Below are 42092 nucleotides of genomic sequence, written 5' to 3'. Positions count from 1 at the left end.
TTGGAAAGAAGTCCGGGACGTTCAAGTTTTTCTATTAATGAACCGTTGACCTTCCAGATTTTATTTTCCACATATATAAACTTGGTTACCATCAGAAACAATGAAATATAGTTGGCAAAGTCTTTTGGGATTTTATAATTGAGGGATAACTGTTTGACTCTGGATTTCAGTGTATTTCTTTTGTGGGAAATCTCTATGACATTAGTGCTTATTATATCTAAATAAGATTTTACGAATTCCAGAATTTTGTCTTGATCAACTGTTTGATATTCCGGCATAGTGTATTCCTATTTTATTTTGACCCCCAATTCAGAAAACATTTTAATACACAAAAATGAAATTGGCAAACTTTAAAAATTTATATTGAAAATACTTGATACATTAATCGTGCAAGCTTTAACCGTTGTGTTTAACAATTTGATCTATACCAGATGCTACTTGCCATTCCGGAAAAAAGTCCAAATATGTCTTGATGGCTGTTATATCGGCCAGTGAATGTTTTATGTCACCCTTTCTGCCAGGCAAAAAATTTATTTGTTCTTTTTTCTGATAAGACTTATAAATTATTTTAGCCATTTCCAGAATGGATGTTTGTATGCCTGTACCCACATTAAATGAAGAAAAGCTGTCGGTATTTATTTCTGCTGCCAGGAAATTAGCCTTAACTATGTCTTTTACATAGATAAAATCTCTTGTCTGTTGTCCGTCACCATAGATATTGATGGGCAAATCTTTGGAAATTTTATTCATGAAAATGGAAATGACGCCCGAATATTCACTGTCAGGGTCTTGTCGTTCGCCGAAAACGTTAAAATAACGCAAAGCTACAAAGTCAGTTTTCTTTTTCGCACTCAACTTTTTGGCTGTATTTTCATTTTCAAGTTTATGTTGGCCATATGGAGAAACAGGTCGCGGGGTATATATTTCTTTTTTAGGCAATAACGGATCGTTGCCGTAGACTGCGGCGGAAGAAGCGAATACAACTTTTTCTACACCATTGTCCAATGCTGCTTTAAAGATATTGTTCGTTCCCGTAACATTTACATTATAAGTATTTTTCGGATCACTTATTGATTTTTGAACTGATGCTATTGCAGCTTCATGAAACACCAGATCAAATTTTTCCCGAGCAAAAAGTTTATTAATAAAATCAGCGTTGCGGATATCCTGCTCAATTATTTCGATATTATTTAAACCGTTTAAATTCTCCGGCTTGCCACTACTCAGATTATCCAGAACTACAACGTTGAGCCCGTCGTATGACGCTTCCTGTGCCAGGTGTGAGCCGATAAAGCCCGCACCGCCGGTAATAAGGATTTTTTTATGAGCCATGAAGCCTGCTTATAATAGTTTCAGCAAAAGCTTTGGCGGCGGCCGGCCCATTCCCTGTAATTATTTTACCATCAGTGACGACAGGTTTGTCGATATATATTGCTTCATATTTACCTATGTTATCTTTTTCATCATAAAAGACGGTCGACTTTTTCCCCTTCATAACACCGCTTTGTGCCAGCAAAAGAGGCGCCATACAGATAGCAGTAAGATATTTGTTTTGCGCTACAGTTTCAATAATGATTTTTTTGATTGTTTCATTTCCAATATAATCATAACCACCGGACCCCCCCACAAACATTACAGCATCATATCCGGAGACATTCAGTTCATCGATGGTGTGTTCCACGTTAAAGTTTTTACCAAGTTTACCCGTAGCTATTCCTTTTTGTGAGGAAAAAACCGTTACCTGATATTTTTCTTTAATAAATAATTCATAAGGTACAAAAAACTCTTCGTCTCTAAAACGCTGGAAAGCTATAATGATAGCAATTTTAGGCATTGAAAACACTCCTTTGTTGCTTTAGTCAGAAGATTATTATATTACAAAATTAATCAGATTGCTTGAGTTTGATATATTTTCTGTATTTGAATTCCGAACTTAACTCAATAATCACGATCCTCAGAACAGAAACAAAGGGAACAACCAGCAGCATGCCCAGCAGTCCTCCTATTTCCCCAGCCAGCATGATTGCGATCATAACTACAAGAGGATGCAAATCTACGCTTTTTCCCACAACAACAGGATTGACCAGCAGGTTATCAATGAGCTGGACTATTAATATAGTTACACCGATGACCAGGATGAACTGCATGTTAAAACCTTTATCCAGAATAGATACGCTTACTGCCATTATCAAACCAATAAATGGCCCGAAGTAAGGAATAAGGTTCGCGATACCGGCCAGCATGCCGATAATAACAAAATATTTTACACCGATAATCCATAAACCAATTGTGGTGAGGATACCGCAGATCAAAGCATCCAAAGCCTGACCGCGAATGTAATTGCCCAGCTGTTTATCCATTCTGTACGCAAGGTTCCTGTATAATTCGTAGTACTGATTGGGTATCAATTCATACAAACGTTTTTTGAGGATCTGACCGTCTTTTAATAAAAAGAAAGTGATAAACGGTACAAGGATTAAAAGCATTAATAGATTTATCAAACCTTGAATAAGCATAGGTACATTTTTGAATATATTGAACAAAGTGCTGTCGCTATTATTAAGAAATTTATTTACTACATTCAGGTCTTGCACGGAAATGTTAGGGAAGATTCCGTGAATTTTAACAGCCAGAGCGTCAAAATATTCTTTTATATAAGAAATATAGGAAGGAAGATTATGCTGGATAGTAAAAAATTCTTTGATAACCATCGGTATGGATATATAGATAAAAATACCAACTCCCAGGAAAAAAACGAAATAAATCAGTAGTACAGCCCAAATTCTGTTCATATTGAACTTTATATTCAGTTTGCCGATAAGCGGATTGAGAAGATAAGCAATAATCACAGACAAAATAAACGGGAAAAAAACACTCCAAAATTTTATAGTAAAAAAAATGACGAGTACAATTAATACTACAAGGATTATTATGTCGCGTATCAGATTATAATTTGTTCGGACCGGATTGTTCATTTTAATTATTCTTCTGGCACATATGCAGAAGCTCATTATTTTTTCTTAAACGTTCGCTGATAACACTACCGATATTCCATAAGATTTTACAGGCAATATTCGGATATTCTTCGATTACCTTGAGCAGGTCACCTCTAAAAAAAGAAATAAGTTCTACCGTGTCACTGACAGCAAGGGCGGAGGCTGACCGTGGCGATTCGTCCAGCAAGGCCATTTCCCCGAAAAAGTCACCTTCTTTCAGGCAAGCCAGCTCTTTGACCTGTTTGCCGCTTTCCAGCTGGATTTTAACCTCACCACTGATGATGATATACATCCCGGCTCCGGGTTCGGTTTCTCTGAAAATATATTCGTTTGTCAGAAATTTCCTGCGGATAACATAACGCTCAATACGTTTCAAATCTCTATCGTTGATGTCGTTAAATACAGGAACTTTTTTGAGATAGTCTCTGATGTTCAAATGTTGTTTGTTGAAAAAATTTGTCCATAAAGCATCAAATATCATAATAAACCTCTGCTTCCTATCATTAGTGTCATTAGTAAAATAATAATTAAGGTGCTTTCGATAATAAACCTGCGTTTATCGTATATCAAAGTCATTTTGTTGATAAAATAATTAACAGGGATCAACAAGATGCTCAACCAGTAAAACGACGTTATAAATAACAGTACTATCAAACCTCTGTAAAACATGGAAATCAAATTATATTTTAATTTTTGAAGTTTGGTATTGATAGTCCGGTCATAATAATAAAGGATAACATCAATTGCGTAAGTGGCGTAAATAAAAATAATACCCACAAAAGCGTAAACAATAAAAGTGCGTAAATCCTTGACCAGCATTGCTTTTTGTAACTCTTGGAGAACGATATTCTGTTCCAGTAAAGTCGGATTAAGATTTAGGGGGAGAAGAAAAATTGTTGCCAGAGCGCCTATGTGTAGTAACTGGTCCAGAATAAAATATTGCAACTCTTTTTGGATAATATTATGGCTGAAAACCAGTTTGATTTTGTCAAAAAGCACATGTGACAGGAAAACAACTATTAACCAGATTATAAACAGTAAAGATTTTATAGAAACAGGATAAGTGAAAACTATGGCTATGGCCAGAAAAATCAGGGCATGAACAAAAATACCCCAAATATGTTTAACCTTCAGCCGGAATATAGTGTTGGTCTGTAATGGAAAGTCGGCTAAAGCATGGGAAAACCATAACAGAATAAAAAGATTTAATTGCAGAGCGTTTGTCATACCAGCTTTACTTATAATAATTGAGGTTAAACTCAAATTCAATAGGAATGTTGATTTTCGACATGCGACGTGCCCTGATTTGGTATTTTCCTGGAATATTGTTTATAACAAATGTGTTTTGAGCCAGGCCGGTTTTGTCTGTTTGAGTTTTTTCTGCAAATTGAATAAAAGATTTTTCCGGCCATTTACTGACTTCCCAGTGCACCGGCTCGTTTGCCAGCGGCAGGTGAGTATGCGCATCGGTCAGCCTGAAGCTTAGCGGTATGGATATAAGTGATTTCATTTTATCAATGCCAATATCTTTTGCTGGTTGATATTTTTGAACTATGATAGAGGAGGGTTGAACATTAACATAATAGGATAATTTATTTTTGGAAAAATTAGAATTGAATTCAACAATATAGGCTCCTGTTTTCTCGAAAATGTAATTAAATATCTGCATATGGTTGGTTTGCTGCCATTTTATGTCAGTGCTGATGATTTCGTTGCCTGTACTGAAATTTTTAACCTGAAAAATTACCGGCAAGATATTGTTTTCTATAGATTCATCAGTATCAATTTTGTATTCAAAATTGACGTTTTCATAAACTTCAGCGTTTTTTTGTACGTCATCCTGAGCTGTTAAAGAAAATTTAGAGGAATCATAGGTATTTATACGGAATTCCTTAATCTTATATTTGATACTGAGCACACCAACACCCAAATACTTATAAATCTTTAAATTTTCATAACCCGGAGCATATGCCGGCGGTATTTTTATCTGTGTACTTCCCTGCGCATGCAAAATAACCTGTTTTTTCCATTTGCGTTCGTTTATCTGAAAAAGCAGTTTATTCATCCGCGGATTATTATTATGAATGGAAATTTGCAGAGGTTCTCCCTCAGTATACAATTTTACATTGTCAGAGCTGACAAAAGAAAAAGTCCGTTTATTTAAACTTATTTCAATTTTACTGGTCATTTGCTCCGACAGTTCTTGTTTGGTTATTTTGGTTTCCGGCAGCGTATTGGATGTGGGTGGCTGAATTTTTCCCTCTATTTTTACCGGACTTGTAATGGCGATCACTTCCGGTTTTTCAGCAGGAATAGCTTCGGTAGTGGCAAGTACGCGAAGATTATAAACTACTTTTTTATTCTGGGAGTAAACTTCTATCTGATAATTACCTTTTTTAAAAGGAGCGATCAATCTGGCCCGGGCTATACCTTGCTCGTCTGTAAAGTAAACCAGAGGGTTGGATTTTTCCTGATTATCCGCGGCCTGAGATTTAATAACAAAGGAAACAGGCAGATTTTGTACTGGGCCGTCTTTACTGTCCAGGGCTTTTACAGCAATGACGTCCCTTAGCTCTTCTCCTCCCTTTACCTGCTGATTGTCACCACCAAGTTTGTTTAGAGAATCTACAGCGCTGGCTATGATTTTTATATAGAATGTAACAAAATTCCATTTTTTATTCTGTAAATAATTAGCTTTTATTTCCCTGATACCGGGTTCGTTATCAACAATATAGTTAAAGGTGACCAGACCATTAAAATCTGTTTTGGTCGTGTAAGTTAGGAAACGTTCTTCACCATTTGCTTTTACTATGTAGGACCAGCGAATTTCGGCGTTGGAAACCGGATTGCCATAGGAATCCCTGGCCAGCATTACAAGATCGGTTTTCAGTCGTGTATTGGCTTTTACCAGTTGGTTGTCACCAGTGATAACAGTCGCGCTTTGTACACCTTTGGCAAGAAGATTAAAGGTAATAATTCTTTCGATGCTTTGCTTAAATTCAGCCGGATAAATTTTAGCCAGATAAGTACCGGTTTTTTCCGGCATTAAAATGGAAAATTTTCCTTTGCCTCCACCGTCTGTAATAATATCCACTCCTGCTACGGACTTTTCTGAACCGAGCGGGAAAATATCCAGGCTCATTTTTACTTTGCGGATAGGATTACCGAAGCGGTCCAGTACTTTGAAAGGTAATATTCCCTTGCTTTCCATTCCAACGACAAAATTAGGGGGAACGGTCATTTTTTCCTGTAACTCGATAGCTTTAATATTTATCCCTCTGGCCTTGAACTGATAAAACGCCTTGGTCTTATATTTATAATCAGTTATGTATAAATAATATCTGCCTGCTTTTTCCGGTATGTAAAAATTGCATAATCCCAGCCCGGTATCTGTAAATACGGCCGGCTGATTGAATTTGTGTTTCAATATTTTTTTACTTTTATTTACTCCGTAAAGAAATTTACCCTGTGTCACAATGTTGTGATATTTATCATAGGCTGTAAATTTAAGATTTTTAACATAATTGCCAACCGGATATATATTATTACCTTTTTCCAGTATTTTAATTTCTGTGGGTTCATCAGCCAGAGCATTCACAGTCATTACTTTGGTCAGTGTATTCAGCTTAATTAAGTAAACATAATTGCCTGCTGTTTTTTCAATTTCCGGATAAAAATAAGCGAAACCTTTTTTATTGGTTTTAACACGTACAGGATTTATTTTTTCTTTTCCAGGAACGTTCAAGGGGCTTATATCCAGGTTTAAGTTGGCAATGGGTCGTTCATTGTTGTCCCCTACAAAAATCTCAAAAGGTTTGGCTACTTTTTTGCTGACAGTAGATATCATGATATCGGGTTTGACCTTTAATAAGGAAATACCTTCAGGTATAACATCAATTTTTACCCAGGTAATAATAGGTACTTTCCCGTCATAATATTTCCCCTTAAAATTAATCTCATCCTGCTGGTCGCTTACTGTAAAGTTTATGGAGACCAAGCCATCCTTATCCGTTTGCGAGGTAATATTCTGCTGATAATTAATACCTCTGCGAGTAACAGTATATTCAAATTCGATTTTAGTATTCGGAAGTTTGTGATCATATTGGTCTTTTAGCGAAAAAACTATATCTTCCGGTAAACGCTGGTCAGCAAAAACTTTAATAACCGGAGAGGATAGCAAGTACAGTTGATATTTGCTGGGTTCCTTGACTTTGATCTTGAAAACTGTTTTTGTTTTTCCGGCGCTGGCTATGACATATTGTTCTTTAAGATCGGTTTTCCTGGCGCTGACAATAGCTCTGGCAATTCCGTCTGTATCTGTTTTGTCATCTTTTTCGACCCAGTTTAGAAATGGTGATTTTTTCCATTCTATATCAACATCGGGTATAGGATTTTCGTTAGCGTCAAAGAGTTTTACCCTTAAAGGTTCATCAATCGTTTTATCCCATTCCAGTTCCTGATTTGTACCTGAAAGAGCTTTCATTTTAGCTGCTGATCCCGGTAATACGAGCAAAGAAATACCAGCTTCCAGTTCGGGTTTGTTTTCAACGTAAATTACAACTGAATATTCTCCTATAGCTTTAGGTGTACTGAACTTGGCAGAAGCGAGGCCGGACATATTGGTTCTTATGGTTTTTTCATCCAGGTCATCTCCCTGATCATTACGCAAAACAAACACAACCTGGATATCGGACACGGGATTCTCATATGTATCCTTCAGTTTGATAACAAAAGGTTCTTTCAGTGGAAGTCCAACAATAGCCTGCCTTTCTTCGGCTCCGACAATCTCAATATTTTCCGGTTTTTTAGCTTGTGTCTGCACTGTATAAGTTATGTGTGAAGAAGAATCTTTAAGCACCGCAATGATAAAAAAACGTTTGGCTTCGTCTGCCATGCGATAATCCAGCTTGATCCAGCCGTCATTATTTGTTTTGATTTCGGCGTATTTCGCTGTTACCTGATCATTTATATTTTTTTCCCAGAACTCCACAAGCGCCCCGGGAACCGCGTTACCATAACGGTCGACAACTTTCATAATGAAGGCATTCTTAATAAGTTTTCCAATAGGCGCGTTTATAATCACGCTTTCTTTCATATTTTTTATAACCCAGGGGTCGCCGGGGTAAATGTAATATTCAAAAGTATGTGATTTTTTCCCTGCAACAATTTTCAGCTTGAACCAGCCATTTTTTATGCCGGGCTTCACAAAAAATTTTATATTACCATTGGAATCGGTTATTGCATCGGACGCTCCCGCAAGCTGGGTACCGGTTTTTTTAGAGATTAGCAGTTTTATTTTGACCTGTTTATTTGTTATGGGTAAAAAGTCTTTATTCAGCAATTGGAATTCCAGCGATTGGGCAGTTTCTCCCGCGAAAAAAGAGTTACGATCGAAGTTTTCCCGGAATGTAATATCCGGATGAGTAGTACCACTTTGATCTTTTTTCAGTATATGGTTATAAGCAGATGCCAGTGATGATTTTAGGTGTATTAATGCTTGCCATGAGACTTTCCCGGCAACAAGCGCAAGATGCCAGGAATAGATGGCTGCTTTTTGTAAATTTTTTTCGGTCAGGATTGCCAGTTCTTTCAATTTAATGGCGGCAAATACGGCAAGTTTGGTTATTTTTTTGTTAAGCGGGACTTTACCATAGAGAAAATCGATATAAACGTCATTTTCACCTATCAGGCTGTATTCCACATCTACTGTGTTATTTTCGTCCACAAACTGTCTGGTATTATTTATGGATATCCGCGGCATATTGACATTAAATTTGCTCAGCACTTTAATTTTTTCTATTTTTTTAAATTCATTGGTTATCAGGGAAAACAGTATTTGAATTTCCTTATTTTCTTTGTCTTTGATCCTGACTTCATGAGTTTCAGCGGGATTGATTTTTATTTCATCGGTTGTATAGGTGTTATTGTTTTGGATAATAAGAAGCCGCTGATTGTCCAACAGTAAATCGTTAAGCGCGAAAGGATCCCCGAAGATGGTGAGTATCTTCTGGTCCAGGTTTATACCTACTGTTATTTTTACCGATGAGGTTTCACGCTCAAACAGGTAATAAAATAATGGCAGAAGCAGCATGATCACTACATAGGTAATAATCATGATTTTAATAATTCTTTTTGTCATAGGTTTATCTTGTATATATAAAGATACATCTGTATTACTGTCATTAAGGTTTTTATTATGATCCCCCAAATCCGGTTTGTTTATAAAAATTGTAATACCGGAGAGGGCTTTATAGCAAGGTTTTAAGTAAAAAGAGTGAGTGGGTTGGAGGGTGAATGGGTAGATGATTGAGAGGGTGATGAGAAGGTTGGCTCATATTAATTAAATGTGAATAACCACCCTTCGTCAAGCTCAGGGTGACAGGGAACAATTAGTGTCATACTGAGCCTGACGAAGCATGATGAATGAGAAGTTATAAATACAGGACGAGATAAGTGATAAGTGATAAGTGTTAAAATTGTTGAAAGTTGAAGTTGAAGGCTTAAGGTGGAAAGTGTATGCTTATATGATCATGGAAAAAAGGAAACGGAAACTGACTTTAGCCGAATACTTGTTGCAAAATAAGCTGGTGCAAACTACGGAGGAAGCACGTATCCAGGTTCTTAGCGGGAATGTGGTCAGCCAGAATAAAAAATTTACGTCCATTCATGAACAAGTCAATGAAGAAGATAAGGTCCGACTTAAACAGGAAAAGGCAAGTTATGTCAGTCGCGGTGGCGATAAATTGGCGTCTGTATTTATGGAGTTTGATATGGATATCATCGGTAAAACAGGGATTGATTGCGGCGCTTCGTCAGGCGGATTCACTGATTATTTACTACAGAATGGCGCCGGCAAAATAATTACGCTGGATGTGAATTACGGTCTTCTGGCGCATAAATTAAGGGTGAATCCTGACGTCATAAATATTGAAAGGGTCAATATCCGTGAACTTGATCTGACAAAGTTGAGGCAGCTTGTTAAGAAACATAAAAAAAATACTATGACGACTGTCGATTTACCTGCTGACTTTATAGTCGCCGATCTTTCTTTTATATCCCTTAGACTTATTTTGCCGGCTATCGGAGATATGATAAAAAAGAGCGGTGACTTGCTGTTGTTATTCAAACCGCAGTTTGAAGTTAAGAAAGAGGAAGTTCCTGATGGAGGTATAATTAAATCTGAAAAATTGGTAGCTAAAACCCTGGCTGATTTTATCGAGTTCTGCGAGAGCAGTAATTATATATATGTAAAGGCTATTCCCAGTAAGGTTAAAGGTTCAAAAGGAAATCAGGAAATTTTTTTGCACTTAAAAAAAGATAACTAACCTGAGTTTGATAATGCCGCCTCTTCTCAGGCCTTTGGCCAGCTCTTCTCCGCCCGCGGAGAAAGGGAAGGAAGAAAGACGAAGGAGGAAGGACGACAAAAAAGTCATACTGAGCTAGTTTACCCTGAGCTTGTCGAAGGGAAGTATGGCTTTTAACGGTTCCCTGAGTAAACTCTATTTTACAGGATACGCTTATCATACAAGCCTAGTCGAAGGGAAGTGACAGAGAGAGGCGGAATTAAAGGATTATTTGGTCGAACTCAGGTTGACTAGGTTTTTGAATTTTCCAGTATTTTTTCCAGGATATCGTTGGTTTTACTGGTATTTTCCTCAATTCCTATAAAAAGAATGATGGTTTCGGAAAATGCTTTTAAGACCAGATAACTCAGCACACCAAAAAGAATCGCGGAAATTACCATCATAAAAGAAGCGCTGTGAAAACCACGTATAACTCCGAAAATAATAAAGATTAGTGAAATAATAGCAAAAATGTCAAAAATCAAAGCGATTACAAAAAGAGCGCTATATTTGGCGTTCAGCTGATGGTAGTGAAAAAATCTGGTCCACTTGGATAATTTTTGACCCACGTTTTCCCTGAAATCATAACCGCATTCACAGGTAATAATGGTGTCTTCGTTTTTTTTATTACATTTCGGGCAGGTTTTCATATTACGCTCAGAAATATTCTAATATAAATTGCCAATAAATACTATAAGGTTTTCATAGAAGATGTAATTTTTCAGCAACTATTTTCAAAACATGCCGATAAATTAATATAAGCCAGAAAAGTGGGGTGAAAAGTGTTCAGGAAAATTATAGCAAATATTATAAATGGAATAAGCAGCAAACAACTGCAGAAAATTTTTGCTGCAGCAGCCAAAGAATCAGAAAAACGTGGCTATGAAATTCTGATCAGATTCTCTGTTGATGAGTTGGGAAAATTTGAAAATTATGCTCCCTCGATAAATATTACCAGAAAACAAGACAGAATTGTCGCACCTCTGGTATCAAAATACGCGGGCAAGTATTTTGTTGATGCGCATTACCATCGTAATGGCGATTTGGAAATGTCCTCTACCGATAAAAAAACTGTGAAGAACTGTCCGAATATCTTCGCTGTAATTGTTTATACTGACAACGGTGAATACAGGTTATATAAGAATCCGCATTTCGATACAAATAAAACAACTGATTACGATCCGGAATATGAATACTGCAACATAAAAAGGGTTGCTGGTTTATCTATAGCCAAAATTATCGGGATCAATAACGATCAGATGAGAAAAATAGCTGACAAGCTTGAGGATCAGCTTTTATCGCTGGAAACGAAAATAAGAAAATTCTGTGGCGAAAAGGAAGATGAAAATTCACTACCCGGCAAAATAAAAAAGTGGCTGCGCAATAAATTCGGCAGCGCTGCTGAAGATATTATCGATAATTTGAGCTTTGATGATCATGATTTATCGCATGTCATTGAAGACTTTATGGAAAAATATCCTGATTTCAGAAATTATAAAAATGAGCAGGAATTGAATAAACTGGCTGATATGCTGGCCGGGAAAATATATGGTATCGGCTACGACCTTGATACATCTGATATGGATTTCAAAACAGAACTATTAGATGCTGTTAAAAAAAGCTTAACAGATGGCGGCAAGGATTCTTTTGTGGATTCCGTGATAACGGATTTGAATTCTATAAAACAAAAAAGTGAAGAGATACTGGCTAGTGAAAATCAACATAATAACGGGGCTGGTAAGAACGGAGGCAAGACCGGTGGGTCGGCTCCGGCAAACATAGATTTAGATCAAAACAATAATAATGCGAGAGGGGCGTGAGTATTATGAATAAAATTGTAGCTTTGGGAAATGGGAACAAGGAACTGGAAATCCCGGACATTCTAAAAGGAAAAATAAAAACCTTTCGTGAAAATTACAAGACTGTTGATCCCAATGTATATGAAGCTATAGGTATTACCGAAGTTGCCGAACAGGTACTGGCCAGACTGCAGGAACATGATACAGCCAATGTTTTGTTAAAAGGTCTTCCCGGAACAGGAAAAACTACGGTTATGCAGCACGTCGGCGCCATGATCGAAAGAGGAGAACTTCCCGGTTTTCGAGTATGCTTCATCGATGCCTGCGATTTTTTGCATAATGACGGGAGCGGTACATACAATGACAAATTGAATGCGCTTAAAGAATTTATAGAAAAACATCCGAAAATGATAGTTATGGTTGATGAGGCTCATCGCTGGGGCCAGAGAAACCCGGCCGCGCCGACCATTATTTTTGATGAAATGAAAACATTTTTAACCTCGACTGACAGCCGTTTCGTATTCGCCACAACTACGCAGGAAGCGCAAAAATATGTTGAAGGGCTTCCCGCGCTTGACCGTCGACTAAAAACAATTGTCATCCCGGAACGCAGCAGGCTGGAAACTATTAATATTTTAAAACATATCAGAGAGCTATTTAGAAATGATTCCTGGCTGGAAAAGTCTTTCAAATATTCGGATTTACCGATAAGAATTTCCAACAATATTATACGGTTGATTTATGAGCTTTCCAGGAGACATCTGTCCGGTGCTAACCCGGAATTAAGCATCAGGGTTTTAAAAACAATTATAACCAAAATCAATATTCAAAAAACAGCGTTTAAAAGAAGAATAGCCTCATTCTACAAAGATTTGCTGGTAGATATTAACAATCTTTTTACGGCCATTAAAGAGAAAGACCAGCAGGCTTTTGACGAATTGGAACCGATACTGAAAAAACTGGTTAAGAGTATTATTGATCTGGAAAAAGAAGAAATGAAAAGTAATGGCAACAGAGAAGTTGATGTTACAGAAGACCAGGTTATAGAAAATGTAGCGGAAATGGCCGGTAAGGATAGAAATAAGGTAGATATTAATATAATGGCGAGGTTGGCCCAGATTGAGAAAGAAATGAAGGAAGAAATAGTCGGCGCTGATGAACCAGTGGAACAGCTTATGTCGGTGGCCAGACAAAACGCCTTGGGACTAATGGACCCCAACAGACCGCTTTTTAACGGTGTTTTTACCGGGCCCACCGGTACAGGTAAAACATTTACATTTCAGCTTTTCGCGGAAAAGATGGGTTTACCTGAGTTTTATGTAGATTGTAATAAAATAATGGACAAGTATCAATTGTCCGAGATAGTCGGCGCTCCTCCCAGTTTCGTAGGGTATGAGGAGGGGTCAAAGCTTTTGCAGTTTGTAAAGAACAATCCTTCCTGTGTTGTAATATTTGATGAAGTCGAGAAAGCATGTCCGGAATTATTTGAATTTTTAATGAATATATTGGACCGTGCCAAGAGCAGTACCACAAAAGAAGGAGAAGTTAATTTCAATCAGGTTTATATAGGTTTTACATCAAATCTGGGCGCGGAAGATGTTAAATATGTTGATGGTGTACACCAGTATCTGAAGTCCAGAAAAGCCAGGCAAAATGAGGAAGAAATTCACAGGTCCAGGCTGGAGTGTGTGGAAAAACTGAACATTTTGCTTACCAAGGTAGAAGAGGAAAGCCGCGAGAAACAGTTGGAAGACAAAAATGAGATTGTCTATGGTTTGGAAGAAAAGAAAAAATTATTAATAAGTATTTTAAACAACAGAAATATTGAACGCGGAGAGTATCCTGAGTATGAGGACATCTTGGAAGTGAATATTGAAACAAGAGAGAATTATCCGGATCATATGGTAAAAGTGCCCATGAGAGATATTAATCAAATTATAGAAATGGTAAAAGCGCAGGAAAAGAGAATCAAAGAATTAAGCGGTACTGAGGAAAAAGAAAGTGCTATAAGTGATGAAGAAAAAATAAAGAATATAAGGCAAAATTTTTTTGATACGTTAAAAAACAAATTTAAGGATGCTTATACGCTTATAGAAAATACAAATGCCGCTTACCTGGAAAACCTGCTGGAAACCGGCGATTATCTGCCTGACAGTTTTTTTGACATTATAGCTCCCCTGAATGATTTCAATGAGATTAATCAGTTAATTGATGATTATAAGGAACAAGAAAGAGATGTCTATAACATTGCTCACGGCAAATTGTCCAAACGCGATCAGGAAACAGAAAAGGTTATCCAGGATAATGCTAAAAAAGTTAAGGCTCGTTTCTCCGCTAAATTTAAGCCGGAAATTATTAACAGGATACTGGCCGGTGGAGGTATTACGATTTTTAATCGTATGTCCAATGATATGCTCAGGGAAACAGCTGAAAGAATTATGATCAGGAACCTGAAAAAACCGCAAAAGATAGAGAGAAACAATGATATTATCGTAACTGATGAGGTATATGAATATCTGAAACAGTTCCATGATAAAACTCAGGGTGGAAGACATATGCGTACTTTGATTGAAGATAAAGTCAGAAAACCATTCAGTGATGCCTTAACCAAATTGGGTAAAAATAAGGACCTGGATGTTCTTATTAAGCTCAGCGATGATCCGACGCTGGAAAACAAGATTCTTGTGCTCATATCTGAAAAGGAAAAGCAGGAATTATCGGTATCATATGACAATCCCAATGAAGCTGAAGATGTAATACAGTTCATCATTCAGCAATTGAAGCTGCTGCCCGATTACTACGACGCAGGGGCCAAAATAACAATTGAAGATGTAAGAAAGATGATGAAGAAAAAAAGCATTATCGATCTGGGCAATAAACAATTAATTGAACCGCAAGGCAACATAACCCTGAAGGGAATGATGCCCGAAACCGGTCCCACCACCCCGGTGGCAAAGATTGTGGGAGCAACCAAAAGAAGGTTCCAGTCCCTATATGATTTATCCGAGCCGGCAATGCAAAAAATTATTAGCGGTGAAGGCAGTTTTTTGCGTACCATGATCTATATGGCACAGCTTACCGCAGCTGAACAGACAATTAAACAACGGGGCGTAGAGGACTCTTTTCATTCCATAACAGATAAGAATAAACCCAAGAGCCCGTTTTTACAGGAACGTGATAAGCAACTTCTTAAAGATATTATACCCGGTCTGAATGAAAAAGCCCTGGAAATAAAGTGGGAGGTCAAGGATAATGAAATGCGTTTTCGTATTGAATTCCATGAAAAATTTACCAGGTCCTCTATTTCCGGAATAAAATATTATAAAAAACTAATTGAACGTCTGCGTGCCGGAGAAAAAATTGATTCCAACAAAGAACAGAAAGACCAGGAAGCAAAAGGGATTTATGTGTCCGAACCTTTTATCAAGAACACTATAGAACTGTTTAAGGACAAAAACGAGGCATTTATGCCGATACTGGATTATGAAATTGATCTTAACAACGGATCCGTACTCTGGGGTACATTTGAATTGCCTGAAACTATAAAGCAAAAAGACTGGGTAGACCTATCCAGTATAAGCAGCAAAACACAAAAGGTAGAACCCTTTAAGACAGTGTCAACCCAGGAAGTTCCTGAAATAGATCACAAGAAATATGATAAAGATAACATGGCTATTTTTAAAGAAATTTATGATTACGGAGATCAGGTTTCCAATATGGAAGATACGTTTAAATCATTTTCCGGCAAATTGATGAAATTGCTGGAAAATACTAACAAAGAACAACTTACTTCTTTTCTTTTCTATATGTTAAACGGTAAAGATTTCCGCAATACTCTGGGTTTAAAGGAAGAAATGACCAATATTCAGGTTTTTGATGTGAGCATAAGGTCCATTGCCAGCGAAATTCCCGATAGTCTGATAGACGAACTGCTGGAAGAAGTCCTTAAGCGTTATCTGGACACTTATACACGTTCGTTATTATGGGACATCCTGACCAAATGGGTGCCCAAACCTACCGCGTTAATGAGCGAGTTCAAGCATAAGCTGGAGTCCGATCAACAAAACGAACAGAAAAACAAACTCAAGATCAATGAGAATATTAAAATTTTGAATGACGTTATAGCCAGCATAGAACCTGTTACTTATTCCGAGACCAAGCCGGAAATAGAGTTACGCGCGGCCCAGGAAAGGATTACAGATAAACAGAAAATACTGGAAAAGACAAATATGCTGCAAATAATTAATAACAATCCTTATTTGATTTCCTTAATAAAAGGTGCGGATTGTGAAATTTCTTTAACAAAAACAGGTCAGGAATATATTTTTAGTATTCAGGGAGAGATAAAAGACCATTTAACCATACCTCTGGACAAAGTAAGCAATATAAATGATGAGGAGGATATCAAAAGTCTGCAAAATAACCTGGACAAATTGAGAAATATTCCCAAAAATTCCACTGAATTTAAGCCTCTGGTCATTGAGATTATTAATTTATTGAAAACAATAACGGCTAAAGATAACTTTTTGGAAGAAATTAAAGTTAAGGCAGGGATAATTGAAAGCTTCAAACTGCTGGAACTATTATTGAACAGTGTTTTTGCTCATACCGGGGTTGTTTCCAGTGATGCGGGGCAGTCTGTAGAGACCATGCCGGAATTCAGTTTTTCTAATAAAACTTTTGCTGAGCAATTCAAGAACTGGGCGGAATTTATCAAAAATTTGGACAGCAATGACAACAGCAAGGAAGGTGATGTAAACAGTCTGGAAAATTTGAAAGCAAAAATCAATTATTTGGTTTCAACAGGAGACAGATTTTTGTCTGATACCATGACTGAACTGATATGTGAATCAACATCGATTAGTGAAACCAATAAAACTTTTAAAAAATGGCTGGCAAGTAGTGATATGGTAAACCAACTTGCCGGCAAACAGGTAATCAACCTTGATACCATAAAGAGTATGGCTGAAGCTATTTCAGCGCAGAAGAGAGAAGATTTACAGGAAACTTTTTTAACAATGCTTACGGTATTCATGGAGAATTTATTAAGAGGTATGCTGAAGAAAGACCCTGAAAATCTTGATCTTAAACCTTTGGAAAAAATAATTGATGAGATTTTGAAAGCGGCCAGCGGGAAGTTTTTTGAAAATATCAAGCCTCAGATCGTTGAGATTCTGGGCGGGGTTTCTCAGATGCAAAGCAAGATCGGTGAGCTCAAGGGTAAAACTGTAGCATTTCCCGAAGAACTTTCATATTTTATGGGTGGTGTAAGGAGCAGAGGAACGGAAGTAATGATAATAGCCAATAATTTAATAGCCGGTCAAGCTGTGGAAACAGCCCAAAAAGTCGCTGACCTGTTAGTTGCAGGGTTGAAAAATAATGAGAGTATGCCCGTGAATGAATCGCGCAGTAATGGACAAACTTTAAGTTTCAGAGATTTTATGCAAAAGACCGGAGGAGGCGCAGGTTATTATATGACAGTGGAAAAAGCAGGAGCAGGCAAAGACGGTCAGACAAAAGTGAGAGTAGAAATAACCAATGGTTCGTCCAGTGAAAGCAGTTGGAGGCTTAGCTATACTGGGTATATCGCGAATTAGGGAATAAGAGATAAGGGGTAGAAGATAAGGGGTAAGTCATCCTGAGCCTGACGAAGGATGACGGGAAAATGAATGACGAAGGATGAAGGAAATTTCATCAGAAGGTAGAAATGTGGAGCACAAAAGATGTATAAAATACTGGCAATTAATATTCAGGAAAATTGGACGTTTACCCAAGAACAAGAAAACCTCAAAAAGATTATTACAGAATTATCAGGCGGCGTTTTAGTAAAGGCAGATGAGCGCCTGAAACAGTTGATGCTGGAAGTCGCTTTGCAAGGCGGAGGAGAATCGCTTCGCCAAGTTTTCGCGACTTTAAACGGACTTGAGTTTTTAAAAGCAAAAAGCCCATCAGCTATAGAAACTTCAAATCCGAATAGTATCGGTTTATGGCACAGCTTGCAGAATTTTTCTAAAAATCCTGATCTAATATTTTCTAAAGTTCAGGAAAAAATGCTGGAACTTAAAATATTTTATACTCATCAGGCAAAAGAAAACGGTTATTTAGGTGATGAAATGATGGAGGCTGCAAAAAATTGTGACGTTGATAAGTTAGAGGCCTATTTGAACCAGGGCGCAGATTTGGAATATCGAAATACGGAAAGTCAATTTACACCATTTCGCGAGGTTGTATTTCGTGGTTCTTTACAATTAGTAAACCGGCAAATATGCCTGGAAGCAGCCAAATTATTGATAAAATATGGTGCAGATTTTGAAGCGAAAGATAAATTTGGCTTTAAACCTGTCAGTCAAGCAACGATATGTGGGTTCAACTCGATGGTAGAACTCCTTATTCAGCATGGAATAAATATTAACGAACAGGAAACTAATGGATATACAATTCTTATGAGGGCCGCTGAAAAGGGATATAAAGAAACAGTGGAGTTACTTTTGGCCAAAGGAGCTAAATTAAACATGCGCAACTCTAACAGAAAAAAAGCTATTGATATAGCACGTTCGGAAGGAAAGATGGAAGTTGTAGAAATATTAAAAAGGAGAGAGCAAGAGCTGGGAAGTGAATTCCTACAAGCAGCAGCGGAAGGTAATATAGGTAAACTAAAAGAAGTTCTGGCTGCTGGAATTGATGTGGATTATCAGAATTGGGTAGGAGATACAGCGCTGACAAAAGCGGTTGAAAACAGCCATATGGATGCTGTAATTTTTCTGGTAGAGGAAGCCGAGGCTGATATCGGGGTTAACAATAAAATGGCTATAGGTATAGCTGAATCTAATGAAGACGAGGAGATGACCTTTTATTTGAAATATACGTATAAGCAGGATAATCCGTGAGTAAGTGGCAGGAGATAAGAGATAAGGGGTAAGTCATCCTGAGCCTGACGAAGGATGACGGGAAAAGTGCAGGAGTGCGTAAGTGCGTAAATGCAGAAGTTAGGAAGGTTAGATGATTGGAAGATAGCAGGTACTAAATATGAAGAACAAGATTATAGCGATAAATTTTGTGGAGAGTAGAAAAGAAACCGGATTTAAGGGACTGTTAACAAATACCTTGAAAACGGTTGTCTCTTATCTGAAACCGTTAAAATCGGCAGGCAATATTGCTGATGCCGAGGTTAAAGAAAACGTATTTTCAATTAACGAACAAAAGCAACTATTAATTGGTTACAAAAATGTTTTCGCAGGACCTGAAACCATAAAATTGGTGCAAGAATTACTGAAACAAAAAGAATCGGGTGGAGATATTTGGAGTTTTTTTCAAGATATTGAGTACCTCAGGCCCATCTGGGAAGGTAACAAACCCGAACTTAACAAAAACGATCCTCTATCCAGAGCGGTTACTAAAATTTATAACTGTGTAACAGGCCTGAAACCTGATAATTACGAGGTAGTGGGGCAGAAGCTGGGAGAAGCATTTAGAAGCCTTGGTCTTGAGGATATATCTTCAAGTGGCTCAGAGCAAACCGACGCAGGCCCTGTAATATCTGATTTTTTGAAAACGCGACTGGATTTGCTGGCTCGCAAGATTAATGTCTTTGCCGGTAATGACGCTGCAGGAGTTGTTGCTGAACTTTTGGCAGTTAAGCAGCAACATCCTGACGACGAGAATTATATAATTACTCAGCTAATGTGCAAAATACCGGGGTTGGAATTACTGGAATTGATGACTCATAGAGAGACATTCTTACTGATGGACAGTCGATTAATGGAAAAACCGATTTTTATTGCTTTAAAAATACTCGATGGGTCTAAAAACATCAACATGGTGGCTGAGGATTTGAAACGATATTTTTTTGATTTGGGTTACAGGTTGCCTAAACCGGAAGATAGTCGAGATTTAAGATTATTAAGATTTTTGACGGATACGAGCAGGGACATCGATGGAGGACTCGGCGGATAACATGCGAATGACAAGACTAACGAGGAATAACTTATATGCTGACTAAAATAATATCAACAGAGCAGGGACCTTTAGTTGTGCTGAACAGTAAACTGAAAATGCTCAGTGCTAACAAAAATGTTTTTATTGAGCCCGGAGAAGCTGAAGTACTCATGGAAAATATGCTGATATTAAAACTAACAGGAACTGATTTGCGTGCTATTTTCGCGACAATAAACGATTTGGAATTTTTATACGCCCCGAGTAAAACAGAGTTATCAGACCGGGACCCGGAGAAACAAAAGGCCATGGTATCTGTCTGGTCATGCCTGGAAGGGTTAAATTCTTCGAATAAAGGAGTTGTTCTAAAAAAATTAGGTAGAGATTTTGAGTTGCTGGGGTTTACAGGCTTCAGTAAAAACGGTTATTTGAGCGAAGAATCGGTGAAAGCCTTTAATGGTAACAACTTTGAACTGGTTATCAAACTGCTGGAAAAAGGCGCTGATTTTAATAAAAAAGATAATTTCGATCAAACCGCGATTATTTATGCAGTGCGTAAATGGATAAACTTTATAGAGAATTCTACTGAACCTGATAATCCTACAAACTATGAACATATTAAAAATATTAAAAGAATAATCAACAGCTTATTATCCAGAGGAGCGAATATCAATGATAAGGATAGCAGCGGGAAAACTGCTTTTTTTTATGCTATAGGTTCAGCTAATGAAGATGCTGTAGATTTTTTGCTAAGTAAAAAACCTGATTTGGATATCAAAGCCAAAGATGGCAGTACGGCTTTAATGTCTGCTTTAAAGGACTATAAATATGATATGGCTTTGAAATTAATCGAAGCCGGCGCTAATCCTGATACTCTTCTTGATGAGCAAGACGATACGCCGCTTATTTATATAGCATGGAACTTTAGAAGGCCATACTTGATAGAGGCGTTGATCAATGCCGGAGCCAATATAAATGCCGCTAATAAACGTGGGATTACCCCTCTGATAGCAGCGGTACGGAATAATGATTTTGAGTCCGTAAAATTACTGGTTGAGGCCGGAGCAGAAAAGAGCCTTAGAGATAATGAGGATATGACCGCCTGGTACTGGGCCCGCCATCATGGTAATGAGGAAATGATGGTTTATCTGGACCCGTAAAATAAAGTGATTTAATAAGGGGAGGTTATTAAATGGCTCACAAGCTGGTATCTTTTGATTATTTGGAAAAAGTTCTTGTTAACTTTTTAAACGAACAAAAAAAAATTCTAGATAATAACATAAATATTTTTTCAGGAAGTCAGTCTAAAGATGTTATTCATCAATTTCTATTAATGAAAATGTCAGGTATTGATTATATTGTGGTTCTTGCGAAAACAAAAAATTTGGAATTTTTACGATCGGAACACAGGTCTGAAACAGACAGCTCAGACATCAAATCTAAGGCAAGGACAGCTATATATTTTTGTCTGAGGAAATTGAACCAAGAGAATGCTGATAAAGTTTTAAAACAGTTAGCCAAAAGCTTTGAACTGCTTGGTTACAAAAATAAAGTATATGTGCCTATAAAACGAGGGTATCTGGGTAAAGAAATAAGAAGTGCCATTATGAAAAGAGAGTATGGAAAGATAAGGGATTATTTAAAAGCAGGCGCAGATATCCATGACAAAAATTCCAGGGGCCGCACTGCTTTACATGAAGCACTTAGAGTGTTTAGAACAGAGATAGTTGAAGAACTCATAAATCTTGGCGCTGATCTGGAAATGCCTGATGACTTAGGAGAAACAGCCATTCATTATGCTGCTATTTATGGCAGGCGAGAAACATTGTCAAAACTTGTTCTGGCTGGTGCTGACATTAATAAAAAGAATCTTCGAGGGAACACAGCGTTTTTGGAAGTTATTCGTGTTTCCGGAATGAAAAAGATTGTTGAAAAGCTAATTTCCCTTGGGGCCAAGGTAGATATAGCAGATAAGGAAGGAAATTATGCCCTTACTTTTGCCGCCTATGATAATAACTGTTATCTGCTGAAATTGTTAATAAAGGCCGGTGCAAACCTGAATGTGCAGGATGGCAAAGGAATGACTGCGTTGATGTTAGCCGCGAGATCTGGATATCAAGATATTGTTCAAATACTTGTTAATAACGGAGTTGACATCTTTTTAAAAAACAAAGAAGGACAAACAGCGCAGGATATAATTAAAGACGAATTAAATTACTTCAAAAAACAATATAAAAAGAAAAAAATAAGTGTTGAGGATTTTAATAAATGGAATAAAAAAATAGAAGAAATAATCCGTTTGCTAAACACAGCTACAGACAAAAGTCCGGGCAATTAGCATAAAGGGTTTCAATTTGGGGTTCTTTGCTATAAGTTGCGTTTCCAAAAATATTGAAATAAAAACAACAAATTTCCGATATATATACGGCTGATCGTGATGTGTTAGGAGATCAGTGTTAAGTGTCATAAGTGCATAAGTGCATAAGTGCAGGAGGGTTAGATGGTTGGAAGGTTGGCAGAAATTAGTGAATTGTGAAAGGTGAAAAGTGAAAAGAAAAATTATTTCAATTGGAACAAAGAAACGATTAACAGATTCTATACTGTTACGCCTCAAGCTACTTGAAGACAAAAGATTAAACGTTTTCTTCACCTTTACAGCTGAAAGTTTAATTGACAACTTATTAGAAGCGAAGATCAAGGGTATTGATCTGCGAGAGCTGGTAAGCGGGATCAAAGGCTTGGAATTCCTTGCAATGCAGGAACCACCGGTTGTACAGGAAAAAGATCCGGCAGCCAAAGCGAAAAAATCTATTTATATATGTCTTGATCAATTGAATTCCGCAAACAAATCAAAGGTTTTACAGAATCTGGCCAGAGATTTTAGAGTACTGAAATATCTGAATATTAAAGAAGATGGATATCTTGCCAGAGAATTATTTGAGGCTATAGAACAAAAAAATACTGTTAAAGCTAAAAAACTTATCAGGATGGGAGCGGATTTTCTTTGTACCCGTGTTGAAACCAAGTATGGACCAAAAGACAATATTTTTTTAATTCAGGCTTGCTGGGAATGCGTGAATGTTGTTAAAGAACTAATACTGGTCGGCGCTGATCTGGAAGCAGTTAATAATGACAATAATACTGCTTTGATGAGAACAGCAGGCTTATGGGGCGGTGAAGATGTGCTGGACCTTCTCATAGCAAAGGGGGCTGATGTTAATTACATTAATACGCAAAGAAACAATTATTCCGTTTTAATGCAGGCTGTCCTTGGTAAACATGTCAGGAATGTTCAAAAGCTTTTAAAGTCCGGCGCTGATGTAAATCACAAAGATATTACCAATACTACCTCATTAATGTTCGCTGCGCAAATAGGTAAAAAGGAGCTTTTCGAGGTGCTATTAAAAGGCGGAGCTGATATTAATGCCCGTAATAATGGAGGATGGACAGCCTTAATGTTCGCGGCTGTGAACGGCCATAAAGATATAGTGGAAATGCTGTTGAAAAAAAAGGCTGATAAGAACATTAAGGACGCAGATAACTGGACTGCGCTGACCCTGGCCTTATCCAAGGAACATAAGGAAGTCGCTGGAAAACTTATTATAAGCGGAGCCGAGCTGAACATTCAATCAGGCGAAGAATATCAATCGGCTTTAAGTATGGCCATAATAAAAAATTATTATGATCTGGTGAAAGAGATATTAAGGCGCAAGGCAGATATAAACATAAGGTGCAGGTCTGATTTCCGACATCAGCTTACTCCTCTTATCCTGGCAATTGTATGTTACAAACAGGATATGGCCAGATTAATTATTTCCAAAAAACCAGATTTGAATTTGCAGGATTACGAGGGACTTACGGCTTTAATGTCCGATTTAAAATATAATCGCGGTCAGTTATTTTCATTAATACTTAAAGCCGGCGCTGACGTAAATGTAAAAGACAACTGGAACAGGACTGCTTTGTTTTATGCTATTAAAACCAACAATAAAAAGGCAGTCAGGTCCTTAGTGGCTAAAGGTGCTGAAATAAATATTACGGATAATAAAGGTACTACTCCATTGCAGCTGGCAATAATGGAAAAAAGAACGGAAATTATTGATATACTCAAAGGCGCAGGAGCAGTGGAGAGTTAGAATAAGTGATAGGTGAAACGAAAAAGAAGGAAGAAATTGGATTATTAGAAGGTTGGAGGTTTGGTGAAAAATAATATGTTTGGGAAGGTTGGAAAATGAATAAAAAAATCGTTTCAATGGTTATTTCCAGAACTGCATTGCTTTTGGAAGAATTGGTCAAAAAGGAGAATCCATTCCTTATAAATGGTGAAGGATTTATTCAAGAATTATTATTATTAAAAGATTCTGGCAAAAACATCAGAAATATTCTCGGGCAGGTTAAAGAACTGGATTTTTTATTAAATAATAATGTTCCTGATATTGATGCCAAGGATCGAACCAGCAAAGCTAAAAAGTCCATATATATCTGCCTGGAAAATTTGAATGACAAAAATCAGAAGCAGATCACTGGGATACTGGCGAGAGATCTGATTGTTCTGGGATTTCGTCGGAACTGTTATCTGGGCGAGGAGCTTTATCAGGCTATAGAATTGGCGGACAGTAAACAGGTAAAGGAACTTATAAATAAAGGCGCTGATATTAATTATAAAAACAAAGAGGGTAAAAGCATTTTGATCAGGGCAACAGAACTAAATTACGATAACCTGGTCAAGGAATTGATTAATGCGGGAGTGGATATAAACGGTTTCGAAAAAGGTACATCAGATATTTTTATTGATCATGGCGATACGGCTTTAATTAAGTCCATAAAACAGAATAACGATAAGATTTACAAATTGTTGATAAATGCGGGAGCAGATGTGAATTATAGGGATAATGATAAACATACTCCTTTAATGTTCGCGATTTATTATAATCAGGAAAAGTTTGTACGGGACTTGATAAAAAGAGGCGCGGATATTCATGCCCGAGACAGGGAACGAGAAAAGCCGGTTTTTACATTAGCCGTAGAAAAAGGCAACATGAATATTATTAAGCTACTTTTTAGCAAAGGAGCACGAGTAAATGATGAAGACCGCGTTGGCTGGACTGCGCTGATGACAGCGGCAGAGCAAGGCAACCCAGCTTTGCTGAATATGCTTGTTAAAGCCGGTGCAAAGATTAATCATATATGTAAAAACGGTTGGACACCTTTATTCAGGGCGGTTTTTGGAGGCAAAATTTACAACGTACGTATACTCCTGGAAAACAAGGCTGATGTGCATTTAGGTAAGTCTCCGTTAGGTTCGGCTGTTTACCACGGCCATTTGGACATCATAAAAATACTTATTAAAGAAGGAATAAATGTTAATGTTGTAGATGAAAATTCTATGGTTAAGGATACCCCCCTCATCTGCGCAGCCTATAGACGCCGGTCAGCAATTGTTGTTGAGCTATTGAAAGCAGGAGCTGATGTGAGGCTCAGAGACTATAAAGGCAGAACAGCGTTATTAAATGCCCTGGAAGCAGACCAGTACCCATGCGACGAGGATACTGTACTGGCCTTGATAAACGGCGGGGCGGATATTAATGACAAATTATCCTATGAAACAACTGATTCGGTATTTAGAAAGGTTGTAAGTTGGAAAATGACAAAAGTCGTGGATGTTATGTTGCAAAAAGGAGTTTCTCGTGCGGACATGGAGGCGGGTATGGAGTACGCGAAAAGATTTTTAACAGTTGATGATAAATATTGGCAGATATATCTGAAGTTACAACAACTTTTGAAAGGAGATTAGTGAATAATGTTTAATAAATTAATAGCAATTGGCGTTAATGATGATTTGCAAAAGTTTTTGGATGAAGAATGCAATTTAAGCCAAATTACAGGTGGTAATTTATCTGATCAGGACCTGAGAAACTTTATAGGAATAGCTTTGTTGCTGAAAAGATCAGGGGTAAATCTTGATGAACTGGTGTTAAAAATAGAAAGTTTCAATCAAAACAGGACCATTAAACCTGAGCTTAGAAAGCAATTACTCTTACTGCAGGAGAAAAAGAATATTTTTACCGGCGAGAACGCCCAAACTTTATTACAGGATTTGCTGGATGTTAAAAAAGAAGGGAAAGATTTGTGCTTGCTTTTGAACGAATTCACAGATATTGATTTTTTTTCACTGCTTAATGAGGAGGCTGAATTGGAGGATACAGATTCTCTGCAGCGAGCTAAAAAATCTGTCGCAGTTTGTTTGCAGCAGTTGAATAATGAAAACCAGAAAAATGTTTTGAGCAGATTAGCCAGGGATTTCGGAATTCTGGGTTTTCAGAACATATGTGTAGTTGAGAAATCCTATGAATTGGGAAAAGAATTGCTGAAGGCTATATTTAATAAACAATATGATGAAGCAGCAGATTTAATATTAAGAGGAGCTGATCCGGATTATAAAAATCCAGGTATCAGCGGTTTTAACAGTTTAATGCTGGCTGCCTGGAATGGACAGAACAAACTGGTTGCTTTGTTGATTGCAAATGGGGCAGATGTAAACGAGAAGGGATATACAGATGAAGGATGGACAGCCATGCATGCCGCTGCATTTCACGATCAGCCATTAGTTATAAGAGAGCTGATAAAAGGCGGAGCAGATGTTAATGATCGTACTAAAAGTTTGAAAACACCGTTAATAAAAGCTGCTGAAAAAGGTTTTTTGGAAACTGTAAAAGAACTTGTAACATTAAACGCGGACCTGGATGCTAAAGATGAAAAAGGCCAAACAGCTTTGATGAAAGCCTGTGAAGGAGGTCATATGGAAATAGTGGATTATTTGCTGGGAAAAGACGCATTTCTTGAAGCTGAAGATAATGAAGGGAACACCCCGTTTAATATGGCCGTAATAAAAGGACATAAGGAAATAGTAAAAAAATTGATAAGCAGGGTGTCAGACATAAATTACCAGAATTATGCAGGAGAAACTGCATTACAGCTCGCACGCAAACACAGGAGCGGTGAAATAATCGAGATAATAAAAAGAGCCGGAGGCAGATAGCAAATTTGATGAGTAAATATAAAATTATCGCGAATAAAAATGAAGTCGTAATACCTGAATTGTTAAGTGAGAAGTTGGAACTTTTAAGGAATGGCAAAAACATATTTGTTCTGGAAGACGCTGAGCAAACATATGATTTGTTGTTAGATTTGAAAGCAGTAAACGTATCGATTAATGAATTGCTGGCCGTTAATGAAAAATTAATTTTTTTACTGGATATGACCGAACCTGTTGTAAGAGAAGAACAACCTGAAACTCAAATCAGGAAATCGATTTATATATGCCTGAAGAACTTGCGTCAGGATAACAAAACTCAGATTTTGGGACATCTGGCGCGTGATATGGGAAAATTGGGGTTTCGAAGTCCGGCCGAGGAGCCATTACCGGCAGCTTATTTAACTAAAGAATTAATGAACGCTATCGTTAATGAAGATTATTCAGAAGTCTATTATATATTGAGTAAACATCCTGATTTGAATTATCGATTAGCTGAATATGATGAGAATACGCCTTTAATATATGCGATCCTTAAAGAGAACTCAGAATTGGTCAGGGACATGATCGCGATGGGTGCTGAGGTGAATCTGCCCAACATCGCTAAAGCCACACCGCTCATGGCTGCCGCTAAATGTGGTAATCCTGGAATTGTTAATTTACTGCTGGAATCCGGAGCAATTTCTGCGATAAATAGTCAGGATGAGAGCGGGATGACAGCTTTAATGTACGCTGCTGAGAAGGGACAAATCAGAATAATAAAGATTTTAAAAAATTGCGGTGCAAATGTAACCATGACAAACAATGCAGGGTTTGATGCTCAAAGTTTTGCTTTTTTTTCTGGGAAATTTATAGCCAGCTGGCTATTAAGATCAAATAAAAAAAATGAAATATGAATAAAATTATCGCAATATTAAATCAAGATTTTTTAACAAGTTTCCTGGAAATAAAAATCCGGCTTTTAAAGGAAAACCGTAATATATTTTCCATGTCCGACGCGGACCGGCTGCTGGACGGGCTGGTTGCTTTGCGCAAGTCCGGAGTGAATCTGAGAATATTAATTTCAAAATGCAATGGACTTGAATTTTTAAAATCGGACAGCAAACCGCAAATAGATAAAACCTGTGAAGAAAGCCTGCGCAGGTCAGGAGCGATGGTCTCCGTATGGACATGTCTGGAAAAACTTGACGATACAAACAAAGATAGCGTGCTGAAAAAGTTAACCCGTGATTTTCCTTTGCTGGGCTTTCAGAACAATAAATATTCGACCAAAAGTCCCGGTTATCTGGGAAGGAAATTAATAAAAGCTGTAAAAAAAGATAATTCGGCTGAAGTAGAAAATCTGCTTAAACAGGGCGCTGACCCCAATGCGGTTGATACTGATAAAAATGGAACAAGCGTTTTAATATACGCGGACAAACTGGAAATACTAAGTTTATTGCTGGAGTCTGAAGTTAATATTAATAAAAAGAACCTTAGAGGGCAAACTGCTTTAATGTGGTTCGTTATCGCTGGAAAATCGGAAATGGTCCGGGAATTGCTTCAGGCCGGAGTGGATGTTGACTCCAAGGATGATTGGGGGAAAACAGCCTTAATGTATGCTCTCTATGACTTTGCTTCTAATTCCAAAATAAATAGAAGGGAAATAATAAAAGACCTTTTACAAGCAGGTGCGGATTACCGTATTCCTACATTACTCATGACACTTGTCCGTTTTGAGTACCTTATATTCTGGTACATGCTCACAAAAAGTAAATAATAATTACCTGCAATAATTCTGATTTCCCTACGATATTTAGTAGGAGAAATTGTTGTATTGATAAGGTGAAAAATGTATAAAGTAATTTCTATAAATACCGTGAGTTTGTTGACATTTCTACGAAATAAACTGCGGGATATGCAGACCACCCGCAAGAATATTTTTACGTTGTTTATCGCCAAAGAACTGGTCAGAAAAATGATAGAGCTGAAAGAAGCGGGTGTAAATTTATGTCAGGAATTTGCTGAACTTCCTGAATGCGATGTTTTAAAAAATGATTTCAAACCGGAACTCGACCCTGCGAAGGAAAGCACAATAGCCCTTAATTCTATATATCATTGTTTGAAAAATTTAAACGATAGTAATCAGGAAAAAGTTTTGGTATCTTTGGCTGAGGCTTTCAGAAAACTTGGTTATAAAAATATTAAAAGAAGCAAGCTGCTTTTTGAGACATTGAAATCGTTGATGGATGACGAGGAGAAATTCAAGCTAATGCTGAAGATGATCGATAATTCGGATATTAACCAGCAGGATGAATCAGGCAGAACACTACTTATGTGGGCGGCAATGAGTTCCAATGTTATGGCTACTGAAGAACTGCTGAAGCGTAAAGCCGACCCAAATATTCTGGGCAATGAAAATAATGGGGCCTTGATGTACTCGATGTGGGACCTCAGAATATCAAGAAAGCCGGAAACTCAGATAAAAGTGACGGAACTTCTGGTAAAAGCCGGAGCTGATATTAATCAAGCAAATGAGAATGGGGAAACACCTTTAAATTACAGTATAGTAGGAAGGAGAGGTTACTTTTTTAAAGCCCTGGTAAAAAATTATCCGGGAAACTTTGATTCAAATACCAAAGGGGCAATGACTCCTCTTATGCAATTTATAGCGCATGGTTATCATAATGGTGACAAGGATATGACTAAATTATTTATTGATAAAACAATAAATATCAATACCCGTGAATCAAATAAAGGACAAACAGTATTATACATGGCTGTAAACAAATCCGATAAGGAGCTGTTAACCATGCTTTTAGCCAGGGAAGACCTGGACCCGAATATTCGGAATAATGATGGTTGCACACCTTTGTATGAGGCTGTAAGTCAAAAAGATGAAGGTATGGTAGACCTTTTAATAGCTGACCGCAGATGTGATCTGAATATAAGTAATAACTCAGGTGTTACACCGTTGATGCTGGCTGCCGGCACACTTGACGGCAAGGGCATTTTATTAAAGCTGATAATCGCCGGCGCTGATCCTGACGCAAAGGACAACAAGGGAGAAACAGCCCTGATGTATGCTGTTCGCCATGGAGATGATGATATGAGGCAGATTCTGATAATCGCCGGTGCCGACGCGCAGCTGAAAAACAAAAAAGGGCAAACAGCGAGAGATGTAGCAAAGGAACTTCAGTATCCCGCAATTGAAGAGTTTTTAGCGTCAATAATAGAAGAATAGACTTATATTTCCAAGATTTTTGCTGAGATTTTTAACCCCGCCTTTCGATATATTGTCGCAGGGATAACATATGAATAAGATCATTGCGTTTACAAGTATTGAGCAGTTGGAAGAGTTCTTCAAGGAAAAACTGTTTCCGATTGAAGGGTATGTGAATATATTTGAAGGCAAAAACGGCACGCTGATAGTCGATAATCTGCTTAAATATAAACAAATGGGCAGGGACATAATTGAACTGCTTGCCAGATATGAAAATCTTTATTTTCTGAAAAAATCAAAACCACAACCTCTGAGTGACGCACATTCCAGAGCCTTGACAGCTGTCTATTCCTGTTTCCATAATTTGCGTCCGGACAATAAAGAAGCTGTATTGCAGGTTTTGATTAAAAGTTTTTCCGCGTTAGGATTTAATATGAAATTAAAAGGGTCAAAAGCTGAACCTGATTTTTTAAAAGACAAATTATTGGATGCCTTAAGAATAACAAACAAAACGCTGCTTAAGGATTTGATCGAACAAGGAGCAGATATAAATGCCAGAGATAATAATAATATATCAATATTAATGAACGCAATTATCAGATGTGATGAACAGTTGTTCCTTTATTCAATTGCTTTTCGTAATCAGGACATTTCTGCACTAAGAGGGATGGGTCATGTTACAAGTCTTGAAGAACAATGGCAGAATTTGAATAGAAGTTTAAACGAAGCAGAAGAAATGGTTAAGATGATAATTGAAGCCGGAGCAAACATAGAAGATTCGGACCAGAATGGGGACACAATTTTAATGAACGCGATTAAGCTGGGTTATACGGATACTGTAAAAATGCTGCTGGAGCGGGGTGTAAATTTTGAAGCGCAAAATAATGAAGGGAAAACAGCACTTATGACCGCAGTTATACACAAGAAACCTGACATTGTAAAATTGCTGCTGGATGCCGGCGCCAATACTGAAGTGCTGGATAATGAAGGATGCCCGGCTATGGTATATGCCCTGGCAGAACCTATTCCTATTACGCAAAATGAGCTGGTGCAGTTAATAAATAATGCCAGGACAGCGAGAAATCGTTAACGAAACGAAGTCTTGATAGAAGACTGGAAATGATAATTTGATTTATATGAACAAGATTATATCAACGAACAATCTGAATATAGAAAAATTTCTTAGACAACAGCTGGTGTTGCTGGATGAGGGTTTCAATATTTTTGCGGGTGATAATGGCACAGCCTTTATAGACAGACTGATAAAATATAGCGGTTCTGTTAGGGATAGAATAGAACTGCTCTCGCAATATAAAACACTGAATTTTTTAACAAAACATAAACCGGAACCAGGTGAAAACACGCGTTCCAAAGCCATAACCGCAATATATTCATGTTTACATAATTTGAGAGAAGATAATCAAAATATTATTTTGTTGGTTTTGGCCAGGAATTTTGGAATGCTGGGATTTATTGATCCTGAAACTGCGGAAGAAAAATTATTGAAGACCAAACCATATGATGATAAACATTTGTTCAAAAATGAACTTTTGTGTTCTATAAGAATGGGAAATTTTCAAAACGTACAGCAATATATTACTCTTCGAGCTGATGTGCAAGTAAAGGATGAAAATAATTTGTCAGCTTTGATGAAAGCCGTTTATGGCGGTAATGAGATTGCTTTTAAATATTTCGTGGGATACACAAATAAAGATTTGTCTATATTAAGAGGGCTTGCTCATATAACAAGTATTGAGGAGCAATGGCGCGAAGGGCTGGAGAACAGCATGGGTGAATTTAAAAAAATGATTGCGGCTCTGATACAGGCAGGGGCGGATATTAATGATGCAGACATGAATGGCGATACTGTATTAATGAATATAATCAAGCTGGGTCATAAAGACTTATTGAGCATGCTGCTGGAACGCGACGTAAATATTGAGGCGCGGAATAATCAAGGCAAAACAGCGTTAATGATTGCTGTTCATTACAAAAGAACAGATATGGTAGAACTGTTGCTTAATGCCGGAGCCGACACCGAAGTGCCAGAGGTTTAATATGAAGAAAAAAATAATAGCGGCTATGGATATTGAAAAGAAAGAAATTCAGCAAAAAACGGATTTTTTACGTCAAAAATTAGAGTATATGAAGCTTAAAGGTAAAAATATTTTTACAGATTGCGACGCGGAACAATTACTGGACACGATGTGTGAACTGAACGAAAAAGGGATCAATTTATTGAAGGAGTTTGCTGTTCTTGAAGGATTAAATGACCTGACTTCAAAAAGGGCCCCACAGGTAAACGCTGATGATGAAAAGTCAAAAGCAATAAAATCAGTTTATTCATGTTTAAGTAATCTCAACCCTCAAAACAAACCGGAGATTTTTAAGAAACTGGCCAACAGCTTCAGAATACTGGGTTTTAAAGACATAAAACGACGGGTTTTTTTAATGCAACTGTTGAAAGACGCAATGAATGATATTGAAACGTTTAAACTATTACTGGACATGGCCGGCAGTGAAGATATTGATATGCAGGATGAAGAAGGCAAAACTTTGCTTATTTGCGCGGCAGGAGCCAGAAAAGAGGAAATAGTCAGATTGCTTCTTGATAGAAAAGCTAGTATTGATATACAAGAAAGTCAGGGCTATACAGCTTTGATGCATCTTATCGGTTTATTAGACCCAATACCATATGCCAGAGACGCTGAATATGTACGCTCTATAAAGACAATAGCGGAATTATTAATCAGGGCCGGGGCTGATATAAATTTAGCCAATAATCAGGGTATTTCTACCGCGCATATTTTAATAGAGAAAAATCAAAAGGACCTCACTATGCATGTATTGCAGATAGAAAATGTTTCCTTAACCTGTAAAGATACGAGCGGCAAAATACCGCTGATGATGGTTTTGAGTGACTCGAATTATCGATATAAAAATGATAGTGAGCTAATAAAACTTGTTTTACAAAAAACTGTTAATATTAATGAAATTGAAACCGGTTTCGGTTTTCGTACAACAGCTCTGATGATGGCTGTATTGCATAGTGATACTGAAGTGGTTAAGGAATTTTTAAAAAGACAAGACCTGGACGTAAACTTCAAAAACAAATATGGGGAAACAGCATTAATAATCGCTATAAACAGATCAGCTGAAAAAAAAGCATTAATCCTGATAAACGATCCCAGGATTGACCTTAACTGCGAAACCAACGAAGGTTTAACTCCTTTTTTTGTCTCAATAAAAGCAGGCAAAGAGGAAGTTTTGAATGCCTTGTTCAATGATCCTCGTTGTGACAAGTACTCCCAAAGTCAAAGCGGGACCACAGCGTTGATGTTCACGGCATCTGTAAACAGCGATCTGGCAGTACGTACTTTGATCAGGCTGATCAAGGCCGGAGCGGATATTGACGCGGTAGATAAATATGGCTATACCGCACTTTTTTATGCGTTAGATAACCAGACTAATCTTAAGGCTTTTAAAGTTTTGCTGGTGGCCGGAGCTGACATAGAAATTAAAAATAAAAATGGCAGAACTATCAGAGATATTGTGCGAGATAAAGGGAACAGGGAACTGATAGAAGCGCTTGGAAAGATAAGCTGAAAGGTTTGCATATGGCCAACAAACTTATATCTTTAGTGTCACAAATTCAAAAGCTGAAGGAATTTTTACAATTAAAAATAATTCAGTTGAAAAGTAACAAGAATATTTTTACAGGAAAAGAAGCCAAAACCCTCATCAGTAATCTTTTACTCATGAAAGAAAGCGGATTTGATTATATTCCGGAATTCGCAGCGTTACCGGACTTTGATTATTTATCGGATGTGGCAAGGCCGCTTGCGCATGCTCATGATGTATTATCGCAGGCGACAACCTCACTCTACTATTGTTTAAGGGGTTTGAATAAAAATAATAAAGGTCAGGTACATGAAAAACTGGCCAAAGCTTTGAAAATACTAGGTTATAAAAGGATGGGGCATGAGCCAAAAGAGCCCGGATACCATTCTGAGTGGCTGGCAAGGGCAATACGAGAAGGCGACTTCCAGATCGTTCAAAATTTGATTAATCAGGGAGCCGATATTGATAAGCCCAATAAAAACGGCCGCACACCATTAATGACGGCTGTGCTAAAAAATAATCATAAGATTGTTAATTTGTTGTTGGAAAAACAGGCGGATATGGATGCGCTGGATAATAATGGCAAGTCAGCGCTGACCCACGCAGTTATTAATAGTCGCAAGAAATTTGTCTCTGTTCTTATTGAGCAGGGTGCGGATGCTGATTTGCCGAACAAAGAAGGTCTGACATCTTTGATGTATGCAATTATTGCCAACAACCAGAATTTTGTACAAATTTTGATTGATGCCGGCGTGAATATTAATGCGCAGGACAAAGAGGGATTGAGTCCTGTGATGCAGGCAATTACCAATAAAAGGTGGAATATGCTGGATATGTTAATAAATGTCGGAGCGGATATAGATTTGGCAGACGGATATGGAAACACACCGCTTCTTTACGCAATTAGAGAAAATATGACGGATTTATTTGATAAGTTAATAAATTTGAGAGCGGATATAAACAAAAAACATAATAGCGGAATCGCTCCTATAATTTATGCTATCAGAGATGGAAAAACATATTTTGTGCAGAAGCTTCTTGAAAAGAAAGTAGATTTAAATGTAAAAGATATTTTCGGACTTTCTCCTCTGGCTTTGGCTCTAAAAAAGGGTGATTCGGTTGTTATTGGTATGTTGCTGGGCGCAGGTAAAAAAATTTCGGATATCGTGAATGAGGAGGATAATGAAGGTGAAAGTACATTATTTTTTGCTGTCAGGAATGGTCTTAATCTTATCGCTGATCAATTGCTTAATTCAGGTGCAGATGTTAATCATAAAAATAGTAATGGATTAACTCCGCTGGCTACTGCCATTGTAGAAGGTAAAGCCGATATTATCGGTATTTTGATCAAGGCTGGAGCGGATACTAATATAAAAATTTCTGACGTATATTTACTAAATTATGTTATGAAAATCTCATCTTTCAAGTCCTCATTATTACCTGCTCTTCTGGCACATGATATTGATGTAAATATTCAGGACGAAACTGGGATGACAAGTCTTATGTCGGCATGCAGAAGTGACGACAGGGATGTAGTTATACGATTACTGGCCAAAGGGGCGCAAATTGAGATGCAGGATAAGGATGGCAATACAGCCTTGTTTCATGCGATCAGGGCCAGAAAACCCAAAATGGTACGTTTTTTACTTAAAGCCGGAGCAAATCAGAATATAGTTAACAAGCAAAGAAAAACCCCTTTTGATACCGCCAGCGGACCGGATTGTGCTCACATCAGAAAAATCTTAAAAGAGTTTATGATAAATACTTAAAAACAGCTAACAATCACTGCAATTATTTATTACTGTTTTCGATATATAAGAGGAAAGAAATATACAATGTCATCCCGACCGAAGTGTAGGGATCTTAAATTATTTACAACATATAATCTTAAGATTTCTCGACTTAGCTCAAGATGACAAAACATCAACAATACGGGAGCCATTTTGTGGCAAGAAAAGTAATTGCAGAAAATTATCCGAATAATAAGCAGGTATTTTTAAAAATATTTGGTCATTACTTAAACCCCCTAGAAGACAATATAAATATTTTTAAGAGCAAAATGGCTGAGAGTATCATAGATGCTGTTCTGGAGTTCAAATCCACGGGCGGTAATATAATAGAGCTTTTTGCCTCGTACAAACCTTTAGGTTTTCTGAATGACAATAATATAATCGCTTCCGATCAGCGGGACGCAGAAGCTATAGCCAGAAAATCAATGCTTTCCTGTTTGAAGGGTTTAAATACCGACAATAAACATCATGTGTTGAGGAAACTAACCAGGGACATGGAAATTTTGCATTTCAGCACTGTGGAAGAACAGTTATCCTATTGTAAAGAATGGATTGAGGCCGCTTCAAACGGAGACCTGGAAACGGTAAAAAGTTTTATTCACAAGCGTATACCTATAGAGATGAAAGATGACAATGGCAGGACTGCCCTGCCAACTGCTGTGTTTAATGGCCACAAAGAGATTGTGGAATTGCTTATCAAAAATGGCGCTGATGTAAATACTATAGACAATACAGGGACAACTCCGCTGATGTGGGCTGCCTTTCGGGGTTATACAGAAATCGTTGATCTGTTATTGGAAAAAAACGCTGACGTTAAAGCCAGGTCAATCTGGGGCACAACCGCGTTAATGCAGGTAGCCAACGGGAATAATGACCTCAATCTTTTAAAAAAATTAATTGATTTCGGTGCAGAAGTAAACATGCAAAATAATAAAGGTGAAACAGCTCTTTTTTGCGCAGTTAAATGTGCAAAAAGAGAAATGATTGCCGAATTGGCGAGGTGTGGGGCAAAGGTCAATGCTAAGACCAAGTCTGGCTTTTCCCCCATGCTCAGAGCTTCATTGGCAGGAATGCCTGCGGTAGTCCGACTATTAATAAGACTGAAAGCCAATCTCAATGACAGAGATGTAAACCTGTTCACTCCTTTAATGTTTGCCGCCAGGGAGGGTTATACAGAAATAGCGATTGATTTGCTGGAGGCTGGAGCTGATGTGAATCTGGTTAATAAGGAGGGTGATACAGCCTTGATATTGGCTGTGAGAAAAGGTCTGAAAAGTACTGTCAAGGAACTGTTGGCTAGAAAAGCGCAGGTTGATGTGGTAAATACACTCGGCAAAAGTCCGCTGCAAATTGCCGAAGCAAACGGGCTGGATGAAATCGCGGAAATGATTAAGGCAGAATTAACCAAATAACAGGGATTAAAAAAATATGATAAGAACAATTAAACGAAAAATAACCGCTTTACAGACAGAAACATGTCCATTGGTATTTTTAAAGGAAAAATTGGCCTTTTTGGAACAAAATTTAAATATATTTATGGAAAAATATGGGATGCAAATAGTCAATGGATTGATGGAGCAGAAGGAAAAAGGCGCGGATATCAGGAATTTGTTCCCTGATATCAAGTCATTACATTTTTTATATGGCGATAAACCTGATGTACAAGACCATGACCCTGTTCAATTAGCACAGAGATCAATATATACGTGTCTGGAAGGTCTGAACGAAATAAATAAAGCCGACATTTTGCGCCGTTTGCAAAGGGATTTCCAGATAATGGGCTTTCATACAGTTTTTCCTGATGAGTTATTGAACAAACTCTACAAATCAATAATGTGTGGTGACATTGATGAATTAAAGAGACTTCTGGATATGGGGATCAGTGTTAATACAAAAATACCTGAAAGTATTTCTCAAAGATCACACAATGTCCTGACCCTGGCTGTGGAATATGGGGATCTTTTTATAATAGAGGAGATTTTACACCGGGGGCCTGATCTGAATATAAAAGATAAAAAAGGTGATACTGCTTTTCTGAAAGCAGCACGCTGGGGCCAATACAGCTGCGCAAAAAAAATAATGGCGGCAGGAGTAGACCTGGATGAAGAAAATAATGAGGGTCAATCCGCGTTAATTCTTGCAGTGCTGGGGCTCCATTTGCAGATGGTTAGGGACCTCATAGAGGCTGGCGCGGATGTTAATCACAGTGACGTCAAAGGGGATACGGTTTTGCATCATTTGATAAGGAAAGGTTTTCCCAGCACAATTATTGATATGCTGAAATCACGCGGAGCCAAACTGGATGAATATAACTATGAAATGTTATCTCCTTTAATGCTGGCCTCGACAATACCCGATCGCGAGGAGCAAATGGAATTTCTTATTGCTGCGGGAGCGAACATTAATAAAACTGACAACATGGGTCGACCTGCCGTTTACCTGGCAATTGAAAAGAATAACATGGAAGCTTTGCAGCTTTTGCTGGATAAAGGTGCTAATGTAAATTTCTGTATTTCGACAGGGGTTACTCCTTTGGATTTGGCTTATTTCATGAACAACCAACAGGCAGTCAGAATGTTGGAGGCTGCTGGAGTTGTTTATATTGTTCCTTAGATAAGGAGAAAAATATAATGTCAGGATTTATGAGGAAAATTATAGCCGAGAAACAAACTGTTATTACACCGGTTTCATTGAAAAGTAAATTATATCAATTAGATAAAGGTATAAACATTTTTTGCGCTGAAGATTCAATGGATTTTTTGCTTAATTTGCTGGATATAGTAAATAAAGGAGAAAATATCCTGCCAATTTTGTCCAGCGTGGAAAAACTGAAATTTTTGTCTGACACAGACAGGTTGGATGCGTTAAATGAATCCCCGGTTTCCAAAGCACAAAAATCTATTTTTACCTGTTTGACTAATTTAAGGGAAGATAATTTGCAGGTAATCAGGCAAACACTGTCCAGAAATCTGGAAATATTAGAGTTTGAAAAACTGGATGAAAGATATGGAGAACCGGGATATCTGAGTGAAGACCTGAAAAATGCTGTAGAATCCGGAGATTTAATTACTCTGAAGGAACTTATAAAAAAAGGTGCTGATGTAAATGAAATATATGAAAAGTTCGATACCGCGCTGATTTACGCTGCAAAGAAATGTAATATGGAAATTATCCGGGAATTGATAAACGCCGGCGCGGATGTGAATTATTCCGATAACGATTCGATTACGCCCTTACAACATGCTATTTGTGAGGGAGATATAGAGGTTGTGAAGGAACTCATAAAATCAGGAGCAGATATTAATTACAGGACTCGTCAGGGAAATTCGGCTTTAATGATCGCGATAAAAGCTGAACGAATTGAAATTGCCAATCTGCTGCTTGATAAAGGCGCTGATATCATCCGCAGCAATAATAAAAAGGAAACATGCTTACTGCTGGCTGCTAAAAGCAAGAATAAGGCTTTGGTTGAAAGGATCATAAATATTTTAAAAGAAAATATTAAGTCCAGGGGTATTTTGAATAATTACTACGGCAATACTAGATTGTTGGAGGCTGCGGCTTTGGAAACATTCGGCGGCAGCAGCAGAGGGGACGAGATAAATTTGCTAAATTATATTAACTGGCGAGATGCAAGCGGGTTTACACCGTTAATGGAAGCCGCGAGAAATGGGGCTTTAAAGATAGTACATCTTTTGGTTGAGGCCGGAGCTAATGTAAGTCTGAAAAAGAAATATGAATTTTGTGACAAACGAAAAGCTTTTCATTTCGCGCAAAACGCTGAATATTTTAAGATCGCGGATTATTTGAAAGCGAGGGAGCAGGCAAGGGGAGTTTATGTCTGGAAAATATAAAATTGTTGCTACGATAAATGAATCAAAGCTGTTAGAATTTTTGCCAAAACAAATACATTTGTTAAGAGAAAACCGGAATATTTTTACAGGACCGCATGCAATTAGAGTCCTAGAATGTTTGTTATATTTAAAAAACAGGGGAGGAAACGTCAGAGAGATTTTCAGCAGATTAACCGATAAAACTGTGCTTATGAATATAGATCATCTGACAAAAGACAATGAAACAGGAATAGCCTGGACCTCAATTTATCATTGTCTGGGAAATTTGAATAATAATAATAAATTTCTGATACTCAGAAAATTGTCGAGAGATTTTGATATTTTAGGATATAAGAAGATGACAAATGCCAAGATAGCTGCTTGCGATACGGATTTTCTTTTTATGGCAATTGAGGCAGAAGATGAAAAATTTTTTAAAGAATTGCTGGAAAAAAATCCTGACCTGGAAATAAAAAATGAAGAAGGTTTGACACCCCTGATGCAGGCAGCCTGGCAATGTAATTATCCGATGCTGGAATGTTTGATCAAGTTGTGTCCTCTGGTAAATATGCAGGATCAGTTCGGTTATAGTCCTTTAATGCTAGCCTTAGACGGAATGTCAAAAAAAACTGAGAATCAGGAAAAGATAGTTGATCTTTTGATAAACGCCGGAGCTAATCTGGAGCTAAAAAACATGGATGATTGTACTGCCTTGATGATCGCTGTTATCAAGGGATACAAGCGGATAGTAAAACATTTAATTGATAAAGGCGCCAAACTTAATCAGGTAGACAATATCGGTTATGATATTTTGGGCCTTGCTATCTTGCACAAACACCCGGAAATTATAAAGATTATTCTGGGATCGGGCAGGTATACAGCGTCCCCGGATGAAGAATTTTGGGAATTTCTGGAATTATCCAAGCATAGTCTGGATAAGAGTACATATAGATTATTACAGGAGTATTTTCAGGACATATATCGGTTATAAGGAGAATTGAAATGATCGCCAGAAAGATAATTGCCTGTGATAAAGAAATAGTAATACCGCTAGAAACAGCTGTGCTACTGTCTCCACTTCATGATAAAAAAAATGTATTTTCAGCGAAAAGAGCAATGGCACTTGTAAAGCGTTTGCTGGTTTTAAAAGATGATGGTGTTGACCTGGTTAGTTTACTTGCCAGATACCCTGCATTGGAATTTTTAAAGGATCAGGAAATATTAACTGACAATAGTGAAGAAAGCTTAGCCAGAAAATCTTTAGTCTCCTGTTTGAAAAACCTCAGACAGGAAAATTATGAGATTATTTTGCCGAAACTGGCCAGAGACATGCAAAAACTGGGCTTTAAAATGTTTAGAAAGCCCAGGGAAGAAAATAAATGGGTAGATACTCTGCACATGGCCCAGAGGCAGAGCAAGGACGAATGGGTAATGGAAATGGTCTGCGCAGGGGCAGATACTGAGGCCCTAAATGACGATGAATATACCTTGCTCATGACCTATGTAAATGAGGGAGACCTGGACATGGTGAAAAAATTACTCGAAGTAGGGGTAGATCTAAATACGCCTGGTAAAAAAGGGCAAACAGCGCTGTTTAGAGCTTTTTACGAAAATAAATGGGAAATTTTCAAAGAACTCATTAATGAGGGCGCGGACCTGGAAGCAAAAGATACTGAGAGCCACACTGTTTTATGGCTGGCGGTTCAGGACCTTAATATTAGATATACAAAGGAACTTCTGGCGTCGGGAGCGGCAATCAACATTGTAAACAAGAGTGGTACAAAATTGATAAATATGGCCGTCCAGCATTGTTATACTGATAACGGCCTGGCTATATTTATTGAATTGTTGAACCGGGGCGCTGATAAGAATTCTCAGTGCCGGAACAGGTTCAGTCTGCTTCATTACCTGATAATAAGTGATAATTTCCGGGGTGTGAAAGAGCTCATTAGCCGGGGGTGCGACCTGAACACCAGGGATGTTAACGGTGAAACCTCTGCGCTTAAAGCGTCTTACCTGCAACGCATGGATATCATGAAAGAATTGATTAAAGCCGGCGCTGATTTGCGTCAACCGGATAATGAGGGCAATACGCCACATTCATATGCTGTCACTCAAGAAAATAAAGCTATGGTGAATTTACTTCAGTCAGCCGGTATCAGAAAATAAATTTATAGGTTCCTGATCAAGTCGGGTATGACCGCTATTGTTAAATTCACTGAAATCCCGCTGGTATTTTTTCGATATATAAATGGTTAACTAAAAAGGATCAATATGCTTTTTACAAAAATTATTGCCAGCCGCAGCATTATCAGTCTCATGAAGGCTTTCAGTAAACATTTGTCAGTAATGGAAACCGGGGAAAATATTTTTAGCGGCCCTAACGCGAATGAAACAATGAGTCTTTTGCTGAATTTGAAAGTACAGGGTATTTCTTTAAGAGAATTACTCTGGGATATCCCGGGACTGGAATATTTGAAATCAGCGAACAGACCGGATGATAAAAATGTCGACATGTTAAATGCCAAAATTTCTATTATAAA

General features: G+C 37.7%; 31 protein-coding genes. 23 read left to right on the top strand and 8 right to left on the bottom strand.

What is annotated here, in order from left to right; all coding sequences use genetic code 11:
• The 7 genes from PHV30_03770 to PHV30_03740 form a co-directional block, all read right to left on the bottom strand.
• Positions 1–278 (bottom strand): hypothetical protein (locus tag PHV30_03770; protein ID MDD5456131.1); only part of this gene is annotated, 278 nt, incomplete at its 3' end.
• A 118-nt stretch (positions 279–396) separates the two neighbouring features.
• Positions 397–1332 carry an SDR family NAD(P)-dependent oxidoreductase gene (locus tag PHV30_03765; protein ID MDD5456130.1) on the bottom strand — a complete coding sequence of 312 codons (936 nt, stop codon included), beginning with the start codon at positions 1330–1332 and terminating at the stop codon, positions 397–399.
• On the bottom strand, positions 1322–1834 hold the full coding sequence (locus PHV30_03760; protein ID MDD5456129.1) for a DJ-1/PfpI family protein: 513 nt from the start codon (positions 1832–1834) through the stop codon (positions 1322–1324). The genes PHV30_03765 and PHV30_03760 overlap by 11 nt, the downstream gene beginning before the upstream one ends.
• A gap of 49 nt (positions 1835–1883) precedes the next feature.
• Complete coding sequence (locus PHV30_03755; GenBank protein ID MDD5456128.1) at positions 1884–2975, bottom strand: AI-2E family transporter; 1092 nt, start codon at positions 2973–2975, stop codon at positions 1884–1886.
• A gap of 1 nt (position 2976) precedes the next feature.
• A complete protein-coding gene (locus PHV30_03750; protein MDD5456127.1) occupies positions 2977–3477 on the bottom strand; it encodes a cyclic nucleotide-binding domain-containing protein in 501 nt (166 codons plus the stop codon).
• Positions 3474–4223, bottom strand: a complete 750-nt coding sequence (locus PHV30_03745) for a DUF3307 domain-containing protein (protein MDD5456126.1) — start codon at positions 4221–4223, stop codon at positions 3474–3476. The genes PHV30_03750 and PHV30_03745 overlap by 4 nt, the downstream gene beginning before the upstream one ends.
• Positions 4224–4230: 7 nt before the next feature.
• A complete protein-coding gene (locus PHV30_03740; protein MDD5456125.1) occupies positions 4231–9135 on the bottom strand; it encodes a hypothetical protein in 4905 nt (1634 codons plus the stop codon).
• Between the two features lie 328 nt (positions 9136–9463).
• Here PHV30_03740 and PHV30_03735 point away from each other — a divergent pair, with 328 nt between their 5' ends.
• Positions 9464–10321, top strand: a complete 858-nt coding sequence (locus PHV30_03735; GenBank protein ID MDD5456124.1) for a TlyA family RNA methyltransferase — start codon at positions 9464–9466, stop codon at positions 10319–10321.
• Positions 10322–10590: 269 nt separating this feature from the next.
• Here PHV30_03735 and PHV30_03730 read toward each other — a convergent pair whose 3' ends face one another.
• Complete coding sequence (locus tag PHV30_03730) at positions 10591–10989, bottom strand: hypothetical protein (GenBank protein ID MDD5456123.1); 399 nt, start codon at positions 10987–10989, stop codon at positions 10591–10593.
• Between the two features lie 132 nt (positions 10990–11121).
• Between PHV30_03730 and PHV30_03725 the strand changes: the two genes are divergently transcribed.
• From PHV30_03725 to PHV30_03620, 22 genes are all read left to right on the top strand, one after another.
• Positions 11122–12159 (top strand): hypothetical protein, encoded by a 1038-nt coding sequence (locus tag PHV30_03725; GenBank protein ID MDD5456122.1) that lies wholly within the window; start codon positions 11122–11124, stop codon positions 12157–12159.
• 5 nt (positions 12160–12164) lie between these two features.
• The gene (locus PHV30_03720) at positions 12165–17735 is read left to right on the top strand and encodes an AAA family ATPase (protein MDD5456121.1); all 5571 of its coding nucleotides are present in this window, start codon (positions 12165–12167) and stop codon (positions 17733–17735) included.
• Positions 17736–17861: 126 nt separating this feature from the next.
• The gene (locus PHV30_03715; GenBank protein MDD5456120.1) at positions 17862–19025 is read left to right on the top strand and encodes an ankyrin repeat domain-containing protein; all 1164 of its coding nucleotides are present in this window, start codon (positions 17862–17864) and stop codon (positions 19023–19025) included.
• 139 nt (positions 19026–19164) lie between these two features.
• Positions 19165–20091, top strand: a complete 927-nt coding sequence (locus tag PHV30_03710) for a hypothetical protein (protein MDD5456119.1) — start codon at positions 19165–19167, stop codon at positions 20089–20091.
• Between the two features lie 35 nt (positions 20092–20126).
• On the top strand, positions 20127–21230 hold the full coding sequence (locus PHV30_03705; GenBank protein ID MDD5456118.1) for an ankyrin repeat domain-containing protein: 1104 nt from the start codon (positions 20127–20129) through the stop codon (positions 21228–21230).
• Positions 21231–21262: 32 nt separating this feature from the next.
• Positions 21263–22408, top strand: a complete 1146-nt coding sequence (locus PHV30_03700; GenBank protein MDD5456117.1) for an ankyrin repeat domain-containing protein — start codon at positions 21263–21265, stop codon at positions 22406–22408.
• 208 nt (positions 22409–22616) lie between these two features.
• Positions 22617–24206 carry an ankyrin repeat domain-containing protein gene (locus PHV30_03695; GenBank protein MDD5456116.1) on the top strand — a complete coding sequence of 530 codons (1590 nt, stop codon included), beginning with the start codon at positions 22617–22619 and terminating at the stop codon, positions 24204–24206.
• 95 nt (positions 24207–24301) lie between these two features.
• Entirely contained in the window at positions 24302–25864 is a 1563-nt protein-coding gene (locus PHV30_03690; protein ID MDD5456115.1) for an ankyrin repeat domain-containing protein, read from the top strand.
• Positions 25865–25870: 6 nt separating this feature from the next.
• The gene (locus PHV30_03685; protein MDD5456114.1) at positions 25871–27109 is read left to right on the top strand and encodes an ankyrin repeat domain-containing protein; all 1239 of its coding nucleotides are present in this window, start codon (positions 25871–25873) and stop codon (positions 27107–27109) included.
• Positions 27110–27117: 8 nt separating this feature from the next.
• Positions 27118–27999, top strand: coding sequence for an ankyrin repeat domain-containing protein (locus tag PHV30_03680; protein ID MDD5456113.1), 882 nt, complete (start codon positions 27118–27120; stop codon positions 27997–27999).
• Positions 27996–28862, top strand: coding sequence for an ankyrin repeat domain-containing protein (locus PHV30_03675; GenBank protein ID MDD5456112.1), 867 nt, complete (start codon positions 27996–27998; stop codon positions 28860–28862). The genes PHV30_03680 and PHV30_03675 overlap by 4 nt, the downstream gene beginning before the upstream one ends.
• Positions 28863–28934: 72 nt before the next feature.
• Entirely contained in the window at positions 28935–30326 is a 1392-nt protein-coding gene (locus tag PHV30_03670) for an ankyrin repeat domain-containing protein (GenBank protein MDD5456111.1), read from the top strand.
• 70 nt (positions 30327–30396) lie between these two features.
• Complete coding sequence (locus PHV30_03665) at positions 30397–31395, top strand: ankyrin repeat domain-containing protein (GenBank protein MDD5456110.1); 999 nt, start codon at positions 30397–30399, stop codon at positions 31393–31395.
• A gap of 46 nt (positions 31396–31441) precedes the next feature.
• The gene (locus tag PHV30_03660; protein MDD5456109.1) at positions 31442–32362 is read left to right on the top strand and encodes an ankyrin repeat domain-containing protein; all 921 of its coding nucleotides are present in this window, start codon (positions 31442–31444) and stop codon (positions 32360–32362) included.
• A gap of 1 nt (position 32363) precedes the next feature.
• Positions 32364–33911 (top strand): ankyrin repeat domain-containing protein, encoded by a 1548-nt coding sequence (locus PHV30_03655; GenBank protein ID MDD5456108.1) that lies wholly within the window; start codon positions 32364–32366, stop codon positions 33909–33911.
• A gap of 11 nt (positions 33912–33922) precedes the next feature.
• Positions 33923–35695, top strand: coding sequence for an ankyrin repeat domain-containing protein (locus tag PHV30_03650; protein MDD5456107.1), 1773 nt, complete (start codon positions 33923–33925; stop codon positions 35693–35695).
• 176 nt (positions 35696–35871) lie between these two features.
• Complete coding sequence (locus PHV30_03645) at positions 35872–37128, top strand: ankyrin repeat domain-containing protein (GenBank protein MDD5456106.1); 1257 nt, start codon at positions 35872–35874, stop codon at positions 37126–37128.
• A 16-nt stretch (positions 37129–37144) separates the two neighbouring features.
• Complete coding sequence (locus tag PHV30_03640) at positions 37145–38329, top strand: ankyrin repeat domain-containing protein (GenBank protein ID MDD5456105.1); 1185 nt, start codon at positions 37145–37147, stop codon at positions 38327–38329.
• A gap of 17 nt (positions 38330–38346) precedes the next feature.
• Entirely contained in the window at positions 38347–39570 is a 1224-nt protein-coding gene (locus PHV30_03635; GenBank protein MDD5456104.1) for an ankyrin repeat domain-containing protein, read from the top strand.
• Positions 39554–40540 (top strand): ankyrin repeat domain-containing protein, encoded by a 987-nt coding sequence (locus PHV30_03630; protein MDD5456103.1) that lies wholly within the window; start codon positions 39554–39556, stop codon positions 40538–40540. Before PHV30_03635 ends, PHV30_03630 begins: the two co-directional genes overlap by 17 nt.
• 11 nt (positions 40541–40551) lie before the next feature.
• A complete protein-coding gene (locus PHV30_03625; GenBank protein MDD5456102.1) occupies positions 40552–41718 on the top strand; it encodes an ankyrin repeat domain-containing protein in 1167 nt (388 codons plus the stop codon).
• Positions 41719–41823: 105 nt separating this feature from the next.
• On the top strand, positions 41824–42092 hold a 269-nt coding region (locus PHV30_03620), incomplete at its 3' end, for a hypothetical protein (protein ID MDD5456101.1).

Source organism: Candidatus Margulisiibacteriota bacterium (genome assembly GCA_028715625.1).
Taxonomy (GTDB): domain Bacteria; phylum Margulisbacteria; class Riflemargulisbacteria; order GWF2-35-9; family GWF2-35-9; genus JAQURL01.
Note: the sequence above shows the minus strand (reverse complement) of the source record. Positions and strands in the feature narration are given on the sequence as shown.

Excerpts from the sequence above, each read along its gene's own strand:
- PHV30_03650 (MDD5456107.1), top strand. The coding sequence starts at position 33,923 with ATGGCCAACAAACTTATATCTTTAGTGTCACAAATTCAAAAGCTGAAG.
- PHV30_03755 (MDD5456128.1), bottom strand. The coding sequence starts at position 2,975 with ATGAACAATCCGGTCCGAACAAATTATAATCTGATACGCGACATAATA.
- PHV30_03640 (MDD5456105.1), top strand. The coding sequence starts at position 37,145 with ATGATAAGAACAATTAAACGAAAAATAACCGCTTTACAGACAGAAACA.
- PHV30_03690 (MDD5456115.1), top strand. The coding sequence starts at position 24,302 with ATGAATAAAAAAATCGTTTCAATGGTTATTTCCAGAACTGCATTGCTT.
- PHV30_03680 (MDD5456113.1), top strand. The coding sequence starts at position 27,118 with ATGAGTAAATATAAAATTATCGCGAATAAAAATGAAGTCGTAATACCT.
- PHV30_03760 (MDD5456129.1), bottom strand. The coding sequence starts at position 1,834 with ATGCCTAAAATTGCTATCATTATAGCTTTCCAGCGTTTTAGAGACGAA.
- PHV30_03665 (MDD5456110.1), top strand. The coding sequence starts at position 30,397 with ATGAATAAGATCATTGCGTTTACAAGTATTGAGCAGTTGGAAGAGTTC.
- PHV30_03700 (MDD5456117.1), top strand. The coding sequence starts at position 21,263 with ATGGCTCACAAGCTGGTATCTTTTGATTATTTGGAAAAAGTTCTTGTT.
- PHV30_03730 (MDD5456123.1), bottom strand. The coding sequence starts at position 10,989 with ATGAAAACCTGCCCGAAATGTAATAAAAAAAACGAAGACACCATTATT.
- PHV30_03720 (MDD5456121.1), top strand. The coding sequence starts at position 12,165 with ATGAATAAAATTGTAGCTTTGGGAAATGGGAACAAGGAACTGGAAATC.
- PHV30_03670 (MDD5456111.1), top strand. The coding sequence starts at position 28,935 with ATGTATAAAGTAATTTCTATAAATACCGTGAGTTTGTTGACATTTCTA.
- PHV30_03635 (MDD5456104.1), top strand. The coding sequence starts at position 38,347 with ATGTCAGGATTTATGAGGAAAATTATAGCCGAGAAACAAACTGTTATT.
- PHV30_03745 (MDD5456126.1), bottom strand. The coding sequence starts at position 4,223 with ATGACAAACGCTCTGCAATTAAATCTTTTTATTCTGTTATGGTTTTCC.
- PHV30_03740 (MDD5456125.1), bottom strand. The coding sequence starts at position 9,135 with ATGACAAAAAGAATTATTAAAATCATGATTATTACCTATGTAGTGATC.
- PHV30_03660 (MDD5456109.1), top strand. The coding sequence starts at position 31,442 with ATGAACAAGATTATATCAACGAACAATCTGAATATAGAAAAATTTCTT.
- PHV30_03750 (MDD5456127.1), bottom strand. The coding sequence starts at position 3,477 with ATGATATTTGATGCTTTATGGACAAATTTTTTCAACAAACAACATTTG.
- PHV30_03630 (MDD5456103.1), top strand. The coding sequence starts at position 39,554 with ATGTCTGGAAAATATAAAATTGTTGCTACGATAAATGAATCAAAGCTG.
- PHV30_03675 (MDD5456112.1), top strand. The coding sequence starts at position 27,996 with ATGAATAAAATTATCGCAATATTAAATCAAGATTTTTTAACAAGTTTC.
- PHV30_03685 (MDD5456114.1), top strand. The coding sequence starts at position 25,871 with ATGTTTAATAAATTAATAGCAATTGGCGTTAATGATGATTTGCAAAAG.
- PHV30_03705 (MDD5456118.1), top strand. The coding sequence starts at position 20,127 with ATGCTGACTAAAATAATATCAACAGAGCAGGGACCTTTAGTTGTGCTG.
- PHV30_03710 (MDD5456119.1), top strand. The coding sequence starts at position 19,165 with ATGAAGAACAAGATTATAGCGATAAATTTTGTGGAGAGTAGAAAAGAA.
- PHV30_03715 (MDD5456120.1), top strand. The coding sequence starts at position 17,862 with ATGTATAAAATACTGGCAATTAATATTCAGGAAAATTGGACGTTTACC.
- PHV30_03625 (MDD5456102.1), top strand. The coding sequence starts at position 40,552 with ATGATCGCCAGAAAGATAATTGCCTGTGATAAAGAAATAGTAATACCG.
- PHV30_03655 (MDD5456108.1), top strand. The coding sequence starts at position 32,364 with ATGAAGAAAAAAATAATAGCGGCTATGGATATTGAAAAGAAAGAAATT.
- PHV30_03765 (MDD5456130.1), bottom strand. The coding sequence starts at position 1,332 with ATGGCTCATAAAAAAATCCTTATTACCGGCGGTGCGGGCTTTATCGGC.